This is a genomic window from Phascolarctobacterium succinatutens, from assembly GCF_958453765.1.
Lineage (GTDB): Bacteria > Bacillota > Negativicutes > Acidaminococcales > Acidaminococcaceae > Phascolarctobacterium_A > Phascolarctobacterium_A succinatutens_B.
In genome coordinates, this window is record NZ_CAUDZA010000005.1 from 57,672 (window position 1) to 100,573 (window position 42,902).

37 protein-coding genes, 1 pseudogene and 1 riboswitch (1 of these 39 only partly in view) are annotated in these 42,902 nt (G+C 46.9%); of the genes and pseudogenes, 32 read left to right on the forward strand and 6 right to left on the reverse strand.

What is annotated here, in order from left to right; genetic code table 11:
- The 4 genes from Q7Q81_RS03645 to Q7Q81_RS03660 all read left to right on the forward strand — a co-directional run.
- A protein-coding gene (locus Q7Q81_RS03645) for a winged helix-turn-helix domain-containing protein (RefSeq protein ID WP_304273778.1) crosses the window boundary here: on the forward strand, positions 1-222 show its 3' portion. 123 nt of this gene lie to the left of the window's left edge; only the last 222 of its 345 coding nucleotides appear in the window; the start codon falls outside the window, past its left edge; it ends in the stop codon at positions 220-222.
- Positions 223-458: 236 nt separating this feature from the next.
- Complete coding sequence (locus tag Q7Q81_RS03650) at positions 459-1,085, forward strand: MotA/TolQ/ExbB proton channel family protein (protein ID WP_009145240.1); 627 nt, start codon at positions 459-461, stop codon at positions 1,083-1,085.
- A 16-nt stretch (positions 1,086-1,101) separates the two neighbouring features.
- Positions 1,102-1,515, forward strand: coding sequence for an ExbD/TolR family protein (locus tag Q7Q81_RS03655; RefSeq protein ID WP_293812212.1), 414 nt, complete (start codon positions 1,102-1,104; stop codon positions 1,513-1,515).
- A complete protein-coding gene (locus Q7Q81_RS03660) occupies positions 1,512-2,213 on the forward strand; it encodes an energy transducer TonB (protein WP_304273779.1) in 702 nt (233 codons plus the stop codon). Before Q7Q81_RS03655 ends, Q7Q81_RS03660 begins: the two co-directional genes overlap by 4 nt.
- Positions 2,214-2,502: 289 nt before the next feature.
- On the opposite strand, the gene Q7Q81_RS03665 is transcribed toward Q7Q81_RS03660, so the two are convergent.
- A complete protein-coding gene (locus Q7Q81_RS03665) occupies positions 2,503-3,696 on the reverse strand; it encodes a pyridoxal phosphate-dependent aminotransferase (RefSeq protein ID WP_304273780.1) in 1,194 nt (397 codons plus the stop codon).
- Positions 3,697-4,085: 389 nt separating this feature from the next.
- On the opposite strand from Q7Q81_RS03665, the gene rimP reads away from it, so the two are divergent.
- The 12 genes from rimP to Q7Q81_RS03725 all read left to right on the forward strand — a co-directional run bounded on the left by rimP (position 4,086) and on the right by Q7Q81_RS03725 (position 15,569).
- Entirely contained in the window at positions 4,086-4,565 is a 480-nt protein-coding gene (gene rimP / locus Q7Q81_RS03670) for a ribosome maturation factor RimP (RefSeq protein ID WP_246869372.1), read from the forward strand.
- Positions 4,566-4,589: 24 nt separating this feature from the next.
- Positions 4,590-5,663: a transcription termination factor NusA gene (gene nusA / locus Q7Q81_RS03675; protein WP_210684552.1), complete on the forward strand. Its 1,074-nt coding sequence runs from the start codon at positions 4,590-4,592 to the stop codon at positions 5,661-5,663.
- Positions 5,663-5,935 carry an RNase P modulator RnpM gene (gene rnpM, locus Q7Q81_RS03680; RefSeq protein ID WP_365688225.1) on the forward strand — a complete coding sequence of 91 codons (273 nt, stop codon included), beginning with the start codon at positions 5,663-5,665 and terminating at the stop codon, positions 5,933-5,935. The genes nusA and rnpM overlap by 1 nt, the downstream gene beginning before the upstream one ends.
- The gene (locus Q7Q81_RS03685) at positions 5,922-6,218 is read left to right on the forward strand and encodes a L7Ae/L30e/S12e/Gadd45 family ribosomal protein (RefSeq protein ID WP_303706839.1); all 297 of its coding nucleotides are present in this window, start codon (positions 5,922-5,924) and stop codon (positions 6,216-6,218) included. Before rnpM ends, Q7Q81_RS03685 begins: the two co-directional genes overlap by 14 nt.
- An 84-nt stretch (positions 6,219-6,302) precedes the next feature.
- Positions 6,303-8,831, forward strand: coding sequence for a translation initiation factor IF-2 (infB, locus tag Q7Q81_RS03690; protein ID WP_304273781.1), 2,529 nt, complete (start codon positions 6,303-6,305; stop codon positions 8,829-8,831).
- A gap of 105 nt (positions 8,832-8,936) precedes the next feature.
- Complete coding sequence (gene rbfA, locus Q7Q81_RS03695) at positions 8,937-9,314, forward strand: 30S ribosome-binding factor RbfA (RefSeq protein WP_021720223.1); 378 nt, start codon at positions 8,937-8,939, stop codon at positions 9,312-9,314.
- Positions 9,307-10,257, forward strand: a complete 951-nt coding sequence (locus Q7Q81_RS03700; RefSeq protein ID WP_304273782.1) for a DHH family phosphoesterase — start codon at positions 9,307-9,309, stop codon at positions 10,255-10,257. Before rbfA ends, Q7Q81_RS03700 begins: the two co-directional genes overlap by 8 nt.
- Before the next feature lies 1 nt (position 10,258).
- Entirely contained in the window at positions 10,259-11,134 is an 876-nt protein-coding gene (gene truB, locus Q7Q81_RS03705; protein ID WP_304077246.1) for a tRNA pseudouridine(55) synthase TruB, read from the forward strand.
- Positions 11,135-11,136: 2 nt separating this feature from the next.
- The gene (locus tag Q7Q81_RS03710; RefSeq protein ID WP_304273783.1) at positions 11,137-12,060 is read left to right on the forward strand and encodes a bifunctional riboflavin kinase/FAD synthetase; all 924 of its coding nucleotides are present in this window, start codon (positions 11,137-11,139) and stop codon (positions 12,058-12,060) included.
- 155 nt (positions 12,061-12,215) lie between these two features.
- Positions 12,216-12,482: a 30S ribosomal protein S15 gene (rpsO, locus tag Q7Q81_RS03715; protein WP_009145254.1), complete on the forward strand. Its 267-nt coding sequence runs from the start codon at positions 12,216-12,218 to the stop codon at positions 12,480-12,482.
- A gap of 260 nt (positions 12,483-12,742) precedes the next feature.
- Positions 12,743-13,945, forward strand: coding sequence for an ATP-binding protein (locus tag Q7Q81_RS03720; protein WP_304273785.1), 1,203 nt, complete (start codon positions 12,743-12,745; stop codon positions 13,943-13,945).
- Positions 13,946-14,315: 370 nt separating this feature from the next.
- On the forward strand, positions 14,316-15,569 hold the full coding sequence (locus Q7Q81_RS03725; RefSeq protein ID WP_304273787.1) for an ATP-binding protein: 1,254 nt from the start codon (positions 14,316-14,318) through the stop codon (positions 15,567-15,569).
- Between the two features lie 102 nt (positions 15,570-15,671).
- On the opposite strand, the gene Q7Q81_RS03730 is transcribed toward Q7Q81_RS03725, so the two are convergent.
- On the reverse strand, positions 15,672-15,872 hold the full coding sequence (locus Q7Q81_RS03730) for a helix-turn-helix domain-containing protein (RefSeq protein ID WP_044484102.1): 201 nt from the start codon (positions 15,870-15,872) through the stop codon (positions 15,672-15,674).
- Positions 15,873-16,095: 223 nt separating this feature from the next.
- Here Q7Q81_RS03730 and Q7Q81_RS03735 point away from each other — a divergent pair.
- The 9 genes and pseudogenes from Q7Q81_RS03735 (at position 16,096) to Q7Q81_RS03775 (ending at position 30,079) form a co-directional block, all read left to right on the forward strand.
- A pseudogene (locus Q7Q81_RS03735) lies at positions 16,096-19,332 on the forward strand (helicase-related protein).
- Positions 19,332-19,937, forward strand: coding sequence for a DUF4391 domain-containing protein (locus Q7Q81_RS03740; protein ID WP_304273791.1), 606 nt, complete (start codon positions 19,332-19,334; stop codon positions 19,935-19,937). Before Q7Q81_RS03735 ends, Q7Q81_RS03740 begins: the two are co-directional and overlap by 1 nt.
- Before the next feature lie 2 nt (positions 19,938-19,939).
- Positions 19,940-21,775: a site-specific DNA-methyltransferase gene (locus Q7Q81_RS03745; RefSeq protein WP_304273793.1), complete on the forward strand. Its 1,836-nt coding sequence runs from the start codon at positions 19,940-19,942 to the stop codon at positions 21,773-21,775.
- Positions 21,775-24,942, forward strand: coding sequence for a type III restriction-modification system endonuclease (locus tag Q7Q81_RS03750; protein WP_304273795.1), 3,168 nt, complete (start codon positions 21,775-21,777; stop codon positions 24,940-24,942). The genes Q7Q81_RS03745 and Q7Q81_RS03750 overlap by 1 nt, the downstream gene beginning before the upstream one ends.
- A 161-nt stretch (positions 24,943-25,103) precedes the next feature.
- Positions 25,104-25,269: riboswitch (Lysine riboswitch) on the forward strand.
- Between the two features lie 93 nt (positions 25,270-25,362).
- Complete coding sequence (gene dapB / locus Q7Q81_RS03755; RefSeq protein WP_276633822.1) at positions 25,363-26,133, forward strand: 4-hydroxy-tetrahydrodipicolinate reductase; 771 nt, start codon at positions 25,363-25,365, stop codon at positions 26,131-26,133.
- A 20-nt stretch (positions 26,134-26,153) separates the two neighbouring features.
- The gene (locus tag Q7Q81_RS03760) at positions 26,154-27,191 is read left to right on the forward strand and encodes an aspartate-semialdehyde dehydrogenase (protein ID WP_304273799.1); all 1,038 of its coding nucleotides are present in this window, start codon (positions 26,154-26,156) and stop codon (positions 27,189-27,191) included.
- Positions 27,192-27,300: 109 nt separating this feature from the next.
- Positions 27,301-28,521 (forward strand): aspartate kinase, encoded by a 1,221-nt coding sequence (gene dapG, locus Q7Q81_RS03765; protein ID WP_304273800.1) that lies wholly within the window; start codon positions 27,301-27,303, stop codon positions 28,519-28,521.
- A gap of 257 nt (positions 28,522-28,778) precedes the next feature.
- Positions 28,779-29,675, forward strand: coding sequence for a 4-hydroxy-tetrahydrodipicolinate synthase (dapA, locus tag Q7Q81_RS03770; RefSeq protein ID WP_304273801.1), 897 nt, complete (start codon positions 28,779-28,781; stop codon positions 29,673-29,675).
- On the forward strand, positions 29,672-30,079 hold the full coding sequence (locus Q7Q81_RS03775; RefSeq protein ID WP_304244729.1) for a CGGC domain-containing protein: 408 nt from the start codon (positions 29,672-29,674) through the stop codon (positions 30,077-30,079). The genes dapA and Q7Q81_RS03775 overlap by 4 nt, the downstream gene beginning before the upstream one ends.
- A 74-nt stretch (positions 30,080-30,153) precedes the next feature.
- Here the strand turns inward: Q7Q81_RS03775 and msrB are convergent, their stop codons facing one another.
- The 3 genes from msrB to Q7Q81_RS03790 form a co-directional block, all read right to left on the reverse strand.
- Positions 30,154-31,125: a peptide-methionine (R)-S-oxide reductase MsrB gene (gene msrB, locus Q7Q81_RS03780; RefSeq protein WP_304273802.1), complete on the reverse strand. Its 972-nt coding sequence runs from the start codon at positions 31,123-31,125 to the stop codon at positions 30,154-30,156.
- Positions 31,126-31,608: 483 nt separating this feature from the next.
- Positions 31,609-33,111 carry a sodium/pantothenate symporter gene (gene panF, locus Q7Q81_RS03785; protein WP_304273804.1) on the reverse strand — a complete coding sequence of 501 codons (1,503 nt, stop codon included), beginning with the start codon at positions 33,109-33,111 and terminating at the stop codon, positions 31,609-31,611.
- Positions 33,104-33,367: a YhdT family protein gene (locus Q7Q81_RS03790; protein WP_210684536.1), complete on the reverse strand. Its 264-nt coding sequence runs from the start codon at positions 33,365-33,367 to the stop codon at positions 33,104-33,106. The genes panF and Q7Q81_RS03790 overlap by 8 nt, the downstream gene beginning before the upstream one ends.
- A 181-nt stretch (positions 33,368-33,548) precedes the next feature.
- Between Q7Q81_RS03790 and Q7Q81_RS03795 the strand changes: the two genes are divergently transcribed.
- The 3 genes from Q7Q81_RS03795 (at position 33,549) to Q7Q81_RS03805 (ending at position 35,220) form a co-directional block, all read left to right on the forward strand.
- Complete coding sequence (locus Q7Q81_RS03795) at positions 33,549-33,956, forward strand: hypothetical protein (RefSeq protein WP_021719701.1); 408 nt, start codon at positions 33,549-33,551, stop codon at positions 33,954-33,956.
- Positions 33,946-34,758 (forward strand): Cof-type HAD-IIB family hydrolase, encoded by an 813-nt coding sequence (locus Q7Q81_RS03800; protein WP_304273806.1) that lies wholly within the window; start codon positions 33,946-33,948, stop codon positions 34,756-34,758. The genes Q7Q81_RS03795 and Q7Q81_RS03800 overlap by 11 nt, the downstream gene beginning before the upstream one ends.
- Positions 34,759-34,830: 72 nt before the next feature.
- Entirely contained in the window at positions 34,831-35,220 is a 390-nt protein-coding gene (locus Q7Q81_RS03805; RefSeq protein ID WP_304273808.1) for a metal-sensing transcriptional repressor, read from the forward strand.
- A 19-nt stretch (positions 35,221-35,239) separates the two neighbouring features.
- Here the strand turns inward: Q7Q81_RS03805 and Q7Q81_RS03810 are convergent, their stop codons facing one another.
- Positions 35,240-36,544 carry an MATE family efflux transporter gene (locus Q7Q81_RS03810; protein WP_304273810.1) on the reverse strand — a complete coding sequence of 435 codons (1,305 nt, stop codon included), beginning with the start codon at positions 36,542-36,544 and terminating at the stop codon, positions 35,240-35,242.
- Between the two features lie 139 nt (positions 36,545-36,683).
- On the opposite strand from Q7Q81_RS03810, the gene Q7Q81_RS03815 reads away from it, so the two are divergent.
- The 4 genes from Q7Q81_RS03815 to ftsY all read left to right on the forward strand — a co-directional run bounded on the left by Q7Q81_RS03815 (position 36,684) and on the right by ftsY (position 42,736).
- Positions 36,684-37,697: an elongator complex protein 3 gene (locus Q7Q81_RS03815; protein ID WP_304273811.1), complete on the forward strand. Its 1,014-nt coding sequence runs from the start codon at positions 36,684-36,686 to the stop codon at positions 37,695-37,697.
- Complete coding sequence (locus Q7Q81_RS03820) at positions 37,664-38,161, forward strand: DNA-deoxyinosine glycosylase (RefSeq protein WP_304273813.1); 498 nt, start codon at positions 37,664-37,666, stop codon at positions 38,159-38,161. The genes Q7Q81_RS03815 and Q7Q81_RS03820 overlap by 34 nt, the downstream gene beginning before the upstream one ends.
- 88 nt (positions 38,162-38,249) lie before the next feature.
- Positions 38,250-41,819 carry a chromosome segregation protein SMC gene (gene smc, locus Q7Q81_RS03825; RefSeq protein ID WP_304273815.1) on the forward strand — a complete coding sequence of 1,190 codons (3,570 nt, stop codon included), beginning with the start codon at positions 38,250-38,252 and terminating at the stop codon, positions 41,817-41,819.
- The gene (ftsY, locus tag Q7Q81_RS03830) at positions 41,819-42,736 is read left to right on the forward strand and encodes a signal recognition particle-docking protein FtsY (protein WP_009145266.1); all 918 of its coding nucleotides are present in this window, start codon (positions 41,819-41,821) and stop codon (positions 42,734-42,736) included. Before smc ends, ftsY begins: the two co-directional genes overlap by 1 nt.
- Positions 42,737-42,902 lie beyond the last annotated feature (166 nt).

Below are 42,902 nucleotides of genomic sequence, written 5' to 3' on the forward strand. Positions count from 1 at the left end.
GCCTACAAGGCTATGGGGATGTCGGCCAGCAAGGCGTGGAAGATTCTGCGACGTGCAGAGGCAGACCTGGGCTTTGCGCTGGTCAGCAGTACGGCAGGCGGCAAAAGCGGCGGCAGCAGCGTGCTGACGCCGGAGGGACGTTTGCTGCTCGAGCGGTATACAGCCTTCAATACAGAGGTGCAGTCGGCGGCGGCACAGGCCTTTGCCAAGTATTTCAAATAACATAAAGCTTGTGGCAGTACGGGAAATTTTCCCTGTACTGCCTTTGTTTATATAGTTTGTGTTTTCTTGACGCAGATTAGTAAAGAGGCTATAATATAAACATCTAGTAAATAGCAACAAGTATCAGATATGGGAGCTATGCCGACTTCCTTCCGCTGTGTATAAGCGGATACTGAGCTTGTAGTTTGCCGCAAAATAAAAAATTGCAGCGTTATTTTTTGAAAGAAGGTTTAAGTATGAGTATTTTTGCCGGAGCTGTTGATTATTTTGTTAAGGGTGGTCCCTGCATGTGGCCGCTGCTGATGTGTTCCTTTGCCGCTATTGCTATTGGTGTGGAACGATATCTTTTCTATAAGAAGGCTATTTCCGGAGAAAAGTTCGCGAGCAGCTTCTGCCGCATGATGAATGACTTTAATCTGGTTGGCGCCAGTGAACTGGCAGAGCAGAGCAAGGGCGAGGCTGCTGCCATGGCTAAGGAAATTCTGGATATTAAGGGTGACCTCGGCCAGCGTCTGGAAACTATTGTCTATACTAAAGCAGACCGTATTATCGACAGTCTGGAAAAAAATATCAACTATTTGAGCGTTGTTATCGGTCTTTCCCCGATGCTCGGTCTGCTCGGTACGATTACTGGTATGATTTCTTCTTTTAATGCTTTGAACGAAAGAACCCAAAACCCGATGGCTGTTACCGCAGGTATCGGCGAAGCGCTGATTACTACAGTTTTCGGCCTGTGCATTGCCATTATGGGTATGTGTATCCATGCTTATCTTACAAGCAAAATCAAAACCGAAACTCTGAATATCAACGAGGTCGCAGATACGCTGGTTGATATTTTCAAAGCTAACGAGCAGAGCAAATGAGGGGCGGTGTCAGAAAATGCGCAGACGTCGTAAAAGAGTGATGAAGGCACCGGAAATCATGCTCAGTCCGATGATTGATATGATTTTCCTGCTGCTGGTATTTTTCATTGTCAGCACTATGTATATGAGCGAGGTCAAGACGATTCCTATCCGCCTGCCTGTTGCTCGGCATTCGGAGAATGTCAGCAAGAGCAATTTTAATGTAACAATCAAAAAGGACGGCAGCCTTTATCTTGATGAAAATAAAATCGAGATGGATATGCTGGTTCAGAATGCTGCGATTGAAAGCAAGCATGATTCCTCTTTCTCGGTTATTATCAGAGCAGAGGACGAAGCGCCTTATAAAACTATTATCCAGCTGATGGATAAAATGAAGGGAGCAGGTGTCACACGCTTCGGTTTGGCTACGGATACAGGTGAGAGCAAATGAAGGATGAACAAAAGCGATTTGGCAAAGGCTTTGCCGTAGCTCTGGCTGTGCATCTTGTTCTTGCCGCCGGCCTTGGCATTTTCGGCTACCGCTTTGTGCACACGCCTCCGGAAATTTTGGAGGTTTCATTGGAATCTGGTGGTGGCGGTGCTGAAGCTCAGGAGGAAGAAATCGAACAGGAGGAGCAGCAGGAAGAGCCTATCATCCAAAGCCTGGAGGATATTATTGACCAAAAGCTGAAGCCTAAACCGCAAAAGAAGGTTGTCAGGAAAAAGGCAACGGCAGCCCCCGGACCGAAGGCTCCTGCCGGTAATCCTGCCGGCAGCGGTACAGGTACAGGCACTGGTACCGGAACAGGCAGCGGCAGTGGCAGCGGAAGCGGCAACGGCAGCGGTAATGGCAGCGGCGAAGGCCGCGGTGTGCCGGTCAAGCCGCCACGCCTGCTGCGTGAGGTTGCGCCTGTATATCCTGCGTCCGCACGCAACAGCGGTGCTACCGGTGTGGTAACGGTACGCATTCTGGTAGGTGCTGACGGCAGTGTAGAGGATGTAACGGTTGTCGGTTCCTCCGGCAACGGTGCTATGGATAACAGCGTTGTGACGGCAGTCAACAAATGGCGCTTCAGTCCTGCCAAAGATAAGTACGGGCAGAATGCACGCTGTCGCGTTACGCGTGCAGTAAGCTTTAATTTGAGATAAAAATGTATAGATGCTTTGACGCAAAGAAGCTGCTGTATTCGGATGAAGCCGGAGACAGCAGCTTTAATTTCGGGAGAAATATCGAGTTTAAGAAGATGATTATATCGATGCAAAAGAAAAAAACACGGGCATTATGCACCGTGTTTTTTCTGTCTTGTGTCTCACGGAAGGAGTGAGACGAAGTGGAAGGGATTAGATAAATACAAAAATCGTCGGCTGATATTTTATCAGCTGTGTATATTATACTATATGATAAAAGAACTTGTCTAATATGGAATCAGCATAACAGTTATTTCGCCTTGTTCAGATTTCTGTATTTCGTTACGAAGAGGGCGATGCGCTCCAGTGCCTTATGCAGGATTTCTTCGCTGTAAGCATAGGAGCAGCGGATATAGCCTTCACCGCCGGCACCGAAGATATTGCCGGGGATTACGAGAACCTCCTGCTCATCCAGCAGCTTTTCAACAAATTCCATGCTGGAAAGGCCGGTTTCCTTGATGCAGGGGAAAACATAGAAGGCACCTTCGGGCTCATACAGCGGCAGTCCCATCTTGTGGAAGCCGTCAATCATAATCTGACGGCGGCGGCTGTATTCGGCAACCATATTGTCAACGTCCTGACGGCAGTATTTCAGTGCCGCAATCGCGCCGTACTGTGCCGTAACGTTGGGGCAGAGCACAACATACTGATGCAGGATGTTCATAGCGTTGATGATTGCTGCCGGTGCCATGATATAGCCAAGACGCAGGCCGGTCATAGCGTAGGCTTTGGAGAAGCCGTTGAAAATGATGGTGCGGTCGCGGAATTCCGGGAAGGAGGTGAACATGGTGTGTGTTTTGCCGCCGTAGGTAAGATGAGCATAAAGCTCGTCACTGATGACAATCAGGTCATGCTTTACAGCCCAGTCGCCGATAGCCTTAATCTGCTCCTTGCTCATAATAGCGCCGGTCGGGTTATTGGGATAGCCAAGCATAATAGCCTTGGTTTTGGGCGTAACAGCATTTTCCAAATCTTCGATAGTAGGCACAAAGCCGTTTTCCTGATAGGTTTCTACGGAAACAGGCTTGCCGCCTGCCAGAATAACGCAGGCTTTGTTGGCAACGTAGCAGGGCTCGGGAAGAATAATTTCGTCACCGGGATGCATAATGGTAGTAATAGTGGTGTACAGTGCTTCGCTGACGCCTACGGTTACCATAATTTCGGTTTTGGGGTCGTATTTCACGCCATAGTTTTTATGGATATCATCCGCAATTGCCTCGCGCAGCTCCAAAAGTCCGAGCGTAGGAGTGTAGCAGCTTTTGCCTTCGCAGATGCTGTTGATTTCGGCATCCTTGACAGCCTGCGGAATATCAAAATCGGGTTCGCCTACGCTGAGAGGCACGATGTTGGGGTTAGCGGCCATAATATCAAGAAACTTTGCCAGACCGGAGGGAGGCAGTGCTTTAATAAAGGGAGAAACAGCAGCATCAAAATTATAGGACATAAAAATACCACCTTTCATAAAAAAGCTTGTCGATAAAGCGCCCTTGTCCAAACTGACACTTTTTCCACAATCTCTATCTGTTTACTATATTACTGTAGCAGATATTTTTGCCACTGACAAGGGAAAGCGCAGTGTATACATTTTACGTGGCAGATTTAGCATTTTTCTGTATAAAATTTAACATATAATAACTAGATATAGCGTAAGCTACTTGCAAGACTTGTCAACAGATGCTATAATAAGGATAGCCAAAATAAGTATGACTTGTGAAAGAGTGGGTTTAAAGCCCGCTCTTTCCGCTTATTATGATGTTTCTGACGCATTTGCGGCAGAGGCAGGTGTTGGCCGCAAGGTTAATACAGAAAGAAAAACTTAATATGGAGGTGAAAATGATGCAGGCAAAAGAAGTTGAAGCACTGATTACCGCAATGGTAGAACCCCTTCTGCAGGATACCGGACTTACTCTGGTTGATGTAGAATATGTGCGTGAAAAGGACTGGTACCTACGGATTTTTCTCGATAAGCCTGGTGGAGTTGAAATTGATGACTGCCAGATGGTGAGCGAAAAGCTGACGGAGATTCTGGATGCAGAGGATCCTATTCCTGACAAATACTTTTTGGAGGTTTCTTCCCCGGGCATTGACCGTCCGCTGAAGAAGGACAAGGACTTTGAAGCTGCCTACGGCACCAAGGTTGACATTATGTTCTATACTCCGTGGGAGGGAATGAAAAATCTGACCGGCATTCTGGTAGCACATGATGACGAAGCTGTACAGGTTAAAAAGATTATTAAAGGTAAGGAATTCAAAAATCCTGACCGCATTGAACGTAGGCTGATTGCGAATATCAGACCGCATATAGACTTTTAATTTAAGAAATAGGAGGCTTATTAAGTGAACGCAGATTTTATCTCAGCAATCCAGGAATTAGGAAAGGAAAAGGGTATTGACCCCGAGCTTTTGTTCCAGGCTGTTGATGACGCTTTGGTTGCTGCTTACAAGAAGAACACCGGCACAAACCAGAATGTCCGTGTTGAAATGAATAAAGAAACCGGTGAAATCCATGTATATGCTCAGCGCACTGTTGTTGAAGGCGAGGCTGACGGTATTAACGAAATGACTCTGGAGGATGCTCAGGCAATCAACCCGCAGTATCTTGCAGGCGACATCGTAGAGGTTGAGGTTACTCCGAAAAACTTCGGCCGTATTGCTGCCCAAAACGCTAAGCAGTTTGTTGTACAGCGTATCCGTGAGGCAGAGCGCGGACAGGTATATGAACGCTTCCAAAGCCGTGCCAACGATATCGTTACCGGTATTATCGAGCGCATGGAAAACCAAAACGTTTATATCGATTTGGGAAAGGTTGAAGCCGTACTGACTCCGAACGAGCAAATTCCCGGTGAAATCTACCAATACCATGAGCGTATGAAAACCTATATTGTTGAGGTTAAGCGCACCAACAAGGGACCGCAGATTATGGTTTCCCGCACTCATCCCGGCCTGCTGAAGCGCCTGTTTGAGCTGGAGGTTCCGGAAATCCATGACGGCGTTGTTGAAATCAAATCCGTTGCCCGCGAGCCCGGTATGCGCTCCAAAATTTCCGTATATACCGCTGACAGCAATGTTGATCCGGTAGGTGCCTGCGTAGGCCACAAGGGCATGCGTGTGCAGACTATTGTCAACGAGTTGCGCGGTGAAAAGATTGATATTGTAAAATACAGTGAAGATCCGGCACAATATGTTGCCAATGCTCTGAGCCCGGCAAAGGTTGTTAAGACAACCGTTAACGAAGCAGACAAAATCTGCCGCGTTGTCGTACCGGATTACCAGCTGTCCCTGGCTATCGGCAAGGAAGGCCAAAATGCCCGCCTGGCTGCTAAGCTGACCGGCTGGAAGATTGATATTAAGAGCGAAACTCAGGCTGCCGAAGAGGCTGCTGCTGAGCCTGCTCCCGTGGAAGAAGCATGATGAAGGTAAAAAAAATTCCGCAGCGTAAATGCTTAGGCTGCAATGAAATGAAGGATAAAAAGGCTCTGCTGCGCGTTGTACGTTCGCCTGAGGGCGAGGTCAGTCTTGACCTTACCGGCAAGAAGAACGGACGCGGCGCATATGTCTGCCCCGATAAGGAATGCATTACCAAGGCCGTAAAGGAAAAACGTCTGGAGCGCGCTTTGGAAAAGCCTATCGGTGAGGATGTACTCAAGCAGCTGCTGGAGGATTTCGAACATGGCAGGCAATAATGTCGCATTTGCTTTAGGGTTGGCGCAAAAGGCAGGTAAAACCGCTTCCGGCGATACAGCTGTGCGTGCTGCCTTAAAAAGCGGCAAGGTCAAGGTACTTGTTTTGGCACAAGATGCTGCCCCTAATTCAAAAAAGGAAATTTATTTCCTGGCAGAGATGGCAGGTGTACAGGTTATTGAGCTGTTGACGCGCAATGAGCTGGGCTATGCAATCGGCAAAGGACCAAGAATAGCTGTGGCTATTACCGATGCGAATTTTGCCAACATGCTGTTGAAAAAATAATGATTTAAATCACAGTTGTCTGCGCAGCTTGTGTAAGCTCCGCAGATGAGTCTGCTTCTTATTATCTGGTCTGGAGGTGGATGAATGGGTAATAAAAGAATATATGAGGTTGCCAAGGATTATGGTAAACCGGTAAATGAGGTCATTGACCTGTTGAAGAAAAATAATATCGAAAAAACTAATTTTAGTGCAGCTGATGACAAGGCTATGTCTGTTATCCGTAAAGCATACGATAAAAAACCAGAACCGCCCAAACCGGCGAAGACGGAAAAACGTGATGTCAGCAAACCGGCTGCTCCTGCGCATCCGCAGGCTACAGCTAAAAGAAACGATAACAATATGAATAGGAATAACGGACAGAGGAATATGCAACAAAATCAGCAACAAAATCAACGCAATAACAACAACGCTCAACAAGGGCGTAACGAAAATCGTCAGGGCGGCCGCAACGAAGGCCGTCCGCAGCAGAACCGCGGTGGCCAGCAGGGCAACCGCCAAGGTGGCCGTAACGAAGGTCGTCCGCAAAATCGCAACGGTCAGCAGGGTGCTCAGGGCAACCGTCAGGGTAACCGCAACAGCCAACAACGCCAGGGCGGTATCTTTGTAGGTCCTAAGAGCCAGCAGGGCCCGAGCGTACACGGTGAAAGCCGTGCACAGGTTAGCGGTGGCCGCAGCGAAGGCGGTCGCGATAACCGTCAGGGCGGTCGCAACGCAGGCAAGAGCCGTAAGGACAACAAGCCGCAGATTAAGGGCAGCTACGCTACCCGCGAAAGCCGTCCGAACCGCAGCGCCGGCCATCAGATGCCGGTAAACCGAGGCGGCAAGAAGCCCGCACCGAAGCAACAACAGGCTCCGGTAGAAATCGTTCGTCCGACCTACGTTGAAATCGGCGAATCTATCAATGTACAGGAATTTTCCAAGCTCATTAAGCGTGAGGTTAATGAAGTAATCAAGGCTCTCTTCATGTTGGGCGTAATGGTTACCATCAACCAGGATATCGATTTTGATACCGCACAGCTTATCGGCGACAACTTCGGCGTAGAGGTTGGCCAAAAGGCTCCGGAAGAGGATCCGACCGAGATTCCCGAGGTTGACGATCCGCCTGAAAAACGCGTTCCGCGTCCGCCGGTTATTACCGTTATGGGCCACGTTGACCATGGTAAAACCTCCCTGCTGGACGCTATCCGCAAAACCAACGTTACTTCCCGCGAGGCCGGCGGTATTACCCAGCACATCGGTGCTTATAAGGTAAACTACCAGGGCAAGCAGATTGTATTCCTGGATACCCCGGGCCATGAGGCTTTCACCGCTATGCGTGCCCGCGGCGCACAGGTAACCGACGTTGCAATTCTGGTTGTAGCAGCAGATGACGGTGTAATGCCGCAGACCATCGAGGCTATCAACCATGCTAAGGCTGCAAAGGTACCTATCATTGTAGCTATCAATAAAATCGACCGTCCGGGCGCAAATCCGGATCACGTTAAACAACAGCTGGCAGAGCATGAGCTCATTCCTGAGGATTGGGGCGGCGACACCATTATGGTTCCTGTTTCCGCACATCAGAAAACAGGTATCAGCGACCTGCTGGAAATGATTCTGCTGGTTGCTGAAATGCAGGAGCTGAAGGCTAACCCGAATCTGCCTGCTCACGGCACCATCATCGAGGCACAGCTGGATAAAGGCCGCGGCCCGGTTGCTACCGTACTGGTACAACGCGGTACTCTGCATATCGGTGATACCATTATTGCCGGCACCTCCTATGGTAAGGTTCGTGCAATGATCAATGACCGTGGCGAAAAGGTTAAGAAGGCTCTGCCTTCTACCCCTGTAGAGGTACTGGGCCTGAACGATGTACCGGCTGCCGGCGATATCCTCGACAGCACCGATGAAAAGACTGCCCGCGGCGTTGCCGAAAAACGTATCGCCAAGAAGAAGGAAGAGGAAATCAAGCTGAACTCCAAGGTTTCTCTGGATGACCTGTTCCAACGCATTAAAGAAGGCGAAATCAAAGAGCTGAACATCGTTGTTAAGGCTGACGTTCAGGGTACCATCGAAGCATTGAAGGCATCCCTGGAAAAAATCAAAAACGATGAGGTTAAGGTTGCCGTTGTCCATGCAGGAGTAGGCGCTATCACCGAATCCGACGTAATGCTGGCATCCGCTGCCAACGCACTGATTATCGGCTTTAACGTTCGTCCTGACGCTAACGCGCGTAAGGCTGCCGAAACCGAGAAGGTTGACGTACGCACCTACCGCGTTATCTACGACGCAATCAACGACGTTGAGGCTGCTATCAAGGGTATGCTTGCTCCTAAATTCAAGGAGGTTATCCAAGGCCGCGTAGAAATCCGTCAGCTGATTACTATTTCCAAGCTGAAGATTGCAGGCTGCTATGTAGTTGAAGGCAAGGTTACCAACAGCTCCAAGGTTCGTGTTGTCCGTGACGGCATCGTAGTTCACGAGGGCGTTATCGAATCTCTGCGCCGCTTCAAGGACGATGTGAAGGAAGTTGCCCAAGGCTTTGAATGTGGTATTACTTTAGAGAAATTCAGCGACCTTAAAGAGGGCGATATCTTTGAAGTATACGACATGGAAGAAATCGCAGTAGAATAGTCTGCCGCATAAGGCACATTGCGCAGGAATGCCGGCCGCATACGCCGCATTCCCCGCAGCTGCTGCCTGTACGTCAGTCTGTATCTATATATAGAGGAAAAGAAAATGGCAAGACTTAGAGTAGAAAAAGTACAAGAGGCCATCAAGCACGAAATCAGCAAAATGCTGCTGCATGATGTCAAGGATCCGCGCATTCAGTTTGTTACCGTAACAGGCGTGGAGCTGACAGATGACATGAGCTATGCAAAGATTTTCATCAGCATGTATGGTCCCAAGGATAAACAGGATGAAACCTGGAAGGCTCTGAACAAGGCATTAGGCTTTATGCGTACGGAAATCGCCAAACGCATCCGCCTGCGCTTTGCACCGACCCTGATTCTGCAGAAGGATACCTCCGCAGAATACAGTGCGCATATTCAGAGCATCTTAGATAAGATTAAGCAGGAAGAAAAGCCTGCAGCCGAGGAAGCAGAGCATGAGTAAGGAGCTTAGCCTGCAGGAAACAGGCGCTATGCTGCTGGCGGCAGAAAAAATCGTGCTGTGCACCCATGTAAGTCCGGATGGTGACACCCTGGGCTCCACTTTGGGACTGGCGCGCTTTTTGTTGGCACAGGGCAAGCAGGTTACTGTTTTCTGTGATGACGTTATCAACAAAAGCTTTAGCTTTTTTCCCGGTATTGAATTGTGTGAACGCCCGGTAGAGGGCAGCAAGCTGCAGACAGATTTGCTGGTAGTTATTGATGCCAGCTCCTTTGACCGTATTGGTCTGGTGTCCGAGGTTGTGGAAGCAAAAACACTGCTGAACATCGACCACCATATTTCCAACGAACGCTTTGCCGATTATCTCTATTTGGATGCCAAGGCAGCAGCCGTGGGCGAGGTAATGTGTGATCTGTTCATGGCTATGCAATGGCCCTTTGATAAGGAAATTGCTACCTGTTTTTACACAGCAATCAGCACAGACTGCGGCTCCTTCCGCTATGCCAACACTACGCCGAAAACTATGCGTAATGCTGCCAAGCTGCTGGAATACGGCGTTCAGCCTAACGAAATCAGCGATGCACTGGACGTGCGCTCCCGTGATACGGTAGAGATGCTGGCCAAGGTACTGCCTTCGCTGACCTTCGCTTATGAAGGCAAAATTGCTTATCTCACAATTACCAACGATTTATATGACAAGGATGTCCAGACCGACAGCTTTGTGTCCTACCCGCGCTATATTGAGGGCGTTGACGTAGCTATTATGTTCAAGGCCGTAGAGCCGGCGGTAACGCGCGTGAGCATGCGCTCCAAGAGCGTTGACGTATCTGCTGTGGCTGTAGCCTTCGGCGGCGGCGGTCATCTGCGGGCAGCAGGCTGTACGATTTATGCACCGGTAGAGGAGGCTCGCACTCAGCTGCTGGAGGCACTGGGCAAATTGGTTTAATATGGACGCAATTTTTAATGTATTAAAACCACCACAGATGACATCACATGATGTTATCGGCTTTTTGCGGCGCGTGCTTAACACAAAGAAAATCGGACATGGGGGAACTCTTGACCCTGACGCGGCAGGAGTTCTTCCTGTTTTTGCGGGCAGTGCGACCCGTCTGTTGGAATTTGCTGTAGAAGGCCGCAAGGAATATATTGCCGAATTTACGCTGGGAGCGCAGACAGTTACCGGCGATGACAGCGGTGAGGTTGTCAAAACGATGCCTGTGCCTGCATTCGGCAAACAGGAGCTGGAAGCGGTGCTGGCGCAATTTACCGGCAAGCAGATGCAGCTGCCGCCGATGTATTCGGCAATCAAAATCAACGGCAAAAAGCTGTATCAGCTGGCTCGTCAGGGCGTAGAGGTAGAACGCACTGCACGTCCCATCGAGGTCTATAAGCTGGAGCTTCTGCATTATACGGCAAACAGCTTTACCGTGCGCGTGGCCTGCTCCAAGGGCACCTATATTCGCGTTCTTGGCGAAGATTTGGCAACGGCGCTGGGAACCTGCGGTACAATGAGCTTTTTGCTGCGCACGCAGGTGGGAGCTTACACGATTGACAAGGCCTGCACGCTGCAGGAAATAGCGGAGAATCCCGAAGCTTGTGCCGCAGAGCCGCTGACTGCCGTTGCTGAGCTGCCCAAGCTCAAGGTGAACGCCCGTCAGGCGGCGCGCATTACTAACGGTGTACGCACCACGGTGGCGCAGACTGCTGACGGCAGATACGTTCTGTTGGGGCCGGGGGATGAATTCTTAGGCATCGTCCGCTGTGAGCAGGAGCGCCTGCAGGCAGAAAAAATCTTAGAGCATTACCCGATGCCAGAGGAATAAGCATGGAGATTATTACTTCTTTAGAACAACTGCATAAATTTTCCGCTCCCTGTGTGGTTGCATTGGGTACCTTTGACGGTTTGCATCGCGGTCATCTTGATGTAATTGAAACCGCAAGGGATAAGGCGCATGAATGTAATTCGCAGCTGGCGGTATTTACCTTCAGCAACCATCCCTTTGAATGGATTCGTCCGGGCATGGTGCCGCCGGCGCTGATAACCGGCGCGCAAAAGCAGGAGCTTTTGCAGCAGCTTGGCGTGGATGTGCTGGTGGATATTCCCTTTAATCAGCAGGTAGCAGACCTTTCGCCGCAAGAATTTCTGCAGCGTTTGCAGCAGCTTGATTACAGCTGTCTGGTAGTCGGTGCCAACTTCACCTACGGCTGCCGCGGACAGGGAACTGTCTATACTCTGGCTGCTTCCGCCAAGGCCATGGGTTTTGCGCTGATTGTACGCGAGCTGGTAAGCGAGGGCGTAACCGTTATCAGCAGTACTGCTATCCGTCAGCTGATTGCCGCAGGCGAGGTAGCAAAGGCTGCTGCTATGCTGGGGCGCAGCTACAGCATCAGCGGCACGGTGGCGCACGGCAACGAGCGCGGCAGACTGTTGGGATATCCTACAGCCAATATCGAGCTGGAGGATGCTCATGTTGCGGTTCCTCTGGGGGGAGTGTATGCTGTGCGCGTACTGGTGAATGGTGCAAGCTATCATGGTATGGCGAATATAGGCTATAATCCGACCTTTGGCGATGTTGCCAAACCGCGTCTGGAAACTAATATCTTTGATTTTACTGGTGACCTTTACGGTAAGCAGCTCACAGTGCAGTTTGTGCAGCGAATCCGCGGTGAAGTAAAATTTGCCGGCATTGAGCAGCTAAAGCAGCAGCTGGCGCAGGATAAAAACGACTGCGAAGCGGCATTGCGGTAAATCAAAGCTGTTTCTATAAAAAACTTTACAAAATACTTGCTATCTGGTGGCAAGATATGGTATAATATCATAGTATTTGAACCAAGGCCTGGCAGTTCGATTCTCCAACGGCTGCTACGCTTATGGCAATTTGAAATTTTAGGAGGAAACAAACAATGTTAACTAGCGAAGCTAAACAAGCAGTAATTCTGGCAAACGCACGTCATGAAGGTGACACCGGTTCTTCTGAGGTACAAATCGCAGTTCTGACCGAACGCATCAAATATTTGACCGAGCATCTGAAAGAGCACAAAAAAGATCATCATTCCCGTCGTGGCCTGCTGAAACTGGTAGGTAAACGTCGTGGCCTGCTGAACTACTTGGCTAGCAAAGACATCGAGCGCTATCGTGCAATCATTGCTAAACTGGGTATCCGTAAATAATCCGGTTTATGCTGAAAAGTCCGTCCGTAAGGGCGGGCTTTTTTTGTGCTTGCATTTAGGTTAAAGAGGAGTATCTCGTGCAATAGTATTAAAAATAATTAACACTAATGCAAAAATCACTCATAGTGTTAAAATAAATTAATACTATCGACGAAATGTGCGATGGTGTTAAAAATAATTAACACTGTTGCGGGTGATGGTTGTTTGTGTTAGAATATAATAAAGGAGAACGTGCTGACAAAGCGGAAAGGAGCAGGGTTATGGTTATCAGAACACAGTATCTGGAACGTTTGCGCCCATTTTATGATTCGGAGCTAGTAAAGGTTATTACCGGCATCAGACGTTGCGGTAAATCTACTATTTTGCGTCAGGTTATTGCTGAAATAAAGGAAAATGGTATCGAGGATTCGCATATCGTTTACATAAATTTTGAAGATTACAAGTATCATAAGCTGACAGATGCAGATGCTTTTTATGAATATGTTGAGCAAAAAATTATTGATGAAAGTAAATATTATCTGTTTTTCGACGAAATTCAAAATGTAAATAATTTTGAGCTTGTGGTAAATTCTTTTCGAGCAACGCATAATGTGAGTATTTTTATTACCGGTTCTAATTCCAAACTGCTTTCGGGAGAATTAGCTACGCATTTAAGTGGCAGGACAGTATCTTTGCGCGTATTGCCGTTCAATTTTATGGAGTTCTGTCAATACAAAGATATCTCTGCACCGGATTATGAAAGCCTGTTGGCGGAATACATGACTTATGGTGGCTTGCCTTTGGTATGTGGTGCTGCCAATAAGGAAACCAAAGAGGTTATTTTAAATAATATATATGATGCGGTTGTGCTGAAGGATATAGTCATGCGTAACAAAATAAATTCGCCGCTGGTGCTGGAAAAGGTACTTGATTATATTGTAGGTAACTCTTCACTGACTGTTTCCGGTAATGCTATTGCCGGTACACTTTCAAGTAATGGGCATAAGGTTTCTGCACCTGTTGTGTACGATTATCTGCGCTGTATTGTTGATGCCTGTGTTTGTGATAAGGTTTCGCGTTATGATATTCGTGGCAAGAAGGCGCTTGCATTTGAAGAGAAGTATTATGTTTGCGACCTTGGCTTTCTGCATTTGAAAAAAAACAGAATTAAGGACGAGTATAACTATATTATTGAAACAATTTGCTATAATGAGCTGATTTCGCGTGGCTACAAGGTCTATGTAGGTAAAACCTGGAAGGGTGAGATTGACTTTATCGCAGAATTGAATGGAAAGATTGTCTATATTCAGGCAGCATATCTTTTAACTGATGAAAAAACAGTAGAGCGAGAGTTTGGGGCATATGAAAAAATTGCCGATAATTATCCCAAATATGTTATAACTTTGGATAAGCATACCATTTCAAGAAATGGCATTATCCATTATAATCTCATCGATTTCCTGCTTAGAAAAGTCGCTCTTTAATTTTAGCAAGCAATATAATATCTTGAATTAATCACGTAAGCAGTTTACTGTGCTTGCGTGATTTTTATATGGATTTCGATGTGTTTTTGCAGGCTTAACAGCGTAGTTAGCTAGAAAAATGAAGAAAATAGTTTAAACTTTTTTCTGTAATAAGCAATTCTATTACGAGAAAAGTGCACTAGGTGAAAAAGTTCGTAATAGAAAGTGGCGATGAAGCAGCAAAAAGGCAATTCTATTACGAGAAAAGGGAAAAAGTGCCCGAATCTCGTAATAGAAAATATGCTTAAGCTTGCTTAAGGTGCTTAATAATGCTATACTTATTACGAGAAAAGTGCACTAGGTGAAAAATCTCGTAATAGGAGTGTGTGGAATGACAGAATTTAAACGAGATCTTTATCTGCAAAAGCTTATAGACCGTAAAGAAAACGGAGAGATTAAGGTTATTACCGGTATTCGCAGATGTGGCAAATCATATCTGTTATTTAATCTGTATTACAATTACCTGCTGCAAAACGGAGTAGATAAGGATTGCATTATACGCATAGCTTTAGATAGTCCTGAATGGGAAGATATGCTTAATATTCAGATGCTTAATGAGTATATTAAAAGCAAGATAGTCCCAGAGAAAATAAACTATGTTTTTCTTGATGAGGTGCAGTTTGTTGATGGCTTTGCAAAGCTATTGAATGGCTTAAATCGCTACAGTAATCTGGATATTTATGTTACTGGCAGCAATTCTAAGTTTTTGTCTACTGACATTTTGACAGAGTTTCGCGGGCGTGGTGATGAAGTACGCGTTTATCCTTTGAATTATGCAGAATTTGCTTCTGTATTTGAAGGAAGCAAAGAAGAGGCATGGAAGAATTATTATACTTATGGTGGGTTGCCGCAAATTTTAGCTCGCAAAAAGGATGAGCTAAAAGCAAAATATTTGAGAGATTTGTTCAGTAAGGTGTATTTGGCTGATATAGTAGAGCGTAATAGCTTGCGTGGCGATGTGGTTATGGATACTTTGGTGAATATTTTGGCTTCGTCCGTTGGTTCTTTGACTAATCCTTCCAAGTTAGCCAATACTTTTGCTAGCAAGGGTATTAAGGTCAGTGATAAGACCATCGGAGTATATATTGATTATCTTCAGGATGCTTTTTTATTGAGTAAAGCAGAAAGATATGATATTAAAGGTAAGAAGTATATTGCTTCACCATTCAAATATTATTTTACTGATGTTGGCTTACGCAATGTACGTTTGAATTTTCGTCAACAGGAAGAGAATCACATTATGGAAAACATTATTTATAATGAATTGCTGGTGCGTGATTTTAATGTTGATGTCGGAATTGTAGAGTATCGTACCAAAAATGCTGAAGGAAAGCAGGAAAAGGTGAATTTAGAGGTTGATTTTGTTTGCAATAAGGGAAGTCAGCGCTTTTATATTCAGTCCGCCTTTTTCATTCCTGATAGGGAAAAGATGGAGCAGGAGCAGAATTCCCTTGTCCGTATCAATGATTCGTTTAAAAAGATTATCGTGGTTAAGGATGATATAAAGCCTTGGTATAATGAAGAGGGAATTTTGGTGTTGGGGTTGCAGCAGTTTTTACTTCAACCTGAAAGCATGCTTTTATAATTCTATTACGAGAAAAGGGAGAAAATGCACGTTTCTCGTAATAGAATTCATCGTTATAATAAAAATAAGGATTCACTTCCGATTTACTTGCGAAGTGAATCCTTATTTTTTGTTTGTTAAGCCTAAAATGTAATCCGTGGATGTGTTATGAAATTTAGCCAAGGCAATGAGTATATCTGTCGGTATATCCCGTTCGCCTTTTTCATAGTTGCTGTAGACTCTTTGCGAGCAGTTAAGGATTTCAGCCATTTGTGTTTGCGTCATGTCCTTGTCCTCACGTAAGTCGCGAATGCGCTGATACATTATTATCACCCAATAACATTATAGAAAGAGAAGGCACTTTAACTTGCTATTTAGCGCAAATTGCGCTAAAATCAAAAGAGAAAAGTATTAGCTTGCTAATACTTCAGGCAAAACACACTCGATGTGTGCTTTTGCTTGACTGGGGGGGACAACAGTGTATCATTATAATGAGTTATTGACAAATTTTTGATACGTAAACAATTAACGGAGCTGACTTGAGAAAATGGACTTTATTGATAACGTAAATATAACGCTAAAAGATGATTTGGCCTTAGAATTGTAAAAGGGCAGTATGCTGTCTATTGTGGCAGCAGATTTTTCTATGTATGCCTTCGAGGCTTTGCGTAAGGAGCTAAGCGAGATTGAAGAATTACGTTTTATTTTCACTGATCCCACTTTTATTCAAAAAGAGAATAGCAAGAAGGAAAAACGCGAATTTTATATTCCTAAAATAAATCGTGAGCGTCGTATTTATGGCACGGAATTTGAGGTAAAGCTGCGCAACGAATTAAATCAAAAGGCAATTGCTAAAGAATGTGCTGAGTGGATTAAGAAGAAGGTTACCTTTAAATCCAATGTTGGTAATAAGGAAATTACAACTAGGTTTATTGTATTGGACGATATAGCGTATTATACCGTTAATAGCTTCACGACTGTTGATTTAGGCTGTGAGCAGGGAAACACTATGAGCGTGAGAATAGCTAAGTTTGAAAGCCCTATGTCGCAGGCACTCATAGAGCAATTCACCGAGCTTTGGCAGAACGAAGAAGAGTTAAAGGACGTAACCAACAATGTTATAAGCAGTATAAGCTCGGCTTATAATGAAAATGCGCCTGAGTTTATTTATTTCGTGACGCTGTATAATATTTTCCATGAATTTCTTACGGATATCAGTGAGGATGAGCTGCCGAATGAGCGTACAGGCTTTAAGAACAGCAAAATCTGGAATATGCTCTTTAATTTTCAACGTGATGCTGTGTTAGGCATTATTAATAAGCTGGAAAAATATAATGGCTGTATTTTAGCTGACAGTGTTGGTTTGGGCAAAACCTTTACTGCATTAGCCGTTATCAAATATTATGAAGGACGCAACAAGAATGTACTTGTATTATGTCCGAAAAAGCTGGCAGACAACTGGAATACGTATCGCGCTAACTATAAAAACAATCCTATTGCCAGTGATAGGCTGCGTTATGATGTTTTATATCATTCTGACCTGCTGCGCAAGCGTGGTTATAGCGGTGAGATTGATTTGAGCAGGATAAATTGGAGCAACTATGACCTTGTAGTTATTGATGAATCGCATAATTTCCGTAATGGCGGTGCCTTTGATGGCGAAGATAAAGAGAATCGCTATACGGTGCTAATGAACAAGGTTATTCGTGAGGGCGTGCAGACAAAGGTGTTGATGCTTTCTGCTACTCCCGTTAATAATCGCTTTAACGATTTGAAGAATCAGCTTCAATTGGCCTATGAGGGTGATAGCAGCAAAATTAATGATAAGCTGAATACCAAAAATTCTATAGATGATATTTTCCGTAATGCGCAGGCAGCCTATAATCATTGGTCGAAACTGCCTCCGGCAGAACGCACAGTGCAGAATTTGCTGGAGAACCTCAGCTATGATTTTTTCAATTTGCTTGATTCTGTAACTATTGCACGTTCGCGCAAGCATATTACCAGATATTATGATACGAAGGCTATTGGCAGCTTTCCTGAACGCAAAACGCCGCTATCCTTTCGCCCTGCGTTGGTTAAGAATGGCGCAGTAAATTATAAAGAAATATTTTCGAAGCTTGATGAGCTGGAGCTGTCTATATATACTCCGACGGAATTTATTTTGCATAGCCGTTTGCCGAAATATGCAGAGCTTTTTGATGATAATAAGGTCAATACTGGCTTTACACAGGCGAACCGCGAGCGTGGTATTCGTCGACTGATGGCGATAAATATTTTGAAGCGCATGGAAAGCTCCGTGTATTCGTTCAGGCTGACTGTGGAAAGAGTGCGGGCTAGTATTTGCGCAGCATTGCAAAAGATAGACAGCTTCACGCAGCACAGGCTTGCTAATGCGCAGGTGGATACCGGTACTGATTTCAGCGGCGCCGATTTTGATATGGAAGAGGAAAGCTTTGTTGTGGGCAAAAAGGTGCCTATTGAGCTGGCTGACATGGATATTGTGAGCTGGGGGCATAGCTTGCAGCATGACAAGGAGTGTTTGGATGAGCTGCTTGGGATGGTGCAGAGCATTACGCCTGTGCAGGATAATAAGCTGCAGGAGCTGCTAGAGCTTATAGACGATAAAATTCAGCATCCCTTGAATGCAGATAACAAGAAAATTATTGTGTTTACTGCTTTTGCCGACACTGCTGCCTATCTTTATGAGCATGTCAGCAAGCATGTGCAGGAGCAGTTTGGCTTGCATACGGCGATGGTTACAGGCTCGGTGGATGGCAGATGCACGATACCGAAGCTTAGGTGTGATTTGAATACCGTACTGACCTGTTTTGCACCTTTAGCGAAGGATAAGAAGCTGCTTTTCCCTGAGGATAAAAACGAGATAGATATTTTGATTGCTACTGATTGTATTTCCGAAGGTCAGAATTTGCAGGATTGTGACTTTCTTGTGAATTATGACATACATTGGAATCCAGTGCGTATCGTCCAGCGCTTCGGCCGTATTGACCGCATAGGCAGCAGAAATGCCTTTATCCAATTGGTTAATTTTTGGCCAGACGTGGATTTGGACGACTACATTGACCTCAAAAGCCGTGTAGAAAGCCGTATGAAGGCGGTGGATTTGACAGCGACGGCAGATGATAACCTGCTGAGCAATAATGAAAAGCTCGACCTGCAGTATCGCAAGCAGCAGCTGCAGCAGTTGCAAAAGGAAGTTGTCGATATTGAGGATATGAGTACGGGTATTTCCATTATGGATTTAGGCTTGAACGAGTTCCGCTTAGATTTATTGGAATATATCAAGACGCATGGCGAGCTGGATAAAACACCCTTTGGCCTGCATGCCGTTGTGCCTGCGAGTGAGGAATGCCCTCCTGGGGTAATTTACGTGCTGAAAAACTGCACGGATAACATAAATATAGACAGAAAAAATCTTCTGCATCCGTTTTACGCCGTATATATTGGCGAGGATGGAGAGATTATCTGCAACCATTTGGCACCGAAGAAGCTGCTGGACAAGCTGCGCTTTACCTGCCGTGGCAAGGATAAGCCTTTAACAGACGTGTGCAGCGATTTCAACAAGGCGACGAATGATGGCAGAAGTATGGGTGTTTATTCCCGGCTTTTGGAGGATGCTATTGCTTCCATAATCAATGTGAAGGATGCCGACGATGTTGACAGCTTCCTGAGCGGTGAGGAAATCAGCTTCTTTGATAACAGTATTAAAGGACTGGATGATTTTGAACTGATTTGCTTTCTAGTTGTGCGAGGTGAGCAGTGATGTTAGGCTTACCGCAGACTACAGAAGTAAAGAAAATTATTCCCAAACGTGCTTTATACAGCAAGTTTGAACTGAATACAGCGGAGCAGAAGGAGTTTGACGCAGCCATCAGGCAGATAACCATCGTCAACGAAATTTCCTTACGCACAATACCTGCCTTGCAAAAGCAGGAGAAAGCTGTTTTTGTTTTGGCAGTACAGCTGAAGCAGGAGGGCTGTGCGGAAAGGCTTTTGCAAAGGCTGTGCAGGCTGATTGACCAGCGCTTGCTGTTAGCGCTTTGCTATGCAGATAAGCTGCAATTAGCTCTGCTTTTTGACAATAAAATATTCCTCAATGAATTTAAGCCTGCGGCAGAGCAACGGGTTACTCTGCAAGGCACAAGCTTAAAGGATATTTGGGAACACTTCGCTCTGCAGGTGGCAAATTTAACGCCATCTGCAGGGCTTACATCTGCTTCCGTAATTGCCAATGCCGGCAGGCGGGCAGAAACAGAAGCACAGATAGCAGCGTTGACGAAGAAAATGTTTGCGGAAAAGCAGGCACGAAAAAAACTGACCTTGCGTGAAGCAATAAACAAGCTGAAAAAAGAACTGGAGGAATTATAATTATGGAACATCTCAACATGCAATCTATGGATAAGGTTGCAGCAAACGTAGCGAAGATAAGGGAGCTATTCCCCAACTGCGTTACCGAAAGAATCAATAAAGAGGGCAATTTGGAGCATGCCATTGATTTTGATATGCTGAAACAGGAGCTTAGTGACCATGTTGTAGATGGCTTGCAGGAACGCTACCAGTTTACCTGGCCGGATAAGCGCAAAGCCATTCTGGCTGCCAATGCACCGATTAATAAAACCTTGCGCCCTTGCAGAGGAGAGAGCGTGGACTTTGATAATACAGAAAACCTTTATATTGAAGGCGATAATCTGGAAGTGCTCAAGCTGCTGCAGGAAACTTACTTAGGCAAGGTGAAGATGATTTATATTGATCCGCCGTATAATACGGGTAATGACTTTGTGTATGAGGATGATTTTAAGCAAAGTGCGGATGAATATATTGATAATAGCGGGCAGCTTGACGAAGAGGGCAATCGTCTTGTAGCTAATACAGAAAGCAATGGACGTTTCCATACTGATTGGCTGAATATGATATATCCGAGATTGAAGCTGGCTAAGGATTTATTGAGTGACGATGGCGTTATTTTTATCAGTATAGGTGACGATGAAGAATCTAATTTGATAAAATGTTGTAATGAAATTTTTGGGGAAAGCAATTTTATTGCTTCGATTTGCCATAAACATAGAGCTTCTGTTTCTAATGATAGGATAATTTCAGAAAATCATAATCATCTATTATTTTATTGTAAGAACATTGTCTCCGTGTTTAGAAATCATAAATTAATCGGAGAAGATCCAGTATTAGAAGGTTTCAATTTAGAAGATGAAAAAGGAAAATATAAATTAACTCCTGTTGATGGACCTGGCGGTGCTAAAAAAGGGAATCCTCATTATGATTTTTTGGGTGTAACTGGATATTGGAGATATTCTAAGGAAACTATGCAGAAAAAATACGATGAAGGATTAATAGTTCGTACAACAAATGGATTACAACAAAAATATTATTTAAGTCAAGCTAGTAAATCCAGAAAAACTGTAACGACGTGGTGGGATGATGATTTTTTAACTTCATCAGCAACAAAAATGTTGATTAATTTAATGGGAGATAAAACTTTTGATAATCCTAAAAATATAAATCTTATTATTAGATGCTTAAAGATGATTGTTAAATTTGATAAAGATTCTCTAATTCTCGACTTCTTCTCCGGTTCTGCCACCACCGCTCACGCAGTCATGCAGCTTAACGCCGAAGATGGCGGTAAGCGTAAGTTTATCATGGTGCAATTACAAGAAGAATGCGCTGAAAACAGTGAAGCGTACAAGGCCGGTTATAAAAACATCTGCGAAATAGGCAAGGAGCGCATACGCCGTGCCGGTCAAAAAATCAAAGAAGAAAATCCGCTGACAACGCAGGATTTGGATATCGGTTTCCGCGTTTTGAAATGCGACAGCAGCAACATGGAAGATGTGTACTTCACACCGAAGGAATACATGGATAAACAGCAGAGCCTGTTCGTTGACAACATCAAAAAAGACCGCAACGACGAAGATTTGCTGTTTGATGCTATGCTGAAGCTGGATACGCCGCTTTCCAGTAAAATAGAAAAAATTACCATTGCTGGCAAAACTGTTTACAATGTGGCGCAAGGACATTTAATGGCATGCTTTGATAAGAACGTGACGGATGAGGTTATCACTGCCATTGCCAAAGAGATGCCAAGCTATTTTGTTATGCGTGACAGTTCGCAGGCTGATGACAGCGTAGCGATTAACTTTGAGCAGATTTTCAATACCTATAGTCCGCAAACTGTGAGGAGGGTGCTGTAATGAAGTTCAGTTTTAAAATTCAGCAGTACCAGACAGATGCTGTCAATGCAGTGGTTGACGTGTTCAAGGGACAGGTGCGTCCTGCACAGGATACCAGCTACTTTTTTGATCCGGGCAGACTTGTGCCGGTGAAAACAAAAAAAGCAAAGAATAGTAATGGTTATAACTTGTTTCAGCAGGAGCTTGATGAACAGGAAGCCAAGCAGGATATAATACTCGGTTATGCTAATGCGCCAATAAAATTGGATAAGGTGCAGCTTCTGGAAAATATTAAGCTTATTCAAGGCAATAATAATATAACTCCGTCGAAGGAGCTTATAGAAGGTCAGGGAAAGTGCAGTCTTGATATTGAAATGGAAACAGGTACAGGCAAAACCTATGTCTATATCAAAACCATGTTTGAGCTGAATAAGCAATATGGCTGGAATAAATTTATTATCATCGTGCCTTCTGTCGCAATCCGTGAAGGTGTCAAGAAAAGCCTGGAAACTATGGAAGAGCACTTCATGAGCCAATACGGCAAGAAAGCGCGCTATTTTATTTATGACAGCAAAAATCTGACGAAGATTGATGATTTTGCCAAAAGCAACGAAATCAATGTAATGATTATTAATAATCAAGCCTTTGCCAAGTCTTTGAATGAGGAGAAGAATAAGGAAGGACGTGGCGGTGATAAGGGTGCGTTGATTATTTACAGTGAACGTGATGAATTCGGCTCACGTAAGCCTATTGATGTTATTGCCAAAACTAATCCTATTTTGATTATCGATGAACCACAGAAGTCGGCAGGCAATGTTACGCAAAAGGCGATGAAGCGCTTCAATCCGCTTTTTAGCGTCAATTATTCTGCTACACATAAGGATAAACATAATATGGTTTATGTTCTTGATGCACTTGATGCCTATAATCAGAAGCTAGTTAAGAAAATCGAAGTCAAAGGCCTGGAAATGAAGAATCTGAAGGGCATTGACAGCTATCTTTATTGCGAAGAAATTGAAACTTCTCCTACTAACCCGCCGAGAGTGCGTCTGGAATTTGAGGTGCAGCAGTCAAATAGCATCAAACGCGTAAGGAAGCTTTTAGGTAAGCTTGACAGTCTGTATGAACTATCCAATGGCATGAAGCAGTATGAAGGCTATGTAATTAGTGACATAGATCCTCGCGGTAAGGGTATGGTAACTTTTACAAACGGTGAAGTGTTGCATTGTGCGGATGTTGTCGGCGATGTAACGGAATTATACAAACGCCGTCTGCAGATACGCGAAACGCTGCTTTCACACTTTGAAAAGGAAAAAGAGCTTTACGCACAAGGTATTAAGACGCTGAGCTTATTTTTCATTGATAAGGTAGAAAACTATCGTAAATATAATGAAGATGGTACACAAGAGCTTGGCGAGTACGGTAAAATTTTTGAAGAAGAATATATGCGCATTTTTGACAGCAAATCTACCGAGCTTTTTAAAGATGATCCTTATGTACAATATCTGAATAGAGTAGCTGCGGATGTGCATCGTGTGCATACCGGTTATTTCAGTATTGATAAAAAAGGTCATAGTGTTGACAGTAAGTGCAAACGTGGCGAGGACACCTCTAACGATGAATCTGCCTATGATTTGATTATGAAGAATAAGGAAGCCTTATTGAGCTTTGATAATCCGGTGCGCTTTATATTCTCTCACTCTGCACTACGTGAAGGCTGGGACAATCCGAATATTTTTCAGATTTGTACACTGAAAGCGTCTAACAGTGATGTCAATAAACGTCAGGAAGTGGGGCGTGGTATGCGACTTTGCGTCAATCAGCAAGGTGAGCGTATGGATTTGTTAACCTGCGGAGAAGCCATGGTACATAAAATAAACCAACTGACAGTTATTGCCAGTGAAAGCTATGCTGATTTTGTTGGAAGTCTGCAGGATGATATGAAGGCAGCATTGTATAAGCGTCCTACGCATGCGTCTATTGACTATTTTGCTGACAGAACAGTAAAAGTAGATGGTAAGCAATATAAGATTGAAAGAGAACAAGCCGGTACTATTATGCTTTACTTAGGTGTAAACGGTTATGCTGATTACGACGGCAAAATCACTGATAAATATAAGACTGATAGAGAAGCAAATGATTTTGCTCCTTTGCCGCCGCAATTAGAAGAGCTTGCACCGGCAATACATAAACTGATACAGGGAATTTTTGATGAAGAAGTTCTTAAAATGATGGTTGCTGATGCTAAGGAAACCAAGGTTAAAGTTAATCCGTTAAATGAAAACTTTGATAAAGCAGAATTCCAGGCTTTGTGGAATCGTATAAATCATAAATATGCTTATAAAGTTAATTTTAGCAGTGATGAGTTAATCAAGAAGGCTTCGGATGCCATCAATAGTGAGCTGGCAGTAACAAAAATTCAGTACAGGCTTGTAGTAGGTTCACAGAACGAGAATTTACAAGAGCATGAAATTGATAGCAAAACCGGCTTTACTACAACTCGTACAAAAACCGATACTATGCAAAATACATATGACAGCGGGTTAAAGTACGATTTACTGAATGAAATTGCTTCGAGAACTACGCTTACACGTCGTACTGTAGCAAGAATATTGCAGAACATTTGGGAACCTAAGTACCGTATGTTTGCAGAGAATCCGCTTGACTTTATTAACAAGGTATCAAGTATTATCAATGTCCAAAAATCTGCTTTAATAGTAGACCATGTAACTTATAATACGACCAATGAAACATTTGATACTGATATTTTTACTGCTGAATATACTCGTGGCAATTTCGCTAAAGCATATCGTGCAAAACATGCTATTCAAGATTATGTTTTTACGGATGGCACTGCAGAAAAAAGTGTAGAACGTAAATTTGTAGAGGAACTTGATACAGCAGATGAGGTTGTTGTTTATGCAAAGTTGCCGCGAGGATTTCATATTCCTACACCGGTTGGCAAATATTCGCCGGACTGGGCAATTGCTTTTAAGAAGGGCGTAGTCAAGCATGTCTTTTTTGTGGCAGAAACAAAGGGGACTTTGCAAAGCATGGAACTGCGAGCTATTGAAAAAGCTAAAATAAACTGTGCCGAAAAGCTTTTTGAAAAACTTTCCAATGGCGAAGTGCATTACGGTCAGGTAAAGGATTACAAGAGCCTGATGGATATTGTACTTGATAGATAAAACCACAACCGAATATGGAATAATTCACGCTGATAGTTTGCTTGTGCCTATGCGTACACTCTTTTTGTAAAATCTTTACACTTGCTGTTATAAGAAGATGCTAATAAATTTCCTCGTTGACAAATAGCAGTAACAGTAATATAATTTTTTTAATAGCAAACCAGTAAGATAGAGGCGCGGAAAGCATGAGTAGGTTGTGGAGCGGGAGCTGAGAAGCATCACAAAAGGGCTAACGCCGAAGTGCAATGGCAGCCGTGTCGTTGTGCTGGGCCGTCAGTGAAAGCTGCCGGACTGTCGCTGCATCTGCAGCGGAGGGCTATCTCGGCTATGGATGTGAATATTATTTAGCATGCTAACCGTTGAGATAGAATCCAAAGGAAATATCTCAACGGTTATTTTTATGATTAAGGAGTGAACGACATGATTCGTGTTTTGGTAAATGGTGCGCTGGGCCGCATGGGCAGCGAGGTATGTAAAAAGGTATATAGCGAAGCTGATTTGGAGCTTGTCGGTGCTGTTGATATTAAGGAAGGCACCGTGCCTTTGGGTGACGGCGTTAAGGTAACTACTGACCTGGTTGCTGCGATTGAGGCTGCCAAACCGGATGTTGTTGTTGACTTCACCCGTCCGGATGTTGTAATGGGCAACCTGCGCAAAATGCTGCCGCTTGGCGTGCATGCTGTAGTTGGCACAACAGGCTTCAGCGATGCAGATTTAAAAGAGGTTGATGAGCTGGCACGCAAGCATAACACCAGCCTGCTGATTGCTCCGAACTTTGCGCTTGGCGCAGTTGTAATGATGAAGCTGGCGTGTGAGGCTGCCAAATACTTCCCGCATGTGGAAATTATCGAGAAGCATCACGATAATAAGCTGGATGCTCCGAGCGGTACTGCAATTATCACCGCACAAAAAATTGCTGAGGTGCGCAAGGCAATGCATCAAGGTAATCCTGATGAAAAGGAAACCATGGCAGGTGCGCGCGGTGCGGATTACGAGGGCATGAAGATTCACAGTGTCCGCTTGCCGGGTTACGTTGCTTCCCAAGAGGTTATTTTCGGCGGTCAGGGCGAAACTTTAAAAATCAGTACCGACCCGATTAACCGCGAATGCTACATGCCGGGCGTTGCGCTTGGCTGCCGCAAAATTGTTGACCAAGTAGGCCTGGTATACGGCTTAGATAAATTACTCTAAATAGTGAGGGGGAGAATTTTATGAAAAAGTATAACGTTGCTATTTTGGGCGCTACCGGTGCTGTTGGTACTGAATTTCTGAAGCTTATCGAAGAAAGAAACTTCCCGTTTGCAGAACTGCGTCTGCTGGCTTCCAAGCGCAGCGCAGGCAAGCAGATTGAATTTATGGGCAAAACATATACTGTGCAGGAGGCTACCAAGGACTCCTTCGAGGGCATTGATATTGCTCTGTTCGCAGGCGGCAGCGTTTCTAAGGAGTTTGCTCCCTACGCTGTGAAAGCCGGTGCCGTTGTTATTGATAACTCCAGCACCTTCCGTATGGACCCCGAAGTGCCGCTGGTTGTGCCGGAGGTTAACCCCGAGGATATCCTGAAGCACAAGGGCATTATCGCCAACCCTAACTGCTCTACCATTATTATGGTTATGGCACTGAAACCGCTGTATGACCTGGCACGCATTAAACGTATTGTCGTTTCTACCTATCAGGCTGTTTCCGGCGCCGGCAAGGAGGGCATTGACGAGCTCACCGACCAGACCAAGGCTTACAGCGAGGGCAGAGAGATGGAGGCACACATTCTTCCGTCCGCAAGTCTGCCGAAGCATTATCCGATTGCGTTTAACCTGATTCCGCAGATTGATGTTTTCCTTGACAATCTCTACACCAAAGAAGAGATGAAGATGATCAACGAAACCAGAAAAATTATGCATGATGACGAAATGCGCATTACTGCTACTACCGTGCGTGTGCCTGTATACCGCAGCCACAGCGAATCCGTAAACATCGAATTTGAGCATGATCTGGAGCTGCAGGATATGGCAGCAGCAATCGACGCTTTCCCCGGCATTCAGATGATGGATGATCCGTCCAACCAGATTTATCCGATGCCTTTATATACCTCGGAAAAATATGACTGCTTCGTTGGCCGTCTGCGCCGCGATGAGTCCAATCCGAATACCTTCAACCTGTGGGTAGTAGGTGACCAGATCCGCAAGGGCGCTGCGTTGAACACGCTGCAGATTGCTGAGGTTATGATTAAAAACGGCTGGTTAGAAAAATAATAATGCACCTCTGCGTGTAAAGACTACCGGCGTACAGCCTGTACGCCGCAGCCTTTCCGGCATCAGGTACATTTTGCATTTTAATTTAAACATATGAGGAGCAATTTACATGAAAATCATTGTACAGAAATTCGGCGGCACCTCCGTCGCGAGTGAGGAAGCCCGCGTTGCAGTTAAAAACAAGGTACAGCAGGCTATCCGCAACGGTTACTCCCCGGTAGTTGTAGTTTCGGCTATGGGACGCAAGGGCGCTCCCTACGCAACCGATACGCTTATCGGCGCCCTGAAGGACGTTAACCTTTCCGTTAATGTGCGCGAGATGGATATGATGATGTGCTGCGGCGAAATCATTTCCGCCTGCGTAATGGCAGCAACTCTGCAAAAATTCGGTATCAACGCTATGGCGCTCACCGGCGGCCAGGCAGGCATTGTTACTGATTCCCAGTTTGGTGCCGCACGCATCAAAAACATCAATACCTCCGGTCTTATCCGTCTGCTGGAGGCAGGCATCATTCCGGTTGTCTGCGGCTTCCAGGGTATGACGGAAAACAACTATAAATTTACTACCTTGGGCCGCGGTGGCAGCGATACCTCTGCTGCTGCACTGGGCGCTGCGCTCAAGGCTGATTTTGTTGAAATTTATACAGACGTTGAAGGCATTATGACTGCCGACCCGCGCATTGTCGAGAAGGCTAATATTCTGCAGCAGATTTCCTATGCTGAGGTTTGCCAGATGGCACAGAACGGCGCTAAAGTTATTCATCCGCGTGCCGTGGAAATTGCTATGGGCAGCAACATTCCCATGTATGTTAAATCTACCTTCAGCGATGCTCCCGGTACTTTGATTACCAGTGAACGCATCGGTCAGGGTAACGGCGGCGAAATTGCGATTAACGAATCCTGCGCCAGCGGCGTTGCTCATCTTAATGATCTGGCACAGTTCCGCATTGACCTGAACCCGCAGGATATTACCGCAGGCCGTAATCTGTTCGAGGATTTGGCGGATGCAGGCATCAGCGTAGGCTGCCTGAACCTGTCGGAGAAGGAAGCAATGTTTGCTGTATTCTCTCCGGACGTAGAGCACACCTGCAAGGTGCTTGATGCAACCGGCTTTAAATATACGCTGAACGAGGGCTGCGGTAAGGTTTCCGTGGTCGGCAGCGCTATGCGTGGCGTGCCCGGCATTATGGCTACCTTTGTAACTGCGCTTGCCAGCCACAATATCGCTATTCTGCAAACTGTGGACAGCGATACTACGATTTCCGCGATTGTTAAAGAGGAACATTTGGTGGAGGCTGTGAAGGCGCTCCACGAAGCCTTCAAGCTGTAGAGTAGTCTGTGTATAAAGCACCGTCTGCGTCGTTATGTCTCCTCGACGTACCATTAGTACGCCGTCGTCGACATGCCTGGCATCCAGCACTTTCTCCACAGCCTATTAGGGTAAAGAGGAAATAAAGCACCGTCTGCGTTTCTAGGATTTTTTAGCGCACCAAAAGTACGCCGGAAAATATATAAAATTTATTTAGACAATAATCAATATTTCATAGAGATCTTTGGTTTCAATTAGTTTTAAGAGGTGGAATTACAATGAAAAAACCGTATTTTGGCAGATTATTAACGGCTATGGTTACGCCGTTCAACGCTGATGGCAGCATCAATTATGAAGCCGGTGCAGATTTTGCCGACTGGCTGCTGGCTAACGGCAGCGATGGCCTGGTAGTAGAAGGCTCTACCGGCGAAGCTGCAACCATGGACATGGATGAAAAAGTAAAATTTATGCAGACTATTGTTGCTCGTGTCAACGGACGTGCTAAGATTGTTGCCGGTGCAGGCACCAACTGCACTGCCAGCACTATTGACTTGGTTAAGAAAATGGAGGCCTGTGGTGTTGACGGCCTGCTCGTAGTTGGCCCGTATTACAACAAGCCGACTCAGGAAGGCTATTACCAACATTTTGCAGCCGTAGCAAAGGCTACCAAGCTGCCGATTATCGTATATAATGTTCCGGGACGTACCGGCGGTAACATCGCTCCGGAAACTGTTGCACGTCTTGCAGCAGACTTCAGCAATATTGTTGCTATCAAAGAGGCAGCAGGCAACGTAGCACAAACTGCGGAGCTGTATCGCGTTCTTCCAGAAGATTTTTCTATCTACAGCGGTGACGACGGTCTTATTCTGCCGTTCCTGTCTGTTGGTGCCTGCGGTCTGATTTCCGTTCTGGCCAATGTTAACGGCAAGCTGCTGCAGCAGCTGATGCAGACTTACAGTGAAGGCCGCGTTAAGGACGCTGCTGACATCAACAAGGTTATGGTGCCGCTGGCAAAGGCAATGTTTGTGGAAAGTAACCCGATTCCTATCAAGGCTGCAGTTACCAAGGTTACCGGTATCAATGCCGGTGCTCCGCGTCTGCCGCTGACTCCTATCAGCGCTGCCGCTGAGGCTAAGCTGGATGAAGCTTTAAAAGCAGCAGGCATGATAAAATGAGCAAGCTGGTAGTTATTATCCAGTGCGACACAGTGCAGCAGCGTTGCTGCGGCTATAACTGTACGCATGCCTTTTACAGCCGTGAGGGCAAGTTTGCCGGTTATCCCGAGGACACACATTACATGAGCTTTACCTGCGGTGGCTGCTCCGGCGGTGCGCTGACGGTTAAGCTGGAAAACCTGGCGAAGCGCCTGCGCCGCTTTAAGGAGGAGGGACAAGAGATTTGCGTGCATCTTTCTACCTGCATGGTATCGGATAATTCGCATAAGCCGCCTTGTCCGCATCTTGATTACATTCAAAAGATTTTAGCGAAGAAGAAGCTTACGAATATTGTTCATGGTACATATATTTCCAAAACGGCAACCAGACGTCGCGAGGAAGGCATTTACAAGGAATTTGAGTGAGCTTTGAATAAGCAATGAAAAACACCCTGCGTATTGCTGTTGGCAATGCACAGGGTGTTTTGAGTTATAGGGTATTATTTGAAAAGGTACAGCAGATAGCCATAGCCTTCGGCTTCCATCTGTTCGTAGGGGATAAAGCGCAGGGAAGCACTGTTGATGCAGTAACGTATACCGTTGGGTGATTCGCGGTCACCGGTGAAAACGTGGCCCAAATGTGAATTGCCGCTGCGGCTGCGCACCTCGGTGCGTACCATACCATGGCTTGTATCCTTGCGTTCAACTATCAAAGGTGCTTCAATAGGCTTGGTAAAGGCTGGCCAGCCGCAGCTGCTCTGATATTTGTCGGTTGAAGAAAAGAGTGGTTCGCCGGTTACGATATCAACATAAATGCCTTTGGCAAATTTATCCCAGAATTCGTTGCGGAACGGTAGTTCGGTACCGTTTTGCTGTGTTACCTGAAATTGTTCTGCGGTAAGCTTATCGCGTATAGTTTCGGCAGCAGGTTTTTTGTAGGCACCGGCATCAATTTTCAAGGTGCTGAGCAGCTTGATTTTGGCAGGTGATATATGGCAGTATCCGCCCGGATTTTTATCAAGATAGTTCTGATGATATTCTTCTGCCGGATAATAGTTTTTCAGTGGTCCGACTTCGACTGCAAATACCTTATGACGACCGCGTTCCAGTTCCACGATACGTTCTACGACAGCCTGCGCTTGTGTATTGGTATAGTAGATGCCAGTCTGATACTGTGTTCCGGTATCATTACCCTGCTTGTTGAGTACTGTTGGGTCAATGACGTAAAAATAAGCCAAGAGCAGATGGTCAAGACTTACCTTTGCCGGATCGTATTCAACACGCACGGTTTCGCGAAAACCGGTTTTCCCGCCTAAAATTGCCTGATACTTGGCATCGGCTTTGCCTGTGCCGTTGGCATAACCGCTTTGGGCATCGATTACGCCCGGTATGGATTGCATCAGTTTTTCCAGCCCCCAGAAGCAGCCTCCTGCAAGATAGATGACGTTTTCTTTTTCTTGGGAAAAATCCATAATTGTGACCTCCTTGACCTTTGGGATTGCTTGTTGCTTAGCAGATTGGCGCATACGTGTGTTGGCAAAGCAGCTGGTAATTAAAAGCAACATTCCTGCGAGAATAATGACAGATTTTTTTAGCATGACGGCACGCTCCTTCCTGCATCGTGGGGTGAGTGGCTGAGAACTGCTTATACTTTTAAGATAGCAGAAAATAATATTCTGCGTCAATAGACAATTATGATTACTTAATGAAAATTACTTGTCCTTTTTGTAAAGAAGAATGAGGCAGATATAAAAGACAGTAGTGTCAGCGTTGAGAAAATTTTATTTATGAGTAAATGAATCAGCAGTGTCTGTCGAATACAAGAAAATCATAGGCAAATATTGTCGGATACTTAATTTTAAAAAGAAAACAGAGCATAAAAAATCTCTGCCAGGATGGTTGAAAACACCGGAAGCAGAGATTTTGATTCTTGGATATCGGATTAATATGCAGTTTTATTTTTCGTCCTCAAATTTTTCGGGGAAGAAGATGCGCAGCGTTTTTTCGTCAACTGTTTTACCGAAGCTGTTGCCGATGAAGAAGCACAGCAGGGAAAGGCCGATGCCGAGTACTATCTGGTGCAGGTCGAGCACCTTGATTTTAAAGACCATGGCCAGACAGTAGATGATTACGCCGCCGCCCATGGCTGCGATAGCGCCGTATTTGTTGGCCTTGGGCCAGAAAAGACCGAAAATCAGCACCCAGAAGAAGGCTGTTTCCAGACCGCCGAAGGCAAACATGTTAATCTGCCAGATAACACTTGGCGGTTTGATGGCGATGGCATAAACAAAAAGGCCGAGGATAATTGTTGCGCCCAGGCTGTAGAGGCGAATTTGGTTATTGCTGAGCTGTTCTTCGCGCTTGCCCTTGATGTTCATGTAAACGTCCTTGACGATAGAGGAGGACGATGAAAGCAGAAGCGAGGAAACAGTGGAAATGGTTGCTGCAATCGGTCCGATGATGATAACGCCGGCCCAGAAGGGAGTGAGGCTTTGCACGATGGCGACAGGCATGATGTTATCAACACTGTTGCCGTAGGCTGCAATAGGCCCTGTGAGGATGCCTTTGCTGATGACACCAATCCAGGTGGCAACCAGTGTCATGGCGCCGATGACGACGGTACCGATAATCATAGCGTTATGCAGTGCTTTGGTATTCTTGTAGCTGATGCCGCGGACAACGGACTGCGGCAGCGACAGCGTACAGATGCCGACGAGCAGCCATTGGCTGATGTAAAGCGAAATCGGCATCTTGCCGCGGGAAAGCGGCTCAAGCATATCGGGATGCTGGGTGCTGATATAGCTCATGATTTTGTTGAAGCCGCCGCCTGCGTGCATCATACCGCCCATGAGGATGCACAGGCCGATGATCATAGCAATGGCGCAGCAGGCATCGGTAACGGCAACGCCCTTAAAGCCGCCGATGGTGGTGTAGATGACAACAATCAGGCCGAACATCGTGAGGCCGGTGAGGTAGGAGAAGCCGGTTACTGCTTCGAAGAGCTTGGCGGCGCCGACGAACTGTGCCACCATGGTGGCGCAGAAGAAGGCGACAATGACAACGGCGGCCATGTTCGCCAGAAAATCGGAATGATAGCGGGCACGTAGCACGTCAATGACGGTTACGGCGTCAATCTCGCGCGCGATGAGGGCAATTTTTTTGCCGAACACGCCTAGGACGAGGAAGATAACGACTACCTGTACGATGGCCATGTACAGCCAGCCGTAGCCGATAACCCATGCTACGCCCGGACCGCCGACGAAGGTGCTGACGCTGCTGTAGGTGGCAGCGGTGGTCATCGCCAGTACAAAGCCGCCGAGAGTACGCCCGCCGATGAAGTAATCCTTGGCAAAATCCTTTTGCCTGTTTTCCTTGGAGGTACGCTGGATGTAGGCGCTGATACTCAGAAGAATCAGCAGAAAGGCCAGCGCTGGTATAATGTTCAAAATACTACTCATGCTGCTTATCCTCCGTGCTGTCATCCAAATCAAAGTTGACAAAAACCTTCTTCGTCAGAAAAACGGTGACGGCGATGGCAAAGAGCCAGGTGCCTACACAGCCGCCCCAAACCCAAAGTGGTGTATGCCAGAAGGTAATATTACTGTCTGCCAATCCAAAGCCTGCCAAGCACCAGAAGATGATGACGGCGATGGTGGCAAGAACAGTTGCCAGCGCCTCACGGTTGGCCTGGCGGAATTTATCACTGCGCTTCATATAAACTGCTCCTTTCGTACAGACAATGCTGTCTGCTTACGTTAATAAATTTATTTTACCACAAAATATGCAGAAATACTTGCAAAATATGCTTAAAAGCATCATAAAATATCAGACGCCTAGTGTAATTTGACGCCTGTCTGTGTTATAATGTATCTTGGTGATTAATTTGAAGAAAACAATGTATAATTTAGCTACAATGTGGCTGACGCTGAGCGTCATTTTTTTCCTATGTGAATATGTAACCGGTATGCTGCAGGTTGTTACCTTGGGTGGTCTGGTGGCAGGCTCTTTTATCGAAGGTGCTTTTATGTGCCTGGGCCTGAAGCTGATGCACGTTATTGTAGATAAGCAGTTTTTGCTGACGAGGCTGCAGGAGCTGGCCAAACGCAGAAATGACTCCCTGAAGGCTATGCTGGTGATGGCTGCCTTCTCCCTGGAGGGTGCCGTAACTGTTTGCCGTATGCTGCCGGGCTACGACCTTAACTTTGGCATTATGCACGGTATTTTTCTTTTGCTGCTTTATCCGGCAGCAGCTATATTTTTGGATAAATTGATGTTAAAGGAGCAGATGGAGCATGGAAATTAAGCTGATTGCCAGCGATATGGACGATACACTTTTGAATAAGGACTGCCAAATTTCTGCGCGTAACGAAGCAGCCATCAGAAAGGCGTTGGATGCAGGCAAGATTTTTTTGATTGCTACGGGCAGAATGTATGTTTCCGTGCGTCCCTATGCGGAAAAGCTGGGTCTTGATGTGCCGCTGGTTACCTATAACGGCGCATTGGTTAAGGGCAGCCTGAGCGGCAAGGTTTATTATGAGCACAAGATGAAGCTGTCTACAGCTAACGAGGTGCTGGCATACTGCCGCGAGAAGGGCTATTACCTGCAGCTTTATGTGCGTGACAGCATTTTGATTAAACAAGAGAACGAGTGCTCCCGTATGTATACCAAAATCAGCGGTATTCAGACGACTGCTATCGGTGAGGCGCTGTATCATACGGACGAAGCACCGTATAAGATTTTAGTTATGACCAAGAGCGAGGAATTTGCCGCTGTATGGCAGCAATTTAAAGAGGATTTTGCCGGCAAGCTGGATGTTACCAGCTCTAAGGACAATTTCCTGGAGCTGATGGAGCCGGGCGTAAACAAATGGGAGGCTGTAAAGAGCGTTGCTGCAAGCTACGGCGTACAGCCGCAGGAAATTATGTGTATCGGTGATTCCAACAATGATGTGAAGATGATTGCCAATGCCGGTATCGGTGTAGCTGTTGCCAACGCTAAGGACAGCGTGAAGGAGAATGCAAAAATCATTACCGCATCTAATAATGATGACGGCGTTGCTTTGGTAATCGAAAGCATTTTGACGCCGCAGGCTAAGCAAGAATAGAATAGTTTTTCAGGAAGGAGCTGTTTATGAAAAAGCGGCTCCTTTCATAGTATATAGAAGGGAGTAATAATTATGGCTGAAGAAAAAGGGACGTCTCTTTTGGCGTATATCAAGGAGCACGATGTACTGAATACAGAGCAGGATGAAAAAAAGCAGGTACAACAGGAGAGTTTGCACGCAGCACACGAGCATGCGCATACGCATCCGAATAAGAAGAAGGTTGTCAACCGCTTGGCACGCATCGAAGGACATGTGCGTTCTGTTAAAAATATGGTTGATGAAGACAGAGACTGCTCCGAGGTGCTGATTCAGATTGCCGCAGTGCGTAAGGCCTTGGATAATACTGCAAAGGTTATTTTGAAGGACCATCTGGAGCACTGCATTTTGCACGCCATAGAAAAAGGCGATGGCAGCAAAAGCCTGCAAGACTTTGAAGCCGCCATCGACCAGTATTTACGATAATATTTTATTGTAGATTTATTTAAGCGAAGCGCTGCTGCAGCTTCGGTACGAAGAGCAGCAGAAAACCGCTGCGCGCGATATAGAACACGAGGAAGGCCAGCCACAGACCGATGTTGCCATAGAGCGGAATTAGCGTGAAGTAGGCTGTAAGATAACAGCTCACAGTTAGCAGCATGGAAATGCAGATAGGCTTGGTATATAATGCGCCGTTGAAAACGCCGTAGTAGACAATGCCTAACGCGCTGATGAGCGGGAAGAAGGCGATAAAGAGGTCGTATTCCTGCGCGGTATGAATTACCGACGGCAAATTTGTAAAGCAGCTCAATATTGCATGACGGCAGGCATAATAGCCAACTGACTCTGCCAGGCCAAAGCCGATGGCCCAGATAAAGCTGATGCGCAGTGTGTCGTTGAGCATGGGCTTGTTATGCTCACCAAAAGCAATGCCGGAATAAATTGCTCCGGTCTGTGACAGACCGGTGAGAATATCGCCCATGATAAACTGTATCTGGAACAGAATGGAGTTGGCTGCCAAAAGCTCGCCGCCGAAGGCAGAGCTTTGGTGCATGAAGCTATTGACCATGATAATCATGCAGAACATGCGCACGGTGAGGTGTGAGCCGCACTGCACCATCTGGCGGCAGGTGGGTCCGGAGAATATTTCTTTGAGCGGTACAGCTGTGAGTGGCAGCGGCTTGTGCTGCCAGTAAAAATAAAGAATGGCAAGAAAGCCTGTAATATTTGCAATGCAGGTGGCAGCGGCTACACCTGTAACCTCAAAGTTCAGCACAACGACGAAGAGCACGTCGAGCACGAGGTTAATAAGGTTGCTGGCCAGTGCCGTGAGCACGGCAATACGTACATGCAGGGTACCTGCAAACCAGCCCTGCGCCGTCTGAAAGACGAGCGTCAGCGGCATAATCCAGATGAGCAGGCGGTAGTAGCGCTCCAGCATCGGCTCCGTTGCTGCATCAGGATTAAAGAGCACCAGCGCCGTGCGCCATATTGGTTCCTGTAAAATGACGAGGACAAGACCAATGGCGAAGGCAGCAAGTACGCCGCGCAGAAAACTGCCTGCAAGCAACTTGGGGTCGTGGTGCCCCATGGCCTGCGCCGCAAAGCCGCTGGTGGAGATTTTCAAAAAGCCAAAGAGCCAGTAAACGGTGCTGAAGATAACAGCACCCAGCGAAACAGCGTTGATATAGGTATAATTGCCAAGATGACCTACAACTGCTGTGTCGACTGCGCCCATGAGCGAGGCTGCCATTGTGGAAAAGGTGAAAGGCAGACTTGTTTTTATAAAGCGCATGTGAGATAATTTCATTGTTGTATCACATTCCTATCAAAAAGTTTACAACACTATAATAACCCCTATAGGGGGATATTGTCAATAGTAAGAAGTATCATTAAGAAGATAACTATACCTAAATTTGGATACTTGTACAAATAAAAGAGGCTTTATTATGTCTATTTTACCGATTTTCATACCGCATGCAGGCTGTCCGCATCAGTGCGTGTTTTGTAATCAAAAGAAAATCAGCGGTCAGCACAGTGCGGCGCTGGCAAGCGCCAAGGAACAGCTTGTGCGTTGGCGCAGCTGGCTGCAACCGAGCGCTGCCAACGAGGCGGCGTTTTACGGTGGCAGCTTTACCGGGCTGCCCTTGGAGCTGCAGGAGGAGCTGCTGGCACTGACGGACGCATTGCTTGCCGAAGGCTTTATCGGCAGCGTGCGCCTTTCCACGCGCCCTGATTATATTGACGAAGAGCGTTTACAGCTTTTGCAGCAGCATGGTGTGCGACTGGTGGAGCTGGGCGTGCAGTCGCTTGATGACAGAGTGCTGGCGGCAGCGGAGCGCGGACACACGGCGGCGCAGGTGGCGCCGGCGGTGGCGCTTTTAAAACGCTTCGGCTTTCAAGTCGGCCTGCAGCTGATGGTGGGCATGCCCGAGCAGAGCTTTGCCAGCGTGCAGGAAACGGTGCGTAAGGCGATATCAATGCATCCTGATGTGGCACGCATCTATCCTTTATTAGTAATCAAGGGTACGCCGTTGGCTGCGGACTACGCGGCGGGGCGTTTTGTACCTCTGACGCTGGAGGAGGCCGTGACGCAGGCGGCCTGGGCTTATCGCGAGCTGACGGAAGCAGGCGTGAATGTTATCCGCATCGGCCTGCAGCCGGACGAGGAGCTGTGCGCACCGGGCAACATTCTTGCGGGGCCGTTTCATCCGGCGATGGGTGAGCTGGTAAAAAGCAGGGTGCTGCGTGATAAGATTACCCCGCAATTAGCCAAGCTTACTGACTGCGGTGCTGTTGATATCCTTTGTCCTGCACGCTTGGAATCGAAGCTGCGCGGGCAAAAAAGCTGCAACCTGCGCTATTGGGAAGCATGTTTCCCGTGGCTTGAGCTGCAGATAATTCAAGATAAGGCAGATGAGATAAGAGTATGTCCACATGTAAATCCTTCGCACCAATTGTAGATGAGCACAGCAGAATATTGATTCTCGGTTCTATGCCGGGAATAAAATCCCTGGAGCAGCAGGAATATTACGCACATCCGCAGAACCGCTTCTGGCGTTTGCTGGCGCTGCTGCTGCAGGAGGACGTGCCGCAGGATTACAGTGCCAAGCAGGCTTTGCTGCATAAGCATCACATTGCACTGTGGGATACGCTGGGCTATTGCGAGCGTGATGGCAGCTTGGACAGCAACATCAAAAACGAAGCGCCGAATGCTGTTGTTGAGCTTGCAGGCGAGCTGCCGCATTTGCAGGCGGTAGTCTGCAACGGCGGTAAGGCGGGTGCAGCCTTTAAAAAATATTTTGCCAAAAAAATGCCTGAGCAGGTGCAAATTTTTTATCTGCCGTCTACAAGTCCTGCCAACGCGCGCCTGCGTCTTGAAGGTTTGGCCGAGCGCTGGCGGGTTATTTTGCAATTTTTAACATAAGAGAAGTTCTGCATGGTGTAAAAAAACAGCATTTTATGATACAATAAAAAGATATAATAACTGACTTAGAGAAAATGGGTGATTTCTAGTGCGTTTAAAGTCCTTTTCAACCTATGGCTTTAAATCCTTTGCTGATAAAACTGAATTGACCTTTGACAAGGGAATTACTGCTGTTGTCGGACCGAACGGTTCGGGCAAGAGCAATATTTCGGATGCCATCCGTTGGGTGTTGGGCGAGCAGAGCGCCAAGTATCTGCGTGGCAGCAAAATGGAGGATGTTATCTTCTCCGGCAGCGGCAAGCGCAGAGCGTTGGGCGTAGCAGAGGTCACCGTTGATTTTGATAACAGCGACAGAACACTGCCGCTCGATTTTGAGCAGGTAAGCCTGACGCGCCGCATTTTCCGCAGCGGTGAAAGTGAATATGCGATTAATAAAAAAAGCTGCCGTCTGAAGGATATTATCGACCTGATGGCAGATACCGGGCTTGGTAAGGGCTCGATGTCCATTATTGGCCAAAATAAAATTGATGAGGTCTTAAACAGCCGTCCCGAGGACAGACGCAGTCTGTTTGAAGAGGCGGCAGGTATTGCCAAGTACCGCCTGCGCAAAAAGGATGCGGTACGTAAGCTGGATGATACGGCCAATAACCTTACGCGTATTAACGATATCCGCAGCGAGGTAGATGCGCAGGTAGAGCCGTTGGCGCAGGCAGCAGCCAAAACTCAGCAGTTCAACGAGCTGAGCGAGGAGCTGCGCCGTTGCCGTTTATCTGTACTTTTGCGCCGCTTGGACGCTTTGGAGGAAACAGGCAGAGAGCTGCAGACGAAAAAGGAAGCGGCGGCAGGTGCGTATTCCGAGCAGGCAGCTAAGGTAGGCAGCATGCAGGCCGAGGCCGTAAAGGTACAGCAGGAGCTGGATAAGCTGGCCGAGGCTTATAATAAATTGCAGGATGATATCAAAAACCGCGAGACTGCTTTGGAAAAGCTGCGCGGTGACCAAAAGGTTTTGGATGAACGTGTCAGCCAGAACGAAAAGGCCGGCGAACGCCTGGTGCAGCGCAACGAGCGCCTTGAGCAGCAGGTGCGCGAGCAGGAAGCAAGAATGCAGGAGCTGGCAGCAGAGTTTGATGCTGTCGAGAAAAGACATGCTGTGGCCGATGGCGCTGTCAAGCAGCTGCAGGCGCAGCGTGACGAGCAGAGCGCCAAGCTGGAAGAGGCGAAGCGCAATGATGAGCAGGCGCAATCGCAGTTTTTCAGCGGTATGCAGGAGCTGATTAATCTCCGCAACGAGCTGCACAATCTGGAACAGGAGCAGGAGCAGCGCGCACGTCGCCGCGAGGCCCTGAAGAAAAGTATAGAAGAAGCCGAGGAGGCTGACCGTCAGGCACAGGAGCAGTATAACAGCCTGCTGGAGCAGCAATCGCAGTGCGCTCACGGCATGGAGCTGGTGCGCAAAAAGGGCGAGGAGCTGCGCAGTGCCTATGATGCAGGTCAAAAGGAGCTGCAGGCTGTACGCAGCAGTCACCAGCAGTGCCAACGTCAGCTGACTGCGGCCGAAACACGCGAGCAGAGCTTAAAGTGTCTGCAGCAGAGCTACGAGGGATTCAGTTATGGCATCAAGGCGGTGCTGAAGGCGCAGGAGCCTTGGCGTGAGCAGGTTGTAGGCGTGGCAGCTGAGCTGCTGCAGGTAGAAGATAAATATGTCGCTGCTATCGAAACCGCGTTGGGCGAGGGTGCGCAGAACCTGGTGATGCGCTCGGCCAATGCGGCGAAGGAAGCGATAGCCTTTTTAAAGCGTACTGGTAGCGGACGCGCAACCTTCCTGCCGTTGGATACCGTGCAACGTCGCGGGCCGAACCGCGAGGAGGAAGCACTGGCGAAGCTGCCGGGAATTCTTGGCTATGCGGTAGATTTAATCGGCTATAAGCCCGAGGCGGAAAGTGCGGTACGCTTTTTGCTGGGCAGAGTGCTGATTGCCGAAAACATTGATGCTGCCTTGGCTGCGGCAAAGGCCGGACGCTACCGTCTGCGCGTAGTTACGTTGGACGGCGATGTGGTAAATGCCGGCGGCAGTATGAGCGGCGGCAGCAAAAAGCATAAGGAAGGCTATTTGAGTCGTAATGTAGAAATTGCTCAGGCGGCAGCGCAGGTGAAGCACCTGCATGCCGAGATGCTCAACTGGCAGGAAAAGCTGGAGGAGCTGGAAGCAACCGAAGGAAATCAGAAGGAGCAGCTGCAGCAGCTTGCTGCACAGTTGCGTCAACAGCAGCTGAAGGCCGACAGGCTTAAGCTCAATCTGGAGCAGGTGCAGCAACAGAAAACGCGCGACAACGAGCGTTTGCTGCTACTCTTGGACGACCGCAGCAATATCACCGCAGCCCATATGGCAAACCGTGATAAGGTTAAGGAGCTGCGCGCGGCAGTTGCCGAGCGCGAGGGACAGGATACCCAGGCTAAGGAGCTGTTGGATAGCCTGAAAAAGGAAATTGCCAAATACGGCAGTGCGGTTACCGCCTTGGATAACCAGCTGCAGGATGCCAAAATTACGCTGCAGACCTCGGCCGCACGCACGCAGGATATCAGCAAGGCTATGCACAGCTTGGACCAGGATACACTGCGGCTGCAGGAAGAAATTGCTGCCAACCAAAAAGAGCAGGAGCGCAGACAGCAGGAAATTGCCGACTGCGATGTGCAAAAGCAGAAGCTGCAGCAGCAAAGCGACGAGCTGCTGGCACAGCTGCAGCAGATTCTGGGCGGCAAGGATGACTTTGCTCAGGAGCGCGGCAGCCTGCTTGATAAACAGCAGGATATTGAAAAAGAGATTGCCGGACTGCGCAAGCAGGTGAATGACAGTGAAGCACAGCTGAAGCAGACAGAGCTGGACCTGGCGTGGCACGAAAGCAACTGCGGCCATATCCGTGAGCAGCTGCAGCAGGATTATCAGCTGGATGAGGCGGCGGCACGCAGTCAGAATTTTGCCGAGCTGCAGGACATGGACCTTGCGGCGCTACAAAGACAGGAAAGCCGTCTGACACTGCAGATTGCAGACCTGGGACCGATTAACGCGGCGGCGATTGAAGAATATAACGCAGTGAAGGAGCGCAGCGAATTCCTGTGTAAGCAATATAACGATTTGTGTACGGCGAAGGAAAATCTGGAGGCTGTTATCGCAGAAATCAACAGCGGTATGACCAAACGCTTCAAGGAGGCCTTTGCCAAAATCAACGAATACTTTGCGCAATGCTATGTCAAGATATTTGGCGGCGGTACGGCGGTGCTGCGGCTCACCGAGCCGGATAATCTGCTGGATTCCGGTATTGATATCGATGTCCAGCCACCCGGCAAAAAACTGCAGAGCCTGTATCTGATGAGCGGCGGCGAAAGAGCGCTGACGGTTATCGCGCTGCTCTTTGCTCTTTTGAGCTATCAGCCATCGCCGTTCTGTATCCTGGACGAAATTGACGCGCCTCTGGATGATGCCAACATTCAGCGCTTTGCCGATTTCCTGCGGGATTATGCAGGAAACACGCAGTTTATCGTGATTACGCACCGTAAGGGAACGATGGAATGCGCTGATATCATGTATGGCGTAACTATGGAAGAATCCGGTGTTTCTAAATTATTATCCGTAAAAATAAATGCAAAGGAGAATGAATAATGGGATTTTTTGAGCGTTTAAAGGAAGGCCTTTCTAAAACAAGACGCAACTTTACTGACCGCATTCAGGAGCTTGTAGGCCTGTCTGCAGCGATTGACGATGATTTTCTCGATGAGCTGGAAATGATTCTGCTTTCTGCGGACGTAGGCGTAAAAACTACTGAAAAGCTTATCGACGCAGTGCGCAAAGCAGCGAAGAAGAAGGAAATCAGCGGTACCGAGGATGTTATTCCGTTCCTGAAAAAATATATGGCAGAGATGCTGGCAGACAGCGGCCAACGTACACGTATCGGTGCCAAGCCGACGGTTATTCTGGTTGTTGGTGTTAATGGCGTAGGCAAGACTACTACTATCGGCAAGCTGGCAAATTACTTCACTTTGTTCAAATACAAGGTTGTTCTGGCAGCAGGCGATACCTTCCGTGCCGCAGCAGGCGAACAGCTGCAGATTTGGGGCGAGCGTGCGCACTGCGACGTTATCCGTCATGCCGAGGGTGCCGACCCGGCGGCAGTTGTCTTTGACGCTATGAAGGCCGCTATTGCGCGCAAGGCAGATATTCTTTTCATTGATACCGCAGGACGCTTGCACAACAAGGCTAACCTGATGAACGAGCTGGAAAAAATTCACCGCATTATTAAGCGCGAAATTCCCGAAGCTCCGCACGAAACCTTTCTGGTTCTGGATGCTACTACCGGCCAGAACGCAATCAATCAGGCTAAGGTGTTCATGGAAACTGCCAAGGTTACCGGGGTTGTACTTACAAAGCTTGACGGCACTGCTAAGGGCGGCGTTGTTGTGGCAATTAAGGAAGAGCTGGGACTGCCGGTTAAATGGATCGGCGTAGGCGAAGGCATTATGGACTTCCGCCCCTTTGAGCCGGATAAGTTTGTGGAAGCACTCTTTGACAGCGGCAAATAAGAGGCTGCTTTCAGATAGCAGGCGTTAAGGCCTGGCTTATATTATTATAGTAGAAAATCTCCCGAGCTGCGTTTGGCAGCGTGCGGGAGATTTTTTGTGCTGGCAGAGAAAAAGGTTCTTTGTCAAGTTTTGGGGTATTCAAGACTTTAACATCATAGACCTAGAC

What these genes read in the sequence shown, in the direction of transcription:
- msrB (WP_304273802.1), bottom strand. Translation starts at nt 31,125, where the DNA reads ATGGATTTTTCCCAAGAAAAAGAAAACGTCATCTATCTTGCAGGAGGC.
- Q7Q81_RS03650 (WP_009145240.1), top strand. Translation starts at nt 459, where the DNA reads ATGAGTATTTTTGCCGGAGCTGTTGATTATTTTGTTAAGGGTGGTCCC.
- Q7Q81_RS03795 (WP_021719701.1), top strand. Translation starts at nt 33,549, where the DNA reads ATGTATAATTTAGCTACAATGTGGCTGACGCTGAGCGTCATTTTTTTC.
- ftsY (WP_009145266.1), top strand. Translation starts at nt 41,819, where the DNA reads ATGGGATTTTTTGAGCGTTTAAAGGAAGGCCTTTCTAAAACAAGACGC.
- rimP (WP_246869372.1), top strand. Translation starts at nt 4,086, where the DNA reads ATGATGCAGGCAAAAGAAGTTGAAGCACTGATTACCGCAATGGTAGAA.
- Q7Q81_RS03745 (WP_304273793.1), top strand. Translation starts at nt 19,940, where the DNA reads ATGGAACATCTCAACATGCAATCTATGGATAAGGTTGCAGCAAACGTA.
- Q7Q81_RS03775 (WP_304244729.1), top strand. Translation starts at nt 29,672, where the DNA reads ATGAGCAAGCTGGTAGTTATTATCCAGTGCGACACAGTGCAGCAGCGT.
- Q7Q81_RS03720 (WP_304273785.1), top strand. Translation starts at nt 12,743, where the DNA reads ATGGTTATCAGAACACAGTATCTGGAACGTTTGCGCCCATTTTATGAT.
- rpsO (WP_009145254.1), top strand. Translation starts at nt 12,216, where the DNA reads ATGTTAACTAGCGAAGCTAAACAAGCAGTAATTCTGGCAAACGCACGT.
- Q7Q81_RS03805 (WP_304273808.1), top strand. Translation starts at nt 34,831, where the DNA reads ATGGCTGAAGAAAAAGGGACGTCTCTTTTGGCGTATATCAAGGAGCAC.
- Q7Q81_RS03700 (WP_304273782.1), top strand. Translation starts at nt 9,307, where the DNA reads ATGAGTAAGGAGCTTAGCCTGCAGGAAACAGGCGCTATGCTGCTGGCG.
- dapB (WP_276633822.1), top strand. Translation starts at nt 25,363, where the DNA reads ATGATTCGTGTTTTGGTAAATGGTGCGCTGGGCCGCATGGGCAGCGAG.
- Q7Q81_RS03810 (WP_304273810.1), bottom strand. Translation starts at nt 36,544, where the DNA reads ATGAAATTATCTCACATGCGCTTTATAAAAACAAGTCTGCCTTTCACC.
- rnpM (WP_365688225.1), top strand. Translation starts at nt 5,663, where the DNA reads ATGAAGGTAAAAAAAATTCCGCAGCGTAAATGCTTAGGCTGCAATGAA.
- dapA (WP_304273801.1), top strand. Translation starts at nt 28,779, where the DNA reads ATGAAAAAACCGTATTTTGGCAGATTATTAACGGCTATGGTTACGCCG.
- truB (WP_304077246.1), top strand. Translation starts at nt 10,259, where the DNA reads ATGGACGCAATTTTTAATGTATTAAAACCACCACAGATGACATCACAT.
- panF (WP_304273804.1), bottom strand. Translation starts at nt 33,111, where the DNA reads ATGAGTAGTATTTTGAACATTATACCAGCGCTGGCCTTTCTGCTGATT.
- Q7Q81_RS03800 (WP_304273806.1), top strand. Translation starts at nt 33,946, where the DNA reads ATGGAAATTAAGCTGATTGCCAGCGATATGGACGATACACTTTTGAAT.
- Q7Q81_RS03740 (WP_304273791.1), top strand. Translation starts at nt 19,332, where the DNA reads ATGTTAGGCTTACCGCAGACTACAGAAGTAAAGAAAATTATTCCCAAA.
- Q7Q81_RS03725 (WP_304273787.1), top strand. Translation starts at nt 14,316, where the DNA reads ATGACAGAATTTAAACGAGATCTTTATCTGCAAAAGCTTATAGACCGT.
- Q7Q81_RS03750 (WP_304273795.1), top strand. Translation starts at nt 21,775, where the DNA reads ATGAAGTTCAGTTTTAAAATTCAGCAGTACCAGACAGATGCTGTCAAT.
- Q7Q81_RS03730 (WP_044484102.1), bottom strand. Translation starts at nt 15,872, where the DNA reads ATGTATCAGCGCATTCGCGACTTACGTGAGGACAAGGACATGACGCAA.
- Q7Q81_RS03660 (WP_304273779.1), top strand. Translation starts at nt 1,512, where the DNA reads ATGAAGGATGAACAAAAGCGATTTGGCAAAGGCTTTGCCGTAGCTCTG.
- Q7Q81_RS03710 (WP_304273783.1), top strand. Translation starts at nt 11,137, where the DNA reads ATGGAGATTATTACTTCTTTAGAACAACTGCATAAATTTTCCGCTCCC.
- Q7Q81_RS03665 (WP_304273780.1), bottom strand. Translation starts at nt 3,696, where the DNA reads ATGTCCTATAATTTTGATGCTGCTGTTTCTCCCTTTATTAAAGCACTG.
- Q7Q81_RS03655 (WP_293812212.1), top strand. Translation starts at nt 1,102, where the DNA reads ATGCGCAGACGTCGTAAAAGAGTGATGAAGGCACCGGAAATCATGCTC.
- Q7Q81_RS03790 (WP_210684536.1), bottom strand. Translation starts at nt 33,367, where the DNA reads ATGAAGCGCAGTGATAAATTCCGCCAGGCCAACCGTGAGGCGCTGGCA.
- Q7Q81_RS03820 (WP_304273813.1), top strand. Translation starts at nt 37,664, where the DNA reads ATGTCCACATGTAAATCCTTCGCACCAATTGTAGATGAGCACAGCAGA.
- Q7Q81_RS03815 (WP_304273811.1), top strand. Translation starts at nt 36,684, where the DNA reads ATGTCTATTTTACCGATTTTCATACCGCATGCAGGCTGTCCGCATCAG.
- rbfA (WP_021720223.1), top strand. Translation starts at nt 8,937, where the DNA reads ATGGCAAGACTTAGAGTAGAAAAAGTACAAGAGGCCATCAAGCACGAA.
- dapG (WP_304273800.1), top strand. Translation starts at nt 27,301, where the DNA reads ATGAAAATCATTGTACAGAAATTCGGCGGCACCTCCGTCGCGAGTGAG.
- infB (WP_304273781.1), top strand. Translation starts at nt 6,303, where the DNA reads ATGGGTAATAAAAGAATATATGAGGTTGCCAAGGATTATGGTAAACCG.
- Q7Q81_RS03760 (WP_304273799.1), top strand. Translation starts at nt 26,154, where the DNA reads ATGAAAAAGTATAACGTTGCTATTTTGGGCGCTACCGGTGCTGTTGGT.
- Q7Q81_RS03685 (WP_303706839.1), top strand. Translation starts at nt 5,922, where the DNA reads ATGGCAGGCAATAATGTCGCATTTGCTTTAGGGTTGGCGCAAAAGGCA.